We start from the raw sequence: 57,671 nt of genomic DNA on the forward strand, positions 1-57,671 counted from the left end.
CGAACATTTCGAAGGTGACACCCGATTTCCGCAGATTGACCCCTCGAAATGGGAGGAAGTTGAGCGGGAGGATTTTGAGGAAAATGGTCACCCCTATGCCTTCAGTTTTGTAACCTATGAGCGTAAATAATCATTCATACAAGTAAGAGTCAAATTCTATGAACAATTCCAACGGACAAATCTACGACATCATTATTGTGGGCGCCGGACCGGCCGGAACCACCGCGGCATTGTACGCCAAGCGAAAGGGGCTCACTACATTGCTTCTGGACAGAGCCTCTTTTCCCAGAGATAAAATATGCGGCGATGCACTCTCCGGAAAATCGGTTACCATTCTCGAGGAGCTGGATCTCATCGATAAGGTCAGCGAACTGCCGGGCGCGTTTATTCAGTCCGTGGTGTTCGGAAGTCCCACCAATACCCGGGCAAAAATCGATTTCAAGCGGAATGTGGTTGAAAATACGCCAAGCGGATTTGTGATTCGCCGGGAGATCTTTGACAACTTCCTGTTCCAGGAAGCGAAGCAGGTTGCAACAGATGTTCGGCAAAATTTTCTTGTGAAGGATGTCATTGAAGACAACGGTCGATTAGTCGGTGTCCGGGGAAAGGATACCGAATCCGGTGAGGAATTCGAATTCCATGGGAAGATTGTTTTCGGGGCGGATGGATTTAATTCCCTGGTTGCGCGAAAAACCGGGCTCTACGATCACGATCCTGAACATTGGGTGGTGGCGCTCCGCCAGTACTACAAAGGCGTCAAGGGGTTGACGGATCAGATTGAGTTGCACTATGTGGATGAAGTCCTCCCGGGCTATTTCTGGATTTTCCCGCTGGAGGATGACTACGCCAATATCGGTATCGGTATGCTTCACAAATATATCAAAGATCAGGACGTGGATCTGAAAGTGGCGCTTCGCCATGCCATAGAAAGTGAAGCCTTCCGGGAGCGCTTTGGCGACGCTGAACCAATGGAGGACCCCCGGGGCTGGAATCTCCCGGTCGGAAGCAAACACCGGAAGATATTCGGGAACGGATTTATGCTCCTTGGCGATGCTGCCAGCCTGATTGATCCGTTTACCGGCGAAGGGATCGGCAATGCCCTCTACTCGGCGAAATATGCGGTGGAAGTTGCGGAGGAAGCTATCTCTGCCAACGATTTCACCGAGGATTTTATCGCACAATACGATCAGCGGCTCTGGACCGAGGTTGGCGATGAGCTGAGGGTCAGCCACAAACTCCAGAAGCTCGGGCGGTTCCGGCCGCTCCTGAATTTCGTGATTAACAAGGCATCCAACAGTGAAGAGGTGAGTAATATAATCGCTGGAATGCTTGCAAATGAAGTCCCCCGGAAGCAGCTTGCCAATCCGCTATTTTATTTCAAACTGCTATTCAGTTAACTGCCGGAGATTAGGAAAAGGCTACAAGGTATTGGACAAGACCTAGTCCCTGCTCGTTCGACCAAGCCAGGCGGCGCCCCGGCCCCTGACGGACTCTCGACTGGTTTAGCAGGTTTTTACATAAGATGGGAAAGGAAGAAAGACTATACGTTGTTTCACTTTTCAAACTCTTTTGTCTTTCCGAAAGTTCGAATCCATTAGGATAACGTCGACACTTACAACTGCCAACACAACCTCTAAAGAGGTGACTACTATCAAGAGCGATGCACTGTTTTACTATTGGTTCTTACTACTCCACGGCGAATCACTTTTTACGTCTCACTCCGCCGTGGCGGGTAGCACCTCACTTATTGACAATTGTGTGTTGTTTACCGGTTACTGAGAACCTAAACACCCAAACACTCTAACACCTTAAGATTATAGTTGTGAATTTCTTCATTTGTGCTTCTCAAAATCCGTCTTATATTACCGGTCGAACAAGTGGGGCGTGAAAACTCGATTTTCTGGTGGATGAGTGGAACTTTGTGGTGCGAAAACCGTCAGATGCACGATTTTCGTAAGTGGCAACCAGAAACTAGACAGGATGAAGGAATGAAATCGAGGATGCAAGCGTCCCAATTTTTATATCGGCTAGTGCTAGCCGGATTAGTCCTGACGCTTCTTTTTACTTCGGGAAAATTATCCGCACAGTCTTCCGCAGAAAATTCAGCCCGCAAAGATTTTGCCGTTGCGCGTGGGATGTACGAGGACCAACTCTATGAATTGGCGACATCCCAGCTCCGAACCTTCCTCGGAAATTACGAGTCCAGTCAGTATGCCGGTCAGGCGCAATTTCTCCTGGCGGAATCTTATCTCCATCTCCAGAAATATGAACAGGCGATCAAAGAATACCAGACACTGCTGAACACATATCCGGCAGTGGGATTTCGTGACAAGGCCCAGTTTCGGCTTGGGGAAGCTCAGGTAAATGCCGGTCGGCACCAGGGCGCAATGGAGACACTGGATACATTTTTCACCCAGTTCCCGGAGAGTGATCTCAAACCCAGCGGACTCTACTGGTATGCCGAGGCGCTTTATCGCACCGGCAAGGTTGGAGAATCACTGGACTATTACCGGCAAGTCTATACGGATTTCCCGGATGCCTCGCTGGCAGATTATGCGGCGTATTCCGCGGCGTTCATCTACGAGGAAATGAAAAAATGGGAAGAGGCTATGTCCGCGTACCAGCAGGTCATAGCCAATCACCCGGACAGTCCGTTGGTGGAACGCGCCGCGTACCGCATCGGATTTACCGCGTTCGGCAAAGGAGACTATGAGGCCGCGATAAATCTTCTGGAAGAAGCCATCAACAAGTATCCCGATCACCGCCTCCATGGTGAAGGGCAATATTTTGTGGGTGAATCGTATTATGATCTGGAACAGTATGAGAAAGCGTTGACAGCCTATCAGGAGGCTGCTGAGCTATCCGGCAATCCTTTTGCTGATGACGCCCAGTACAGCATCGGCTGGACGTATTTTCAGTTGGAACAGCATCCCGAAGCAGCAGCAGCGTTTGGTCAGGTTGAATCGGTTACCCGAAGTGATACACTGGCTGCGTCAGCCTATTTTCAGTCCGGCCGGAATTACCTGTTGGCCGGGGATCGACAGAATGCAAAGGAAGCGTTCAATACCGTATTTGCAGGATATCCGCAGTCCGATGACGCCCCGAATGCGCTGTACGAATATGCCTCCATCGATTTTGAGGATGAGCGGTACCAATCGGCTCTGGAGCATTTTCAGCGTTTGGAGGAGCGTTATCCGAATTCTACGCTGGCGAGTGAGGCTGCGGTGATGATCGGCGAGTGCTATTTTGCCATGAATGAATTTATAAAGGCCAGGGAAGCCTACACCCATACCAGAGAGACCTACAGCGTTTCAGGCATTGTGGCCCGGGCCACCTATCGGTTGGGCTGGGCGCTTTTCCGGGAAAACAATTTTTCGGACGCCGCTGAGGCTTTCGGGATGGTGTTAAAGAAATATCCTGAAAGTGAATATACTGGAAACGCCGCCTTTTGGCGTGCGGAAGCCCTTTATAATGCCCGGGATTATAAGAGAGCCTATTCGGCCTATAATATGTTTATTCGTAATTACCCGGAGTCGGATAACCTAAGTGATGCATGGTATGGTCTGGGTTATTCGGCGATGAACCTGAACCAGTTTACAGATGCGGCAGAAGCGTTCGCTGCGGCAGCAAGTCAGTCCGAAGATCCGTCCATTACTATCGATGCACGCTTTCGGCAGGGCGATGCACTGTTTAACGCCAGACAATATTCAAAAGCCATTGATGCATATACGTCCGTTCGCGAGCAGAGCAGCAATCAGGCGAGGAAGGCCGAAGCACAATTCCAGATCGGACAGTGTTATCTCCGGCTTGGGGAAAATGTTCGGGCGCGCAGGGAATTTCTCTCAGTTGCGGAACGGTTCCCCGGTGCAGATGAAGCACCGGAGGCTGTCTATTGGGCTGGCCGGGCAGCATTCCGGGCGAACCAATATCAGACATCAGTCGGGGATTTCCAGAAACTCATGCAGGAGCATCCCGAAAGCGCTTTTGTGGAGGATGCGCTCTACACGATGGCAGACGCTTACTATAATCTTGGCGAATTTGAATATGCAGTTGACCGGTACCGTGAATTTATCAACCGTTTCCCGGCGAGTGAATATATTCCGGATGCGGTTACCGGACTTCAGTGGTCGCTAATCCAGCAGGGTAATGCCGGTGGCTCACTAGCTATTGTGGACTCCCTGGTGCAGCGTGTGGAAGAGCCTTCCAAAGCGGCGGAAATCCTGAGCCGGAAAGCGGACTACTTTACCACCCTTCAGAATTACGAGGCGGCACTTGCGGAATATCAGCGCATCCTGAATACCTATAGTGGAACGCAAACCGCCAGAAACGCCTTTTTCCAGATGGGTACGGTGTATGAAGAAGCCGGGAAGCCGGATTCTGCCCTGGCCTTTTTTGAACACCAATGGGAAGAGAGCCGCCATGCCGAAAGTACCCCGGACGCGCTTCTGCATGCTGGCGACATCGAACTTGCCAGTGAAAATTATGCCGAGGCCATCACATGGTACGAGCGAATTCTGAATACCTTTCCTGAGCATAATAATGCCGGACTAGCCACGTACAAAATGGGGCTGGCAAACCTGAGAGCGGGCGATTACCAGCAGGCCGAAACTTTCTTCGGAAATATAATTCAGGAAGACTGGGACGCCTCCTTGAAGCATCTGGCACGTATTGGGCAGGCACGAACTGCTCTGGGGCAAAATCGATACGATGCGGCTAAACAGTATCTCAGTACCGTTCTTGACAACGCATCGTCGGAGGTCGCCGCCGAGGCCCAGTTCCTGATGGGGCAAACGGCGGAACAGGTCGGTGACTGTGAAACCGCGGTCGTGGAATATTTAAAGACGAAGTACCTTTACGGCAGCGAAAAAGAATGGGTGGTGAAGAGCGTATTTAATGCCGCCTCCTGTAATGAAACGCTTGAGAAATATGGGGATGCCAGACGGCTGTACCGCTCAATTATTCAGGACTTTCCGGGCGATACGCTCTACGCGGATCAGGCCGAAGAGCGGTTGAACTCCCTGGTGGGGGAGTGATAGGGTTATGAGACTTCTGACAATTACAATCGTTGCTTTGTTAATTTTTGCTGCAGCGGGCTTTGCGCAGGATAAAGTTACCCCGCCGACAACCAGAATGGAAGCCCCTGATGATTCCGTCGCCGGCGATACTACTATGCAGAAACCCAGTCCGAATGAACCGGAACTCGAACTGCCCGAGGTGCTCATTCTTGGAAAAAATCGCACCGTGCGGACCTCAGAAAACAAGGCATCGCTGGCACCGGATTCGCCCTCTCTGGTAAAACCGGATGCGCCGTCTGACGCTATCTCTACGTGGTTCCGGGAACAGACCCTGAAGCCGTCATTTAACCGGCAACTCTCCATTACCGATGAACGGTTCCGGACACGACTGGATGTGGGGAACTATCTTTCTATGGCCGGGACGGCTGAATATTGGAGACAACTGGAGACCGGGGATGTTCGGGGTACGGGCTGGTTTGACCATACTGGCGGCGAATTTCGGAACAGCCACCAGACGCAAGGCGGCGGAAATGTTAACTTGAATTTCGGGCTTGCTGAGGATCTGCGGACTAGGCTCAGTGGCGGATATGCCGGCGAATCTGCCGGATTGTATACAGTGCTCGATACCAATGCTATCCGATCGGTTTCGTCCGGGAATCTGGAGACCAGGCTCTCATATGACATCACACGGTCCAGCAACGCAGAATTCGATTTTCGACTCCATTCAATGTCCGCTCGAACTGATACGGGAAATACCCGGATTGCCGGGGCCTCTGACCTCTGGTACTCCGTCACCGGTAAATATTCCGACAATTACGCCGGATTTCCGGTTTTAATTATGGGCGAAATGCTGCGTGAACAGTACAGCCGTGAAAATATCCCCGGCGAGATGACTGCCATTTCAAACAATGTCGGACTGGAAGTACAAATTCCGTTTTCGGGCCAATGGACGTCGACCTTCGGTATTATGTATCAAACCTTCGGGAGCGATTCGGTGAATACCGGCAATCGATTTTCTCCCTGGGGGCGCCTGAATTTTGTGCCGAACAACCATCTTGGATTTTCTCTCCGGGCCTATACTGGTTATCAATATGAGCCATTTTCCCGGCGATACGGCGAGAACAGGTTTACATCGTACGCATATCCGCTCCGGGCAGATGAGGTACGGTTCGGTGCGCAGTTTAGCGTAGCGCTTCAGTTATCGGAACAGTTCGCGTTGAATGGTCGGCTGGATTATACCAACATGAAAGTCTTACAGTATTGGGAACTCAGTCAAAGCGGGATGTTCCGGCTCCGGGAGATAAACGGCGTGGAAATCGTTGCCTTTGGATTTGACGCAGAAACTACCCCGGCGGATTGGGTGCAGCTCATCGCCTCGCTGGAAATATATACCACATTTTATGATGATGCCGGTATAGCGATTGATGATGCAATTCCGTACCGCCCCCGGTTGGAAGTTCCGATCAGAGCGGATTTCCAGTTGCCGAAGGAACTGACTCTGCAGGTAGAAAGTACTTACAGCGGGGAGCGGTATGTAGATTTGACAGGCAGTACTACTCTGGAACCATATTGGCAACTCAACAGCACCCTTTCGAGAGATTTCGGAAAGCATTATACTGCGTTTTTTCAGGTCAATAATTTACTAAATCAGAAGTATAACTCATGGGAGAACTATCCGGCGAGACGGTTCCGGATTCTCCTGGGTGTACAGGCGACATTTTAACTGACATGCTGGATTGAACAGGAGGCATACATGTCCATATTTGAGATACTCACTAAAGGCGGCTGGCTGATGATTCCCATCGGACTTGCGTCGATAATTGCGGTAGCCATACTCGTGGAGCGACTCGTATCACTCCGCAAAATCAGGATTAATGCGGATGCGTTTATTAGTCGGGTCCATAATCTGCTGATGCGTGAGCGGGTGGATGAGGCAATCCGGACCTGTGAGGCAACTCCGGGACCGGTCGCAGCCATTACCAAGGCGGGGCTCAAAAAGCATAATCGTTCAAGAGAAGAGATTAAGGACGCCATCGAAAGCGCGGCCGAATCCGAAGTCTACCATCTTGAACGGTATCTTGGTGTCCTGGGTACTATCGCAGCTATTGCGCCGCTTATTGGATTTTTGGGAACGGTGACCGGGATGATCAGGGCGTTTATCCAGATCCAAACTCTGGGCGGAAACGTAGATGCCAGCGTGCTGGCCGGAGGGATCTGGGAGGCACTGATTACGACTGCAGCGGGCCTGAGTGTCGGTATACCGTCGCTCATCTTCTACAACTGGCTGCAAGGGAAGGTAGAACATCACGTCTTCGAAATGCAGGAAAGTTCCAGTAATCTCCTGGATATCCTGCTGGAGAGGGAGGCCGAGGATGAAGATAGAGACGAATAAAAAACGCATGGTGATGTTCTCAGCGATTTCGCTGACGGACATCGTCTTGCTCTTACTGATATTCTTTATGCTGACCTCGTCGTTCGTGGTGCAGCCCGGTATCAAGGTGCGTCTTCCCAAGGCGGCGTCCGGTCAGCAGGCCAACGAATCGCGCATCTTTCTGACGGTTACGAACAACGATCAGATTTTCCTGAACCAAAAGCTGATTTCCAGAGATGACCTGGGCCAGCGGCTTCGAACCTTACTCTCTGAAAATCCGGATCGACTTGTAATTATCCGCGCTGACAGAGACCTTTCTCTGGACAAAACCATTGAAATCATTGATGTCGCCAAGCTGGCCGGCGCAGAGCGGTTTATGATTGCAACTCAAAAGGGAATGTAGCACAGAAACAGATGAAGCAGACTTTTATAGATATTTTTGCGGATTTGCGAAAGACTATTGCGGCCTCAGGGGTACTGCATATCCTGATACTTCTGCTCCTGATGCTGATGAAAATCGGCATGGACGTTGAGCGCCCGGAATACGCAGAAATTAATTTTGTTGCAAGCCAGCAGGAGTCGTCGACGCCCACCCCGGCACCGCGAACAACGCAGCGTGAACAGGTGACACCAGAACCACCTGAGCAGGAGGCGCAGGAGGCTGAACAGGAAGAACCCGCTGAGCCGGAGGTCTCCCAGACCCAGGCCGCCGCACCACAAGCGCCGCCGGTAAATCTGCCGGAACGCCGTATGCAGGAGGAAGAGGACCCGGAGATAGTGAGACGCAATTCCGAAAAACTTAACCGGGATACGGGAACCGAACGGTTACCCATGCGCGCTGATGTATACGAGGAACGGAAAGCCGGGGATGTCTCCAACAGAGAGGCAGAGGGCGAAAAGCTCTCAGCGAATCCGCAGCAGATGGACCTGCAAGATGAAGGGGTAGCACCTACGACTGAAGTCGGCGGTCCATCCGGCGAGCAGCCGTTTCAGATCACCGGAGAAGCTGCGGAGCGCTCCATCCTGAGCAAAACTATTCCCGAGTACCCGCAGGATCTCCAGCGTGAGGCGGTGATTCGTATCAGATTTACAGTGACGCCCGACGGCAGGGTTGGCCAGATGATCCCGGTACAGAAGGACTATCCCGAGCTGGAGGCGCTCACTCTGGATGCTCTGAAAGAATGGCGGTTCAACCCGCTGCCCCCCAGTGCTGAACAGCGTGCAGTGGAGGGGATAATTACATTTCGATATGTGCTTGAGTGACTCGGTGTGTTTCATATTATAAATAGACAAATTCCCGGTTCCCTGAATTCGTTGTACTGACAGAACACAATACTTATATATTTCTTCAACCTTCCACCTTCTGCAAATCAGAATTTTTGCAAGTACGAGGATTATCTTCCTGAATATTGGTGGAAATCCAGCATCGATCATCCTACTTTTTTATAATTCCGTTCATTAATACGCCCCACGGATACATTCCATGAAACGTTTGCGATTTCTCCTTGCCGGAATTTGGTTAACGGTTGCCGTCACGGTACTGGTTGCGAAACCAGTGGACGATCCGGCCTCGCTGGCAAACATTAAAGACGTTCGGATAACACACCTCGATCTACATTTGGATGTGGATTTCGAAAAAAAAGTCCTCCGGGGTCATGTCACGCTCAGTTTGAACAATCTCACCGGCACGGACACGCTCATCCTGGATTCCCGGGGCCTCAAAATTCAAAAAGTCACCACTGGAGAATCCGGGCAGCCGGTGCAGTATTCTCTGGGTGAGTATGTGCTACACCTTGGGCGACCACTCCAGATACTTATTACGCCGGAGACAGAGATGGTAACCGTGTATTACGAGACCAGCGATGATGCGGGGGCGTTACAGTGGTGTTCTCCCGAGCAGACCGCCGGCGGCTCGGCACCATTTCTGTACAGTCAATCCCAATTTATAGAGGCCCGATCCTGGATCCCGCTGCAGGATTCGCCTGGTGTCCGGATGACTTATTCGGCGACTATCACTGTGCCTAAGGGGTATCTGGCGTTGATGGCAGCGGAAAACCGGCAAACTATTGATAGCAGCGGAATATATCACTTCGAAATGCCACAACCGATACCGTCATATTTGATGGCCCTGGCAGTCGGAAAACTTGAATATCGGGTCCTCGGCGAACGAGCGGGAGTGTATGCCGAGCCCGCCTTAGTGGAAAAGGCCGCCCGGGAATTTTCCGGAACCGGAAAGATGGTGAAAGTAGCTGAAGACTTGTACGGACCGTATCAGTGGGAGCAGTTTGATATCCTGACCCTTCCACCAAGCTTCCCGTTTGGGGGTATGGAAAACCCAAGGTTGACGTTTGCTACACCGACAATAATTACCGGCGACCGGTCACTGGTTTCGGTTATAGCACATGAACTGGCGCATGCCTGGTCCGGTAATTTGGTTACCAACGCCACCTGGAATGACTTCTGGCTAAACGAAGGGTTTACCACTTATTTTGAACGGCGGATTACCGAAGCAACAAAAGGGCGAGCGTACGCCAGCATGCTTACAAAACTTGATTACGACGGGCTCCAGGCAGCCGTACAGAGAATAGGACCTGAAAACTCTGCGACGGCATTGAAAAGAGAGTATGGCGCCCGGGATCCGGCGGATTTTTATAACTGGATACCCTATGTCAAAGGCATGTTTTTTCTCCGGATGCTGGAAGAGGAGTTCGGTCGGCGTCGATTTGATGCATTTCTTGAAGACTATTTTAAAACCCACAGATTTCAGTCGGTGACCACTGAAGGTTTTTTGGAATATCTCAGGGAACACCTACTGAACAATAATTCCGCCCTGGAGCGTGAACTTTACATCCGTGAGTGGATCTATGAGCCCGGGATACCGGCGAATTGTCCGGTGGTTTCATCGCCGGAGCTGGAAAGGGTGGCCAATAATGCTAAGCAGTATTTGGAAGAGACCGATGCCTCCGTCATTGATACCAGCGGATGGACGGCGCGTCACTGGGATTATTTTTTCAGCCGCCTTCCGGATACTCTCTCCATGGAACAGATGGCCGTACTGGATGAAGCGTTTGGTCTTACGGAGTCCGCAAATGCAAGAATCCAGCGGGAGTGGTATCAGCTTGCAATCCACAGTGGCTATGGAAAGGCATATACGGCAATACGAGAATATTTATTGACTGTCGGCCGGATTAGCCTCATCAGACCAGTGTATCGGGCGCTCGCTTCAACAAAAGTCGGTGCAGCCCGGGCACAGCTCATTTACGAGTCTGCCAAATCCGGCTATCACCCTATGACCAGAGAGGCAATTGAACGGGTGCTAGGTCCATAGGTACTCTGAGTTGAGTCGGTAATGGAGTATCTATCTACAAAATTATCCGCACTGCCAAAAAATATGTGTTACGCTGATAGTGTTTCATGTAAGAAAACCGCTGCAATCGTCCGGGTTTTCTTTGTATATTTCCTTCTATGGAGATACATGAAAATATAGCGCTCAGAGAACGGAATTGGTTTCGCACCGGCGGCCCCGCCGAGTATTATTGTGAACCGCAGAATTCGGCCGATTTTTCCAGGGCTCTTACATTCGCGCTGGAGAAGAATTTCCCGCTCTTTTTCCTTGGAGAAGGTGCTAATATCCTGGTGAGTGACGCCGGATTCCCAGGTCTGGTCGTACACCCGAACAATACCGATATCAAAATCCTCTCCGAGGATAGGGACGAAGTATTGATCAGAGCGGGCAGTGGTGTAAGTATGCAAACCCTTATCGATTATTGCCTGGAGCGAAATTGCATCGGTCTGGAAGATTTTAGCGGTATCCCCGGAACCGTCGGTGGAGCGGTCTATATCAATCTCCATTATTTTGAGTATCTGCTGGCTGATTTTTTTGACCGGGGCACGGTCATCGATAAAAAAACAGGAGAGATCGAGGAGAAAGATCTCGATTGGTTCCGGTTTGGGTATGACGAATCCCGCCTGCACGATGATGAGCATTATTTGATAGATGCGACGTTTCGCCTACGGCGGGTTTCGGAAACCGAAAGCGCATATGCTCGTGGCCGTCGTGACGAGATTATCCGGCATCGGGATCGCCGGTATCCGGATTCCAATACCTGTGGGAGTTTTTTCCGGAATTTCCATCCGGGGGAAGTGACACTGACGATAGATGGTGAGCCCATGCTTTATGTGGCGTACTATTTGGACAAACTTGGCGTGAAAGGGGCACTGCAGGTAGGAGGGGCTCGAATCTCATCAAAACATGCCAATATGCTTGTCACCAACGAAGTTGCTAAATCTGAGGATGTGATTAAACTTGCCCGGACTATGCAACGCATGGTCAATGAAGAGTACGGCATTGTGCCACAACCGGAATGCCAACTCGTTGGATTTGACAGTTATCCGCTCATGCAAACGGAGGGTGAATAAGAGCAGATGTTTCATTTTATCGTATCGTGGGAAATATACATTCAGGGTGAAAAGTGGGACGAAATCAACGACCGGCTGAAGGTTTGCCTGGACGGTTTCAATATCGTCAAGCTGCTGAAAACCACCTATGTGGTGAAACTTGAGGAGCAACAACAATATGCCGAATTGCACAAAAAGTGGTCGGATATTGCGGAGGAATTTCAGGGGAATCTTGAGTTTGTGATGAGTCCGCTAATGAAGGCCGGACAATATGCAGGATATTTTCGCCGGGAAAAGTGGGACAAACTGACCTCCGAATTGGGCAACGGGCAACACAACCACTGATTTATATCTGTCAACGGTTTTAAGGAACAATGCCAGGGAGACCAGCTTCCCGGAATCGTATTACATGTGTGCAATTATCGGCATAAAGAGGCACAAATTGATGAATATTCCCAGATTTTATTTGACATTCGGTTCATCTCGTAGTAAATATCCAACGATTTGCAGCTCAGAAATCGGTTGAGTTGAATTCGCTAACTCATGGATTCTACTGCCAATTCCATATTTTACGGATGGTCACCATTACCACACGATTTGTAGGATTTCCCCGGAGGATTAGATGAAAAGTATCCTGGAACGATCTTGGATTATAGCGGTATTCAGCACTTTTGGCTTCGTAGGACTGGTTGGCTTTCTGCTACAGAGTATATTTGGGCTCGATTTGAATCTTTACGTACCATTGGCAGCGATGATGTTTGTTAGTGGTTTGTACGGGTTAATCGGCATCTATATGCTGACGGTGAAAAAAGCCGAACCGGGCAAAGAATGGGGTAAAAATCCCTGGAGTAATTTCTGCTTTGCTGTTGGGCTGTTTGCACTGGGGATTCTCTTGCTTGTGCATAATACCATTAGTATGTCCGGTTTCGTAGTCCTCGGACTATTTTCCCTGGTTTTTGTCTTTGGGTTTTTTATCGATGAAAGTATGCAGGATCAAAGTATAGTCTGACAGAATTCGCCATTTATGAGGAATTGAAAAGATTCCTGACATTTGCAATCGTGGTACCTTTAGGATGAGATATCCCAAACAATTGGGTTGGGCGGCGTATCGAATTTCATTATTTTATATATACACTTTGGTGTTCGATTCTCCGAAGTCAGTAAAACAGGAGGATATCCGATGAAAAAAGTGATCCTGCTTAGCAGCACTCTACTATTCCTTACCGCTTGTGGACTCCATTTTGTTAAGGACGGGCCAGTGCACCGTGAAAATCCTGATGGGAGCGAAGAGAGAAGTACCAGTTTCTCAATTTATTCCAACAAGACCGAAGATACGCTGGAACGCGCCCGCCACCTGGCATCTAAACAGGAATTTCAAAAAGCCATACATTTATATACATCGGGTGTACGAGGATTCGACACTCAAATCCGAGTACAGGGCCGATGCCCTGTATCATATGGGATCCCTGCACGGAAATTTTTTCAATGATAACAGGGATCTCGAAAAAGCGCATGAACTTCTTACCCGCCTCGTAAACGATTTTCCACTTTCTGATTTCCGGGATCGGGCGGAAAAACGCATTGCGGAAATTGAGCGTCAGATGGCTAACACTGAAGATTAACCGATCCTCTCAGTAATCCAACAGATCCGCAATGGAGAAATTGTCTTCGGAACCTGTCCCGTGACAGGATTGCGACATCTCATCGCCGGAAAACTATCGCAAGATCACATTTCTCTTTAACCTTTCTCCCGTTTCATCGTATCATAAATAAAATTCGCTTTTCACCGGCTGTACCCTGAAAACCGATGACCACCTCCAAATCAACCTATGAACGCACACTGTTGCACCGTTGCCGAAACGGGAACACCAACGCCTTTTCGGAGATCGTGAAGCAATACCAATCCTATGCCTATTCTCTCGCCATACGGCTGCTGTGGAATGCGGAAGACGCGGAGGACGCAGTGCAGGAGTGCTTTCTCCGGATTTGGAAGAATTTCGCCTCCTATGATCCGGAGAGAAAATTTACGACCTGGCTGTATACTATCGTGACCAATATCTGCTATGATATGCTTCGGAGACGTCAGCGTGACACAGAGCTTAGAGGGAAGGACAGCGTCGATATTTCCGAGTTACAACACGCTCCCAGAAATTCAGCCAATACCGCTGATACGATAGTGCAATTGAAATGCCTGGCCAGCGGATTACCGGTACAGCAGCGGCTGGTCTTTATCCTGCGGGACGTGCAGGATCTGTCTGTTTTTGAGACGGCGGAAATTTTGGCCATCTCGGAGAATGCGGTGAAGAGCAATCTCTATTATGCCCGACGTGCTCTTCGCGAGCGATATCGTCAACTTATGAAACAGTGAACAGACCAATGAAATGTAACGAAATACAGCAGTACTTGTATCTCTATCGGGACGATGAACTTCATGACGAGCCACGGAAATTACTCCGGGATCATCTTGACTCCTGTCCGACATGTTTGGCTGAATCAGATAACATTTCGGAGATAGCAGAGTTAATTAATCTCTTCAGAGCAAGCGTGCTTACACCGGAAAATCCGGATCATCTCCACTCCAGGATAATGCACTCCATTCCAAAGAAGAGAGGGCGACCCGTCCGCACTTCGATATTTGATCGACTTCTCAGTCGATTGACCGTTCGAAAGATCCGGATTGCGTTCGCAGGTACTGTGGTATTTTTCATCGCCATCTTCCTGGCTGAGCAGACGCTCCTTATAAAAAAACTCACGGCGCTGGAGGACCGGATGTCAACGCAAAGGGAACCGTCTCAGTTGCAAGCGCCGGACTGGTACCGGGCGCTGCAGGCGATGGAACCGGCAAATGTTTCACTGACCGAACTCTCCCTGGAAGACTTGCTGGGATTATTACCGAAACAGCTGAGAAACGATGTACCAAATCAACTGCCGGCAGAAATAAATAATCGGAGTTTGGCGTCTATAGTAAGCAGAGGCATCTCTCCTGCCGAACGCCGGCTCCTGGAGCGGGCAGGAATTGAAACCGAACTGTTGCGGAGACGATTTTCCACAGACCAACTCCGCCGCTTCGCGGAACAGGAGGATATCTCATGGCTGGATTAAAAAAGATCAGCGTCATCATAACATTGACGGCAACGCTGCTCGCGTTATCCAATTGCAGGGAAATCACCACCACTACCCGGATATTATCCGATGGCTCCTGTGAGCGGACTGTTGAAGTATCCAGTGACCCCGAAAGTAGCGTATTTCCGATACCCGGCGACAGCACCTGGACGATAACCCGCACTACCGAAGGGAAAGACAGCGTGGATGTTTATGCCGCAACAAAGAAGTTTCCGGCGGTTTCGGCACTTCAGGAGGAGTATCCAATGCAATCAAATTCCGGAGTAAATGTACCTGTGACGATTGAGTTACGCTCCGGATTCGGACTATTCTTTCGGTATCTGCGATATGAAGAGATCTATGGCCGGTACAATCCGCTCTCTCATATTCCGATCGCCGAGTACCTCAGCGAGATTGAGATACAACAATACACTGCCGGGGATGATAGCACGGAAATCGAGGAGCGTGTCGATGAGTGGCGGGCTCACAATCTCTATGCAGAGATGGAAAATGCGCTAATAGTTGGTGCAAAACAAAAGCAGCTTACGGAAATAAATACGGAAACATTGGCACAATACAGGGATACTCTTTTGATTACGGTAATTGAGGAGGCTGACAGCACAGATGACCTCCTGGAGATCTTTTCTGAGTATCTTGGTACTGACCAGGTGTGGGAACTCGCTGACACGGTCGATCAAGTATATAAGCGGATTGAAACGGTTATTGAACGGTTGACCGACCTGGCGTTGGACGATTTCACGAACCGGGTGGTGATGCCCGGATTACTCATGGATACCAATGCCAAATCCCTGGAGGGGAATATGGCCCTCTGGCAGTTTGAGGGCGGAGTCTTCGAGTTCCGCGACAAGGTCATGTGGGCCGAATCCCGTCTGCTGAATTGGTGGGGGATCGGCATTGTGCTGGGGGCCTTGGTGTTGCTCGGTGTATTACTGTTCATCGCGGTCAGGCGGAAGAGAACGGGCTGAAGTAACACTTCACAGCTGTCAATTTCCTCAGTGGGTAATTATATTTGCTACTTATGAAAATGGAACGGAGAAAATTTGCCGTTATCTTTGATATGGATGGCGTGATAGTCGATAGCAATCCCGCCCACAAGGAGGCGATCCAGCGGTTTCTTCAGCGTCATGATCAATCCCTGTCCGACAACGAATTGCGGGAAAAGGTGTATGGACGAACCAACCGAGACTGGCTCCGGAATACCTTCAACGGTATTACCGAAGAGCAGATAGCCGAATATATCGACGAGAAAGAGGCCATTTTCCGGGAGATATTTGCCGGCGATATCCGACCGCTGCCCGGTTTGCAAGAATTTTTGGATTCGTTGCAGGGAATGCAGGTCCCGATGGCCGTCGGAACATCGGCCCCACAGGTAAATGCGGACTGGGTGCTGAATCAAACCGGATTACGTGAATATTTCGAGGTAGTCCTGCAGGCGGAAGACGTGACGCATGGGAAGCCCCACCCCGAGATGTATCTGAAAAGTGCCTGGGCATTAGGGATGAGACCGGAAGATTGTATAATTTTTGAGGATTCCGTCTCCGGAATTGAGGCCGGTCGCCGTGCCGGCGGCACGGTGATAGGCGTGACAACCACGCATTCCAGAGAAGAGATGGCGGCTACTGCTTTCGTTATTTCCGATTTCACAGAAATCACTCCGGAGCAATTGCCGGAAATTGTACATGAACCCCGGAATTAAACTATTACGACTGCAGTGGATAATCACACGCTCATAATATATTTATCAGTCATCGTGCCCGCAGGCATACTGATCTTGTGGTGGCTGCGCCGGTACTTTTCCAGTCTGGAGTCACGGCGCCTTACCAGGTTAGACCGGGTTGAAGGATTCAACCCGGTAGAAACCGAGACGCCTTTACGGAATTCGGTGACCTCGGCTAGAGAAAATGCCCAGGAAAGTATGCAGGCCCGCTATACAGTCATCCGCCGAACGTTCCTGATTACAGTCTTTATTGTCTGGGTGGTGGCGCTGCTCTTTCCGTTTCTCGGGAGCATTCCCGCAACGCTGGTTTCCGGATTGGCTGCCGCAACGGCTGTCATCATTGGAATTGCAGCCCGTCCGTTTGTGGAAAACCTGATCTCGGGGATCGTCATTTCGCTTTCCCGACAATTGCGGACCGGAGACACCATCGTTATCGATGACAGTTACGGCACGGTGGAGGATATCACGCCCACTCATACCATTATCAAACTCTGGGACTGGCGCCGGCACATTATCCCGAACAGCAAAATGCTCAGCAAAGATTTTATTAATTATACCATCACCGATCAGTATATCTGGGAGCACGTGGAGTTTTGGGTGTCGCCGGAAGCGGATCTTGAACAGGTGGAAACTATTGCCAGAGATGTCGCCAGAGGGAGCGAATTCTGTGCAGGATACGAAGAGCCCCGGTTCTGGACGATGGGAATGGATAAGGACAGCCTGAAGTGCTGGGTGGCCGCCTGGGCGGATTCGCCGCCGGACGCCTGGAGCTTGAAGACCGATATCAGAAAGGGGTTAACCCGTGAATTTCAGAACGTCGGAATCAAGTTCCACCAGAATTGGCATCAGTGGAAGGCTGAACCGGACATCTGAATGACGCAGGCCCGTTTCACAAAGACGGTAGACTTTTCCTGAGAAAGTTTGACTCACTACCGCGAATCAAACAAATGCATTAGACTCCGAAAGATACAGCAATCTTTGGTAGCCGTCTAAGATAACGCGGAAGGGTATGTCGCTGTTCGTCAAGCAACTCTGGATTGTCCGGGTTCATTTTTGACAATAAAAACGCTCATAAAACGATTTTTCCTGGCTTATTCGCTCCGGAATACGATATATTAGAACTGTATGCAAGCAGTAATAACCCAATTCTTTCCTTGTTAATTGGAGCGGAAAAATGCACAACCAGTCTCACGAGACTCCCAAATCCGATCGGGAACCCCTCTTGGCTCAGTGCGGTAAGGAAGTAGTGTGTCAGGCAGTGCGCTCTGGAATTTCGGGGCTTTACGAATGTAATTCCGACAGGGACGGTGAATGTGAGTATGCACTTTCGTTCGGATATTCGTATTACTGCCGATGCCCCTATCTTACCAGAGATTAGGCAGAAAGTTTTTAGGAGTTTAACACTCTGGTACCAGATCTAATGAAAAAACCGCCGAATCCAAACGGTCTGGATCCGGCGGTTATCTTTTTGCCAATTAGAGTAATACAATTGGCAGGGGGATTTTAATTATGTGGCTTAATTTGCCATCTCGGTGACCGGTTGAATCCCGAATACATCGTTAATAGCCTGCACGAAGGTTTCCTTCGGCAGGGCGCCAGTCGCCATCTGTGGTTGTCCTTCGGTCGGTACGAAGAGTAAGGATGGAATACTCCGGATTCCAAAAACGGAAGCAAGTTCCTGTTCCTGTTCGGTATTCACCTTGTACACCTTCAGCTGCCCCTCATATTCCTCGGACAGTTCCTCAAGGACGGGAGCTACCGCCTTACACGGCGCACACCAGTCCGCCCAGAAATCTATAATTGCGGGGACGTCTCCTTCATATTCCCATTCTTCATTTTCTTCAAAGTTGAAAACCTTGGTTAAAAAATCCTGTTTTGTTAAATGTTCAGTCATGCTGCCTCCCAGCAGTTAGTGTCCGGTTTTTGGTTATCTCTTGGTCTTTTGATTGACGAAAAGGGAGAAGGTTACAAAAATTCAGTATCAGGGTATTTTAATAAAAAAACCGTGTGACAGTGTTACTATTAAAACCGGTCGGGCGTCTGGAGTCCTCAGTCCGTCTTTCAGCTTCCATTTCTTCCCTGTTTTACCGTATTTTCCCGTAATTCCAATCGATAGTTTTAACCTGGATATTCCAATGATGATAGTGGTCATAATTCTGGGGTGCATGGCGATTTTGTCTACGATTATTCCGATCTTGGATCGGGATGCCTGGTGGATTCGGATCTTCGATTTCCCCCGGATACAAATCATTGTGATTGCGCTCGCCCTTCTGATTGCGTTTATACCATGGTGGGATCGGAGAAATATTCCCGACAATATATTTATGGGGCTGTTAGCAATTGCGATGGTCTATCAAATTATCCATATGTTGCCGTATACATCGTTGTGGAAAAAGCAGGTACTGAATCCCAGGGATGGTGAGATCGGGGAGACCATCAGCCTCCTGGTGACCAATATTCTCATGACAAACCGGAACGGCGATCTGTATCGTGAACTCCTGACAAGGGTAAATCCGGATGTGCACCTGATATTGGAAGCCGACACATGGTGGGAAGAGGAATTGCGGGAAACCGAAGACCTGTTTTCCGACTATGTACTCTATCCGCTTGAGAATACCTACGGTATGCTCCTCTATTCCAAACTGCCGCTGGAGGAAGTGGAGGTAAAATTGTTAGCGGAGTCCGACATTCCGTCCATCCATGCTAAGGTCGTTTTGCCGGGAGGCGGCAGAGTTCAGCTCCATTGTGTCCATCCCCGGCCACCGGGCCACGGAAAGAATCCGAACACCACTCATCGCGATGCAGAGCTGTTAGCTGTCGCTCGGGAGGTTTCGAAGTCAGATTTACCGGCCATCGTCACAGGCGACTTTAACGACGTGGCATGGTCGTATACCACCACGCTGTTCCAGCGAATCAGCGGACTGCTTGACCCCAGGGTCGGCCGGGGCTTGTACAGTACCTATCATGCAGGATATCCGTTTTTTCGCTTCCCGCTCGATCATATATTTCATTCACACCATTTCAGGATTCAGACATTCAGGCGGTTGCAATACATCGGCTCCGACCATTTTCCGCTCTACGCAGAGTTGCGCTATGTTGGAGGTGATGATATTCAAGAAGCGATTGTCGTACTGGAAGAACACCAGGAAGCCATGCAGGAAAAATTGCGCAAAGTTGAGTTAATTGATGAATTTTAAGTATCGGATTGGTTTTCGGAGGGCATCATCAGTAAAGGTCAATACTCATCAACCAGTGGAGCACTAATGAAGCTAACAATTGCACTCATCACTATTTTGACTGACAATTTCGGGAAGATGTCTAAGTTTTATCAGGATGTAATAGGGTTTACGACTAAACTGAAGATGGACCAATACTGCGAATTCGAGAGTCCGGGAGTTCGGTTTGCCATCTGTGACCGATCAGTAATGGCCCAAGCGACCGGGGCCGACAGCTATAATCGAACAGCATCCGGCCACGCGTTTGAGCTGGCCTTCCATGTGGATTTACCTGAAGAAGTGGATAAAGAATACCGGCGCTTGGTGCAGAGCGGTGCCACAGGAATTAAACCGCCGACCGACATGCCGTGGGGACAACGCACTGGATTTTTCGCCGATCCGGATGACAATATCCATGAAATATTCGCTGCCATCGAGACCAATTAAACTGACCTGGAGGATAATATGAGCAGATTTAATAGTATCGGAGGATACTTTAATGTTCTCGGTGAGGGGCGGACGTATCTGAACCTGATGTACCTGATTTTGTCCTTTCCGCTGGGCCTGGTCTATTTTGTTATGCTAACGGTTGGGATTTCGCTTGGGATAGGGTTGTTGATTATCTGGATAGGGATTGCAATCCTGGCTGGAGTATTGGCTGCCGCATGGGCTGCCACGATCTTCGAACGATATCTCACTGAGTCGCTACTCGGTATCCGGATTCACCGGGAGCCGCCCGCACCATCGCGCCAGTCATCTCCCTGGGAGCGTATTCGAAGTCATCTGACCAACCCGGAGACATGGAAAGGGCTCCTCTTTCTCGGACTGAAATTTCCACTGGGGATAGCATCGTTCGTGATAAGCATCACCCTGGTCAGTATCGCCGGTGGGCTGCTCGCTGCTCCATTTACCTATAACAGTTTAGATTATCAATTCAGTGGCTGGGAACTGAATTCTATGAACGAGGCGATGCTACTTTTCCTCCTTGGAATCATTATTTCTCCCCTATTTTTACACATCCTGAATATCATTGCAACCGCATACGGTACCATCGCCAAATCACTGTTAGGGACTGCGCCTGTCCCGGAGCGTCGCCGAGAGGAGCCGGAAGCATGAGTATGCATCCCATGGTACAATATCTCATTGAGGAGATGGAAAGAAACCGGGATCCGGAGAAGGCGAAACCGATGCAAGCGTACATGAAGACGGACCAACCCTTCTATGGAATTCAGGCAAAACCCAGGCGGGAAATTTTTCGCAAAGCAAAGCGAAAATTTCCCATCGATTCCAGAGAAGAGTGGGAGCAGGTGGGCCGGCAGTTGTGGACTGGAGAGCATCGCGAGGAGATGTATATGGCGCTGGAGGTGGCGGAGCGCTACAAACAATTCCGGGACGAGGAGGCCATGCCCCTGTTCGAATATCTGGCGGAAACGGCGCCACACTGGGATACGCTGGACTGGATTGCCGGGAAACTTATCAGCAGTTTGATACTTGCGCATCGTGAATTTGAGTCTAAACTCAGGGAATGGCGGGAATCGGAGAATTTGTGGATGCGTCGGGCATCTCTGCTGGCGCATTTAAAACACAAGGAAGAGACCAATACGGAGTTGTTGGCAAAATCCGTTCTATTGCTGGCTCACGAGGATGAATTCTTTATCAGGAAGGCGATTGGATGGGTCCTCCGGGACTATTCTTATGCGAACCCGGACTGGGTGCAGGAGTTCGTAGATAAACATGCGGCAGAACTCTCGGGACTGAGCAGGCGGGAAGCACTGAAAAAGATCAACCGGGATCGGAAAAAGCAAAAAACAAAGCAATAGAATTTCGATGGATGTTAGGCCACAAACAAACGAAAGGACGAATGCGTGGAGTGGGTAAAAAATATTTTCGTCAATACTGCCGAAAACCGGGCCCGGATGTTTTGGCGGATTTCGGTGCAGCTCGGGCTGTTTGTACTGTTCTCATTTTTGGCCAGTATTGTTCTGACATTCGCTTACAGGAAGATGGCAGACGTGGAAGCGGGCGCGTCGGTCTCCCAGAGCCAGTTGATGGAATTCGTGGTCAATAATCTGTATGCCATGTCATTATATACACTGCTCACCGGTGGGGCAATCTGCGTAAGCGTCTGGGTTGCTATCCGTATAATGGACCGGCGGAGGATTGCAGATTACGGACTCAATCTTTCCAAACGATGGTGGGAGGAATTCTGGTTTGGAATACTAGTAGGGGGCGGGCTCATAGCGTTGGTGTTTGGATTCGAACTCGCCGCGGGTTGGATCACGGTTGATGCAGTGCTCGCCGGAAGTCCGGGGAAAATTGTCGCCGGACTAACCGTCTTGGCGTTTAACTTTATCTTTGTAGGGTTTTATGAAGAGTTCATCAGCCGGGGATACCACCTGACGAACTTCGCCCAGGGATTTCGCGGAATACTGGGCGCACGCGGATCGATACTGCTGGGGATGGTTTTATCGGCGGGAATCTTCGGAATAGCTCATATCGGGAATCCGGAGGCCACCGTCATGACCTCCGTAAATATTATGGTGGTCGGAGTGATATTATTAGGACTCGGATACGTTTTTACGGGCAGACTGGCTATTCCCATCGGGATGCACATCACCTGGAATTTTTTCCAGGGGGCGGTGTTCGGGTTCCCCGTGAGCGGCAGAACAGGCAGCTGGGCAAAGGTGTTCACTATTACCCAGCACGGAAACCCTGTCTGGACCGGCGGTAAATTTGGCCCGGAAGGCGGACTGATTGGTACCATTGCGGTTCTGATTGGAGCGGGGGTTATAATCTGGTGGCTCAAATACAAAGATGGGAAGGTTGGGCTCGCAACCGAAATTGCCCGTTATGAACAGACAGATGAACTATAAATATGATAACAGCCCGGTATAAGGTCCCTGGATAGTATGGTAACTGATTTATTCGGACTTCTCGGACAACTTGGAGTAATTATCTTTGCGTACGTTACGGTGATATTCGCAATCGCTGTATGGCGAAAAGATAACGGCATTATGGATGTCGCTTGGGGACTTGGATTCGTGATTATCGCAGGGTACACGTTGTTCACCACAGGAGAATTCCATGTTCGGCAAATCCTGGTGACGCTGTTGACGGTAATATGGGGAAGCCGGTTGTCGCTGCATATCTATGTCCGGAACCGGCGGAAGTCCTCGGAAGACTTCCGCTATCGGAACTGGCGCGAGCGCTGGGGAAGGTGGGTGTACCTCCGGAGCTATTTACAGGTGTTTCTACTCCAGGGATTTTTGATGATCGTCTTTACCGTGCCGGTAATCTTCATAAACAAATTTTCCGGCCCGGGATTAATTGTAGCCGATTACGTGGGAATGATTATCTGGTTTACAGGATTCCTGCTCGAATCTGTTGCCGATTTTCAGTTGCTGCGGTTTAAATCGAATTCGGAGAACCAGGGCGAAATCATGACCCGTGGATTATGGCAGTATTCCAGGCATCCGAATTATTTTGGCGAGTCCCTCTTATGGTGGGGTATTTGGGGAATGGCATTATCAGTAAATGGCGGCCTGTATACGGTGGTGAGTCCGGTTCTGTTAACCTTTTTTTTGTTGCGAATCTCCGGCGTGCCAATGCTAGAGGACAAGTATAAAGGTAATCCTGACTACCGGGAATACCGTGAACGGACAAATACGTTTATTCCATGGTTCCCTAAAGGATGATGCAGTTGTTGGAGGGGAATGGGGAACACAAACACTATAACACTGTCGTAATGTGATCCATATCAACTTGATATGTTCTATATCAATTGGATATGAAAATCGCCACATTTTAGAATTTTTTTGATATATATAAGTGGTTGAAATATAGCGATTTACTTATTAAAAAAATAGAATGGCATATCAATTGTAATACTCTATGCAGCAACAGAGAATTTTTTATCTTTTATACAAAGGGGAAAGATGATGAATACAACACAAAAATTTTTCATTACAGTTGGGGCAGGTATCGCGCTAATGCTGGTGATAATGACGACCCAGGCATGCGCGGACGTCAGACAGACAGTGGATAAGCAGTTTTCGGTGGACGCTGGCGGAACGCTCATTATCGATAGCGACCGGGGCTCCATTGAGATAAAAACAGTGGAAGAAAATGAAGTGAAGGTCTCGGTTATCTACGAAGCGGATGTAATGAGTGAGCAAAAGGCCGAATCGATTTTTGAAGATTTCGTGGTGGACTTTTCGCAAAAGGGGAATAATGTAATTATCTCAGGCAAAGTGGATAAAGATCTGTTAGGAATATTTGATGGGAATAATCGATTGCGGATAAAGTATAAGGTGACCGTTCCGGAACGATTTAACGCCGAACTGGCCACCGCCGGAGGCAGCATTATCGTTGGTGATCTTCACGGGAAATTGCAGGCGAAGACGGCTGGCGGCAGCCTGGATTTTGGAAATATCACGGGGAAAGTAGACGGAAAAACCGCCGGCGGGAGTATTAAAATGCAAAGCGCAGGCGATGATGTGGACCTCAAAACGGCTGGGGGCAGCATCACAGTCGGACCAGTCAATGGAGACGCTGAAGCCATAACCTCCGGAGGGTCGGTTCGGATTGGTGAGGTGTCGGGTACGTTGGTGGCGCATACGTCCGGTGGCAGTATTTCCATCGATGGTGTTGGCGGTTCGATCGATGCAAAAGCATCCGGTGGATCGATTCGGGCTTCGGTGACGGAACAGCCTAAAGACGATTGCCAGCTGACAACGTCCGGAGGTAGCATTTCGGTCAGTCTGCCGGAAAATATCGGTCTGAATATTAAGGCCAGGACCTACGGTGGAAAAGTCAGTACCGACCTGCCTATTACAGTGCGCGGTGAAATCTCCAAGTCCCATATTGAGGGCACTCTGAACGGTGGTGGGCCTGCGATGATACTAGAAACCTCAGGCGGGAATATCTCAATTACAAAGAGCAAAGAACTGCTCTGATTTTCAGTCTCCAGGTTCTGGGAGGTATTCATTAAATGATGCCCCGGCGCGCCGGGGCATTTTTTTTGGGCTCCAGGTCTTCAACTATGGCTCTGTATTTACCTGCCAATCTGCGGACGTGTCACGAAGTGGGTTAATAGAATATTATTCTATAGAGTATCTATAATCAATAAAACACTTTCCCTCATCAGGCAAATAGACTAAATTCATCCGTCACATCTGAATTCTGCAGAATCTTCGCACCTAACACAATCAAAAAAATACGGTTCCCGGAGTTTGGGTCCGTATAATCAACCATAAAGGAGTATGTTATGGATATAAATTATCTGGCAGTCGCAGTTGCCGGTGTACTCTATTACGTAATCGGTGCCGCCTGGTATTCGCCCGTCCTGTTCGCGCGGCCGTGGATGGATGCCCTGGGTTTTACCAAAGAAGATCTGGAGGATGGCGCCGGTGCCAAGGCATATATACTAACATTCGTCAATGCACTGATTATGGCGTTCGTGCTGGCCTGCATCGTGGAAGCCTTCGGCGCCACAACTGTGTGGGCCGGACTCCAGGGCGGTTTCTGGTGCTGGTTGGGATTTGTGGCGACGACCATGGCGACGAATTCGGTGTTCGCCGGCCGGTCGCTGAAGTTGTATGCCATCGATTCCGGCTATCATCTGGTCGGCCTGTTAGTTATGGGAGGTCTGCTGGCAATCTGGTAAGCATCGCATTATTGTTGATCTCAATCGCCGCTGTTATCTCCGGATGGCAGCGGTGTTTTTATATGGGCGAAGAAATTTTGCCAATATCATTGGAGGAAATTCTATTTTATCCCTATAAATAGAATTTCATTCTATAAAGTTCTTGCATTAAATAGAATTATATTCTACAATTGGCCGTATTGGAAATTTAAGGGGGCCAAACGGTGGCAGGATCAAAAAAAATAGGACGACGCAAGCAACCGGACGAACGGAAAAAGGAAATTATCGATGCGGCAAGAGATCTGTTCGCATCCCAGGGATACGACAACACTACCATGCAGCAGGTCGTGGAGAAGGCGGGCACGTCCATCGGGAATTGCTACTTTTACTTTTCCAATAAAAAGGAATTGTACCAGGGAGTCGTAGAGTCCGTTAACGAAGAGATCTCCGGAGTTGTCGACACTGCAATTCGAGAAATGAATTCACCGTATGAGAAACTCGCTGCTGCCGTGTACTACGGGGCGAGGACCGTGCTGGAACTTTCGGAATCGGCCGGTGCCATCCTTACTGGAACGGATCACCCGGAGATTCGCCGAAATATTCTGAACCATTACACCCGTCGAATCTATCGGTTCCTCAAACGGAATCCTGTTATCACCGGAGACATAAATCTGGAGTTGGCCTCAGCCGCATGGCAGGGTGCGATATTCAACTTGATTGAACGACAGACGGCCGGGCAGTTCGACGGCGATGCGCAAACGGTCGCCCGATTCCTGGTGCGGTGGAACCTCCGCGCCCTCAACGCCCCGGATGCCGAAATCAACAGCGCGCTGGAGACGGTTGAGAGGCATTACCGGGAGGAATACGGGAGCGGGGATGAGGTATAGGGTATAGGGAAAAAGGGAGAAAGGAAAAAGGAGAAGGGAGAACGAAAAAAGGAAAAAAGCCGCGAAGGGGCGACAGATGAATAGCCCCGGGTTTTAACCCGGGGATTGTGTGAATCCCAAAATTCAAAACACTGAAGATGTGAAAGAAATACCTTATTGAAGAATGAAGAATGAAAATTAAAGAAGTGGAAAAACTAAAGGAAACTGGAATTATGAGACAGGAAACCGAAAACCAGCAATCCAGAACTGGGGACACAGCATGCTTGACCGTTTTAACGATAACACCATAACACAATTACACAGTTTTAACTTAAACACTTGAACACCTGAACACACTAACACTGTACAAAGGAGAATACACATGCAAGAACTCTACACCGAAATAGAGATCAACGCCACCCCGGAGGAGGTTTGGGACATCCTGATGGATTTTTCGAACTATCCGGAATGGAATCCGTTTGTCACCAGCATCAACGGGGAGCAGGCCGTTGGCGGGAAGCTGACGGTAGAACTAACTCAGCCGGATAGCAAGCCGATGACCATGAAGCCGACTGTCAGGAATATTGAGCAAAACAGAGAGTTCCGCTGGCTGGGACATCTCGGCATCCCGCGGATCTTCGACGGGGAGCACATCTTTGAACTCGAGCAACTCGATGAAAACAGGGTACGCTTTGTCCAGCGGGAAAAATTTAGGGGAATTCTTGTCCCGTTCCTGAAGAAGATGCTTGAGACGAGAACGAACGAAGGGTTTCAACTGATGAATCAAGCGCTGAAAAAACGAGCGGAAGCTGGGACTGCCTGAATGACATAAGCCGGTGGGAATCTTGAAACGTGCAAAATAAAAAGCGTCGACTTGAATTTTTTTCCACTTTTAACGTCAAGGTTTTGATGTCCAAGTGTTCCATGCAGGCCCGGACATGCGTTTCAAGATAAAAGTGGAATTAATTGATATAGTTCCAAAACTCCAACATCACTCTTGTTTTTAAAACTATTGCTATCTTTTAATTGCCCGCTTTTTCTTGATAAAAAACGGGCAGAAAAAATCAAGGAAACTCAGAACTCGCACTCCTATAAATATACAGGCTCTTTTGCAACATTGGATATAGTAAATATTAACTCATTCAATTTCTACTGGGGTGCTCAAACAGCTGAGTTTCCGGTAAAAAAACTAGCAATAATTTGCTGTGCAATTTATTTTTCGCTCTTTTAATGCCCGAGTATTCCATATACGCATCAAGACAAAAGGGCGGTTACCTGCCGTGTCAACGTTGAAAACACAATCAATACGTTGTTCACCCTACATCCAGAAGAAATCTTCGTCTGTAAAGATGGTGGCTATCTATTTGGGCGAATTTTAATAATCCCGACGTCACCCCCTCGGAAAGCTCAGCTCCGGGAAAAGCCTCCGGTGAGGATATTGCCTAAAACAGTCATTCCGAGCGGAACGGAGTGGAGCCGAGGAATCTCGCAAATGAATTTCAGGGGTAAAATTGATGCGCCCTTTCCTCATCGCAATAATATGTTCGTCGCGGCGAATTGCGAGGCTCTTCTTTGGTAGCCTTTGAATTTCATTCAAAGGCGGATTTTACCGGATAAAGCCGGAAAATTTGGTTGGCGACTGTGAATTAGAATGACCCTTTCAGGGTCTCGACCCCTGAAAGGGTCGGTAGCAAATAAGGAAACTCAATGCCATTCAGTCTTTGCGGCCCAGGTGATCCGTTTGTTAAGAGGGAGAACTCGAGAAATCTAGTCTGAACACATCGGGAATGAAGTGAAAAACTAAAAAACAAGAAGTAGAGACGTAGCATTCAGGTTGTGTGAAAACGAAAAATCAAATAAAAAGTGAATGCTGGGCACCGGTTTGTTCTTCCAGTAGAGACGTTCCATGGAACGTCTCTACAATCAACAATATCAATGGGTTACTGTATATTATTTTGCAGAGAGGATTTTCCGGAATCAAGAGAAAAAAATCTCTTGACAAAAAATTCTCACACAGCCTCCGTGGTACGTCTCTAGTCTACCATTAACTTTTCAGTCCTCCCGACACGTCTCCGCCACATCCTCAAATGTAAACAGCCGGGAGTGAATCGCCGGATGATCGACGCCAAGCCGGTCGAAGCCATCGCCGCCAACGTACAGCCGGATATCATATTTCTGGCATTGCTCATAGAGATAGTTAATCTCAAACTGGATCATATTGATATCCTGGATATATGTGCTGGAAACGTAGAGCCGGTCAATATTAACCTCGCTGAAGATCTTTTCGATGTTGAAGAGCGGGGTAATCTGTCCGCTGAACAGTACCCGATATCCGTGCTCCTCCAGAATATGATCCACCATCTTGATGGCAATGTCATGCAGCTCCGATGAGAAATTAAGGCAAAAAGCTGTTCCCTTTTTCTGCGGGGGAATCTTGATCGATCCCTGGAGCCGGATAATACTGTCCCGGATGGTCTGCGACGCAAAGTGCTCCCCGATGACGGATAATTGATCATTCTCCCAGAGATGGCCGATCTCGTGCAGTGCTGGCGTGAGAACTTTGTCATAAATCCGGTGCAGCGGATGCTGTCCCAGGTAGAGGCCGTTCAGGATTTTCTGAATTTTTTCGCGGTTTTTGTCCAGGGCGAGGTCAAGTATTTGCCCAGACAAGTATTCATAGTCGCCTTTAATAATGTGGTAGCTCGTCTCCAGATCCGATTCGGTTTCGATGGGGAAAAGGTTGGCTTTCTGGATTTTTTCCTCATTGCGCTCAAGAAAGTCCGCCAGATGCTCCGGCAGGAATTTCCGGTGCCCCCCGGCTGTCCGGATGCACTCCAGCTTCCCGTCATCCGTCCACCGTTTGATGCTGGACACATGCACTCCAAGGATATTGCTCACCTCTTCGCTGGTAAAGTATTTCATCTCACTCGACACAACATTTCTCCTAATTTAATTCTCCGTAAGATACTTTTACGCGAGACCAGAGTCAAATATTTTGAGCGTTATGAACTTTTTTCTTGACGTATAATGATTTTAAATGTATTATCTAAACGCTCAAAACGCTCATAAAATTTTTGAAGGAGCGAAAACGGAGAAAGAATGAGAAGACGGATAATTAAATCGATAATGGTGGTAATGGCCGGAATAACCTGTCTTGCCGGACTGACTAAAGCACAGGATGTCCCGGAGGATTCCCTGTTGCACCGAGGCCGGAATTTGTTCTATACAGCCGTGGAGAGTGAAGTTGCGCTGGATTCCGCTCAAGCGGCGTTTAAACAATTGCTCTCCGAATATTCTCAGGAATACGGAGGCCGTGCCCAAACCTACATCGGCGCCCTCACCGCACTCCGGGGCAAGCACGCTCTCTGGCCGCAGAAGAAATACAAATATGTCATGGAGGGAATTGACCAGATGGAGTCCGGCGTCGCTGCCAATCCGAATGATATCGAATCACTCTTTATATACGGTTCAACCTGCTATCACCTGCCGAGTTTCTTCGGCAAAAGCAAAGAGGCGCAAGAGGCATTCAGGCAGATAGTAGCTCTCCTGCCGGAGCATGCGGATCAATATGACGCGGATATGATGGAAAACGTCATTGAATTCCTGCGAGCCAACGCCAATCTGGATTCCAGTGACATGATGACCCTCAGTACAATTGCCAAGGAACTCGGAAACGGATGATCTACGAATATCTCATATTTAACGCGATTGTGGCAGCCGGCCCGGTGGCGCTCAGTTTTGAGCGAACGGTGCGGTACGTGACGAAGTGGCGGGCTGCCATCATCGCTTCTGTAACAGCGGCGCTCCCGTTCCTTCTCTGGGATCTGCTGGTCGCCGGCAAGCACTGGCAGTTCAGCGAGGATCACACCCTGGCATCTCTGGGATTCCTGCTGCCGCCGGGGGAGATACTGTTTTTCCTCACCGTCCCGTTCGCCTGTCTCTTCATCTGGGAAGTACTCCGGAAAAGGGAATGGGCCTTGCTGAAAAGGACTTCCTTAATTTACCCGATATTTTATGCAATCGGTGCGGCTGGAATACTCTTTCTCATTGTCACTTCCAGAGATTACACGGCGCTCGTGCTGATAACCATCGGTGTTGTGGCGCTGGCGGACCGATTCTCTGGTGCACAATTGTTAACACAAAAGGTGACTTACACGTTTTTAGCCATCGTTACGGGACTCATTTTAGTGTTTAACGGATACCTCACCGCCCGGCCGGTGGTGCTGTACAATCCGGACGTCCTCTCAGGACTTAAAATTTTCACTATTCCGGTGGAGGATTTCCTCTACGGCTACGGCCTTATTTTGTTGGTAACGGTTATATACACAAGAACAACCCACACGAACACTACACCCAATCACGGAGAAAACCAATGAAACGAGCAGTCATAATCGGAGCGGGCTTTGGCGGACTGGCAACGGCTATCCGTTTGCAGTCGCGGGGCTACCGCACTACGCTTCTGGAAAAGAATGCAAAAGTCGGGGGACACGCCTACCAGCTGAAGCGGGACGGCTACACCTTCGACATGGGACCGTCGTTGATCACCGCACCGGATATTATCCAGGGTGTATTCAGTTCCGCCGGGAAACGGATGGAGGACTATCTGGATCTGACCAAACTGGATCCGTTCTACCGGATCTATTATCACGACGGAACTTATCTGGATTACACGGACGATTCCGACGATATGAAGCGTCAGATGGCGCAATTCAATCCCGGGGATGCAGAAAACTACGACGAATTCATCAACGAATCCCGGGAACTCTACAACGCCGTGATCACCGACGGGCTCGGTTCGACGCCGTTCCAGGACTGGGGCACCATGCTGGAATTTTTACCGCGAGCATTGAAGCTGAAGGCCCTCCTGCCGGCTCACACGTTCGTCAAACGTCATTTTAAAGATCCGCGGCACCGGTTTGCGTTTTCGTTTCATCCGTTGTTTATCGGCGGGAGTCCGTTTCGGGCTCCTTCAGTCTACTTGATGATCCCGTACCTGGAGAAAACCGGCGGCGTCTGGTTCAGCAAGGGGGGCATGTACAGCCTGGTGGAAGCGTTCGCCAAAGTATTCACCGAATCCGGCGGCACCATTCACACCAATTCGCCTGCCACAGAGATCGTAGTGGAGGACGGAAAGGCTGTAGGAGTCCGGACGGACGATAACTTCTACCACGCTGACGTAGTGGTCTCAAACGCTGACTTTGCGCATACCTATCGCAACTTGGTAAAGCCGGAGCACCGATCGAAATGGTCGGATCGCAAGGTGGAAAAAATGGACTATTCCATGAGCGCCTTTCTCCTGTATCTGGGTGTGAAAAAGCAGTATCCCAAACTGAAGCACCACACTCTGATACTCTCGGAACGTTACAAAGAACTTGTGAAGGACATTTTTGACAGGAAGATTCTGCCGGACGATTTCTCCATGTACCTGCACGTGCCGACCCGCACCGATTCTGAGATGGCGCCGGAAGGAGCCGAAAGTATGTACGTGCTGATTCCGGTAGCCAATCTCGATAGCGGCATTGATTGGGAAGAGATGAAGCAGACGTACGCCGATAAAATCCTCCAATTCCTGGAGGAAGATTTCGGCTTGGAGGACCTGCGCACCAACATCGAGGTGCAGGAAATTTTTACTCCCAAGGATTTTCAGGAGCAACGAAATTCCCATCTCGGCAGCGCCTGGGGCGTGGAGCCGAAGCTCACCCAGACGGCGATTTTCCGCCCCCATAACCGCAGCGATGATATCGGCGGACTTTACTTTGTTGGCGCCAGCACCCACCCCGGCGCAGGCGTCCCGGGCGTCCTGCTGACGGCGGAGGCCACGGAGAATGCCATTCTGGAAGATATACGAAAAAATCAACTGAAAACCACGTGAGGCCATCATGAAAAAGTACTGGAAATCCGGGGAAAACAGGGTCGCCTTCGAGCACGCCAGAGATCTGACGGCGCATCACTCCAAGTCGTTTTATCTCTCCACCCGGCTGCTCCCGGAGGAAAAGCAGTGGGCCACGTTCGGCCTGTACGGTTTTTGTCGCTATGCCGATAATCTCATCGATAATCCCAGGGATCGGTCGGCAGACGAGCTAATCCGAGAAGTGGACTACCTGCACGAGGAACTCAGCATCGCGTATCGAACCGGCGAATCCGAGCATCCGATACTCCGCCCGTTTATCGCCGTGGCCAAGCGGTACGGGATTCCGGAGAAATATCCCAGAGATTTGCTCCTGGGCGTCCGGATGGATCTGGAAATCGATCGCTATAAAACGTTCGACGAACTCTACCTGTTTGCCTATCGCGTTGCCGGTGTGGTGGGATTGATGATGACTTCCGTGTTGGGCTACAAGGACGAGGCGGCATTTGAGTACGCAGAGAAATTGGGCATTGCCATGCAGCTGACCAATATCCTCCGGGACGTCCGCGAGGACGCCGAACGTGGCCGTATCTATCTGCCACAGGATGAACTGAAGCAGTTCGGCGTTTCCGGGCAAGCTATCCTCCGGGGAGAAATGTCGCCTGAATTTCGGGAATTGATGCAGTTTCAGGTGGATCGGGCGCACCGGTATTACCGCGAGGCCAATCCCGGCATCAACATGCTGGCGACCAACGCCCAGTTTGCCATCCATTCGGCAAGCAAAATCTATCGGGGAATTCTCCGGAAAATTGAAGCTCAGAATTACGATCCCTTCCAGGGACGGGTATTCGTCCCGCAGATCCAGAAGTTCGGCATCCTGATCCAGGAAGTGGTGCGAACCAAAGTCCTGGTGGCCCAGGAACGGCTTCTCCCGGCAGGAACCTAAGGATTTGGGAGACAAGAAATGATAAAGGCAGAGAAAACATGGTGGGCGGATCAGCTGTTCCGGAGGTACGTGTTCCGGTCGCTGCGAAAGCACTTCGCCGGGATATCTCTGGTAGGAGAAGTCCCAGTAATTGATCCGAAACTCCCGGTGATCCTGGCGCCGAATCACAGCACGTGGTGGGACGGATTTTTCGTCTATGCACTCAATGAGAAATTACTGAACCGGGATCTCTACCTGATGATGACCGAAGAGCAGCTCTCCCGGTTTCCCTTTTTCCGGAAGGTCGGCGCCTATTCGATTAATCTGAAGTCCACCCGGGATGCTCTCAATTCGCTACGGTACACTACCGAATTACTTGCGCGTGATGAAGTTCCAGGCCCGATGGCCTGCATCTTTCCCCAGGGAAAATTAGAGCCGTGGCATCGGAGACCGCTGGAGTACAAGCCTGGATTGCAATGGATTATCAATCATTGTGTGGGTGCAGTCAGCCTGCTTCCGCTCGCTATATATGTGACATTCATCGATCAGCAGTATCCGGAAGTGTTTATCCTCTTCGGGGAGACGTGTGAAGTCAGTTCCAGTTCCTTCCAGGGAGTGGACTGGCTTGCAGGTGAGGAGGAAAGCCTTTTGGACAGGCTGCTACAAACGGTGGATGCAGGTGAACGGAAGCAGGTGCTTTTTCAGGGAAGGCGGTCGGCAGACCAGCGCTGGAGCGGCATTAAACATCTCTGGAAAGGCGATATGTCATGACCGTACTTTCAATCTTATTGCTCGTTCCACTGGGACTTTTGTTACTTGTCGCACTGTTCAATGCGGTGTTTACACCCAGATTACAGAAGCATTTTCCTGTAAAGGATTCGCCGAAAGTCTCGGTTTTGGTGCCTGTCCGCAATGAAGAGGAAACCTTACCGCGCTGCCTATTGACTTTGACTGAGCAGGATTATGGGGACTTCGAAATCCTGGTGCTGGACGATGGTTCCACCGACAAAACGCCGGACATAATCCGGGAATTTGCGGAGGAACACGCCCGGGTGCACTATATCCCCGGTGAACCGCTTCCTGAAGAATGGTCGGGGAAGAACTGGGCGTGCCATCAGCTGAGTGCAGCAGCGACCGGAGATATTTTGCTCTTTACGGATGCCGATAACTGGTACCGGGACGATGCGATTTCCAGAACTATCGGATGGATGCAACAGTATGAACTCGGAATGCTTTCGGCGTTCCCGGAACAGAGCACTCATACCCTCGCCGAGCAGATGATCATCCCGATTATGGATCTGTTGGTTTACGCGGGATTGCCGCTCTGGCTGACATATTATACGAAATTTCCATCTCTGGCAGCAGCAAACGGCCAGTGGATGGCCTTCTCCAGAGAAGCCTATAACGCGGTGGCGGGACATGCATCAGTCTGTCGGGAAATTGCCGAGGATACCGCACTGGCGCGCCGGGTAAAACAGGCCGGAATTCCCATGCTGACAATGGCGGGAACCGGGGTGGTTTTCGGCCGCATGTATAAATCGTTCAATGCCATCAAAGAAGGATTTACTAAAAACCTGTTCAGCCTGATGAACCGGCGAACCCGGCCGTATTTTATTCTGGTGGCCATCGTGCTTTTTGTCACCATTACTCCGTACGTGTTGGTATTCGTCCCCGGATTCAGTATCGTTGGAACGGTCGGTGTCCTGTTACAAGGAGTTATGCGGCTTATTGTGGCGGTCAGGTTTTGGCATCCGCCGGTGATCAGCGCGGTATTGCACCCGGTGAGTATATCCATCTTTGCCTACATAGCCGTCAACTCGTTTTTTAAAACAAAGAGCAATGCGGTGGTCTGGAAGGACAGAACAATTGCGCTGTATAATCGTGGGTAATTTTAATCACAAATCATGAAGATATTGGTAAAAAGGAAAGTGATGATGAAACGTATTTCGATAATATTTGCAGCCGTTCTGGGGATAACAGTTACTGGTGTACAGCATACGCATGCCCAGCAGACCGGCGTCATTCAGGGCACTGTGGTGGATGCCAAAACCCAGGAGCCGCTCATCGGTGTAAACGTGGTCGTGGTGGATACCGACCTCGGGGCATCTACCGATATGGAAGGCTTTTACCGCATAACGGGCGTGCCGATCGGTACCGAGCGGCTCCGTTTTTCTTATATCGGATATGAAACACTTCTCCGGACGGACGTCATCGTCACCCGCAACAAACCGGCGCAGGAGAACGCCGAACTCCAGCCGCAGGCAGTAGAGGGAGAAGAGGTCGTTGTGACCGCAGGTTATTTTGAGGAATTGCGAAAAGCCCAGACCAGCAAGATCCAACTCTCCAAGGAAGAGATTCGACGGTTTCCCGGTGGCTTCGAGGATGTGGTGCGAACGGTGGCAGCCCTGCCGGGAGTAGCCATAAATAACGATGGTGGCAGAAACGACTTGCTGGTGAGGGGCGGCGGCCCGTCGGAAAATTTATACCTGATCAATAATATAGAAATCCCCAACATTAATCATTTTGGCTCCCAGGGGACGGGAAGCGGCTCCCTGAGTTTTATCAACCTGGATTTTGTGGATAAAGTGGACTTCTCCACCGGCGGATTCAGCGCGCAATACGGAGACAAGATGAGCTCTGTGCTGGCGCTGGATATGGCCGACGGACGGGAAGACCGGTTCGGGAGTAAGGTTTTAGTTTCCGCTACACAGTACGGGCTAAATGCCGAAGGTCCGCTGGGTAACGATGGCAATTTCATCTACTCCATCCGTCGGAGCTACCTGGATCTCATTTTCGAGGCCAACGGACTGCCGTTCGTTCCGACATATACCGACTGGAATTTCGTCGCCAATTACGATGTGACACCTACGGATAAACTCTTTGTGTTGGGTATCGGCGCCTACGACGAAGTCAACCGGGATCAGAGCACCCTGGAGAGCCGGGTGTTCAACGCAGGTATTATGGACAATTCGCAGAACCGCTGGATCGGCGGACTGAACTACCGCCATCTGCTGGGCAGCGGGTATCTGGATTTCACCTTGAGTAACAATTATACGGATTTCCAGTTCAGCCAGGTGGATTCAGTCCAGACGGAATATTTTCGCAGCGAAGCTACCGAAGTGGAGACGAACCTGAAGTTGCAACATTACTGGCGGCTGAGTAACAGTGTGAACCTGCTGAGCGGCGCATCGGTCAAGGATGTCCGGAATGAGAACACCACTACTTTCGCAGATACCATATACAACCGGAACGGCGATCAGGTGCCGGTGAATTCGCTGGGCATACCGCAGCGGCTGGAGGAGAATTCCGACGCATTCAAGAACGCGCTCTTCTCGGAGATTCAATGGAAAATCACACCAAAATTGGAAGTTTCAACAGGCATCCGGGCGGATATTTACACCTTCCTGGATCAGCCATGGTACGTGGCGCCGCGATTCAAGATGCGGTACGCGTTTAATGAGGTATTCAGCCTGAAATCCAGCGCCGGGATTTACTATCAGGCGCCCTCGTACGTCTGGGTGATCAACGATGTGAATACCCAGCTGAAGGCGCTGCGGAATAACATGGCGGTGGTCGGATTCGACTATCTGCTCGATGAGGATCTGCGGCTTTCGGTAGAATCCTATTACAAGGATTACCAGGATCTACCCACCGGCGCCACACCCGGCACCGATTATCTGGTGATTACAAACACCGGCACCGGGTTCGGCGGACGGGAGAACGATTTCCAGTCCTTCGGCTATTTTCCCATGGAATCAACAGCGTACGGCCACGCCTACGGATTCGAATTGTTTCTGCAGAAAAAATACTCCGAGGTGCCACATTACGGGAAGGCTAGTCTGACTTACAGCAAGAGTGAATTCACTGCCGGCAACGGCAGGGTGCAGCCCGGCGAATTCGACCAGCGCTGGATCTTCAACCTGTACGGCGGATACAAGTTTAACGCGGATTGGGAAATGAGCGGCAAATTCCGGTTCTTCACCGGCGCACCGTATACGCCGGTATATCGGCCATCGGAGAACGGCGGGGAGATTCAGAATCTGCCGGAAGAATACCTGTCGAAGCGACTCGAACCGGGACATCATCTGGACGTTCGGCTGAATCGGTACTGGAATTTTGAGAGCTGGACATTCATCGCATTCATCGATATTCAGAACATCTACAACAATCGGATCCAGGTACGGCCGCGCTACGACTTCTGGGAGGACGAAGTCGTTGACCGGCAGGGCATCGGGATTTTGCCGTCGATTGGACTCAGCGCGGAGTTGTAGGATAGGGAATGGGGCAATTATGTAGTTCAGCTGAGTCATCATCCCGAGCGGAGGTTCTTCAGAACCGAAGCCGAGGGATCTCGTCAATTACACTGGGTGGTTTAAATTTCCGGCAAAGTAACACTTACCTCAAAGAGATCCCTGTGGGACAGAGGGCAAGACCTGGAAGGGTCGATAAAATTGGGAGATGAAAAACCAGGTTCAACCTGTCATTTCGACCGAAGTGAACCTTTGGTTTTTAAAAGGTGAACGAAGCGGAAAAATCTCGTGAAAATCCAATAGGAATGGAAAAATAATTCAAATATTCCGGGATGACTTGCACTTTTTTTCTTGAGTGCAAAGTAACACTTACCTCAAAGAGACCCCTGTGGGACAGGGGTTAAGACCCTGGAAGGATCGGTTATACAAAGAAAGTGAAAAATGAAGCATAAAATTAAACTCACTACCCTCTACCTCCTCCTCGGCGCCGGCGGACTCTGGCACTTGCTGGGATTGTTTCAGTCAGCGATGGCCTGGCTAGCCGGGCCGTTGCTGATTGGACTCGGTGTCTGGACTGCATGGGAGTGGTATCACACATTATCTGAAAATCAGCGATGGCGGTATATAGGTTGGGCAACGTTCGTGATCGCGGGGAGTTTTCTCCTGGAGTGGATCGGCGTAAAAACCGGAGTGGTCTTCGGCGAGTACCATTACGGCACTGTACTTCAACCGCAAGTCGCCGGAGTGCCGGTCGCCATCGGCTTTGCCTGGCTGACGGTGATGCTCTCTTCGACCGCTGTGGTCGGGAGGCTTCGATCCGGAATGCGGGGATGGGGACTGGTAATCGGTGGAGCGCTCTTTATGGTGACATTTGATGTGATATTAGAACTAGCCGCAATGAAACTCGGCTACTGGGAGTGGGAAGGCGTGCTGGTTCCGATACGGAATTATGTTGCCTGGTTTGCGGGCGGACTCATCTTCCTTTCCATTGGAGACCTGCTCAAGATTTTTCCGTCAAAAATTCCAAAGATTTTGATGCATATGTATTTTGCCCAGATATTGTATTTTGGGTTGGCGCTGATTTAATAATTTTATAGAGGTGACTTTGAAAGTTTACAATATGGATGAAACGCAGGTATTGCCGATTTCTCTCGACGTGGCGTGGGATTTTTTCTCGGATCCGGCCAACCTGGAGGAAATTACGCCTCCGTGGCTGAAGTTCAGCATACAATCGCATGACGAGGGGGAGATGTATCCCGGAATGCTTATCCGGTACAAGGTCACCGCGCTGTTCGGCATTCCGATGAACTGGATCACCGAAATCACCCAGGTGAGGGAAGGGGAATACTTCATCGACGAGCAGCGGTTCGGTCCGTACAGGTTCTGGTATCATCAGCATCATTTCAGCGAGGTTGAAAACGGGACGAAAATCAGGGATATTCTCCACTATGGACTGCCGTTTGGGATAATTGGAAGAATTGTACACGCAGTCAAAGTGAAGGGACAATTGCGGGAGATTTTTGAATATAGACACCGGATTTTGCGGGAACGATTTGGAGAATAATTGCGCTGTTTGGGGCTGAAGCCCCATTTGTTTTGTGCCATTTAACCCCGCCATAGATGGCGGGGCTAGTCAATTTTGTCGCTATTCATTCATATGAATAGCCCCGGGCTTTCCCAAAGGGATCTCCATGAGGCAGCCCGGGGATAAAGATAAACTACAAATGATTGGCCCATTAAGGCTATTGTCGCAACGAAATGCAATCCAAAATCCACCCGAACCGAATTCAGCGATTAAACAACAAGAGCATCAGTCCGGACGGCTCGTACGTCCTCTACTGGATGCAGGCCTCTCAGCGGGCGGAGTGGAATCACGCGCTGGAGTATGCCATCGAACGAGCAAACGCGATGGAAAAGCCGCTCATCGTGGTCTTCGGGATCACCGATGATTATCCCGACGCTAACGAGCGGCACTACGCGTTCATGCTTCAGGGCTTGCAGGAGGCACAGCAATCGCTCGCTGAACGCGGCATCCGAATGGTCATCCGGCACCAGCCGCCGGCAAGGGCGGCCATAGCATTTGCCAGAGATGCCGTTCTCGTCGTCACCGATCGAGGGTACCTCCGGTTCCAGCGGGTATGGCGGAGCGAGGTTGCGGAAAGTATCGAAATACCGCTGATTCAGGTGGAGACAGGCGTCATTGTCCCGGTAGAAGTCGCCTCGGAGAAGCGGGAATACGCCGCCCGCACGATCCGACCAAAGATTCACCGGCATCTGGAGGAGTACCTGAAGCCCGTCGAACCGGTGGTATTGCATCACCACTCACTGGACATCAAATTTGAGTCCTTTGCCATAGATGATGTGGAGTCGGCACTTGCCAGCCTGGATATCGATCCGAGTGTTCCACCAGTTGGTACTTTCACCGGCGGAACTTCGGAAGCGAAGAAACATCTCCGGGAATTCATCGAAAACAGGTTGGATCAATATGATAACCTGCGAAACGATCCCACGAAGGAGTATCTCTCCAATATGAGCCCCTATCTGCAATTTGGGCAGATTTCGCCGCTCTATATTGCGATGCAGGTTGAGGAAACCGAAAGTCCCGGAAAGGAGTCATACCTGGAAGAGTTAATCATCCGCCGGGAACTGAGTATGAATTTCTGCTATTATGACGAGAACTATGACAATTTTGAGTGTCTTCCGGGGTGGGCGAAGAAATCACTGGATAAGCACGCCGATGACGAGCGCGAATATCTCTACTCTCTAGAGGAGTTCGAAAACGCCAAGACCCACGACCCGTACTGGAACGCCGCGCAAATGGAGATGGTGAAGACCGGCAAAATGCACGGCTACATGCGGATGTACTGGGGCAAGAAGATCCTGGAGTGGTCGGAGTCACCGCAGGAGGCGTACCAGATAGCCATCTTTCTCAACAACACGTACGAATTGGACGGCCGGAATCCCAACGGCTACGCCGGCGTGGCCTGGTGCTTCGGGAACCACGACCAGGGCTGGAAGGAACGACCTGTGTATGGCAAGGTGCGCTATATGAACGCGAACGGATTAAAGCGCAAGTTTGATGCGGAGGGGTATGTGGAGAAGGTTAAAAGAATGGCACGCAGATGACGTGGAAAAAACGGATGACCACGGATTAATAGATTTGGTTAAACTAGATCAAGATGTAACGACGTAACATGCAGGGTGTGTGAAAATACGCAAGGGAACAATTGTGAGTAATCATCACATATTCCTTCTGGTAGAGACGTTTCTTGCCTGTCCCGAGATGTCGGGGGAAACGTCGCTACATACAATAGTAACAATGGCTTATCGAAGATTTTTATCGAGTGGGATTTCACTACGCTCAGAGGAAAAAATTCCTTGACAATGCATTCTCACACTGCCTCCATGCTATGTCTCTACTGCTTCCACTCATCTAATATTACCTGTCATTTCGACCGAAGTGAGCCTTTGGTTTTTAAAAGGTGAACGAAGCGGAGAAATCTCGTGAGTTAGACCGGAGATTCCGCTTCAACAGAACAACCCTTCATTTCCGGCTACACGATTTGTTGTCCCTTCCACACTCGGGGACTCTAATGATGGTGAATGGAGTCTCAAGAATGTGAGACGGAAAATAATTCAAATAGCCCGGAGTGCAGTGATATTGGCGGAATCCCTGGCGGTGAAAATGCCGATTAAATTACGAGTTTCCTTAATCCTTGGCTTCCTCCGATAAAACGGTTTTCGCCAGAAATTAGAAAATATTAAAAGCAAAAAGTATAAGTCATTCCGAGCGAAACGAAGTGGAGTCGAGGAATCTCGTAAAGCCAACCTCTTGAGAGACAACCACGAGATCCTTCGACTCCCCCGACAAGTCGGGGTCGCTCAGGATGACTGGTATTGTTTTCGACTGTATTCTTATGATCCTTTCAGGGCCTCGAGCACTGTCCCACAGGGATCTCTTTGAGGAAAGGGTCTGATAATACACGAGGAGAATAACCGTCGGTGAGCCCTCTCAGGGTCACCGACGGTTATCTTCGAAGTTTAGTTCAATCCCCGCCGTTTCAGCAATGGTTCGATGCCCGGTTCTCGTCCCCTGAAACTTTTATACAGATCCATGGGATCATCGGTGCCGCCCTTTGCCAGGATATTATTCCTGAATTTGGTCGCGGTTTCCGTGTCGAAGAGGCCGTTCTCTTTGAACGCCTGAAACGCATCGGCGTCCAGTACTTCCGCCCAGATGTAGCTGTAATAGCCGGAGGAATAGCCGCCGGAGAAGATGTGCTGGAAATACGGACTTCGATACCGGACAACTATCTCATCGATGAGTCCTATGTCATCCATGGATTCCTTCTCGAATTCGTTAACGCTCTGCTTCACCGGCTCGGTGAGGGTGTGCCAGTCCATATCCAGATACGCCGCGGCCAGATACTCTACCGTGGCGAATCCCTGGTTAAAGTGGCGGGCCTTCCGGATTTTTTCGATGAGTGCGTCCGGTATCGGTTCGCCGGTCTCATAGTGCCTGGCATACTGTTTCATCACTTCAGGCTCGGATGCCCAGTTCTCCATAATCTGGGACGGCATCTCCACGAAATCTCTGGGAACATTTGTGCCGGCCAGCATCGGATAGGTAACATCCGAAAGGAGTCCGTGCAGACCGTGGCCAAATTCGTGGAACAGTGTCGAGACTTCATCGAAGGTCAGAAGCGCCGGTTTGCCGCCGCTCGGCTCGGAGAAGTTGAACACGTTGGTGATGATCGGATCGATGTCGCCGTCCAGCTTCTCCTGGGTGCGGTATTCGTTCATCCAGGCCCCGCCGCGTTTCGAAGCCCGGGGATGATAATCGGTGAACAGAATTCCCACGTGGGAACCGTCTGCTTCCTTGACCTCGTAAACCTTCACATCTTCGTGATAGGTCGGAATATCATTGCGTTCCTCGAAGGTGAGGCCGTACAGTTTTTTGGCCACCATGAAGGCGCCCTCACGGACGTTTTCCAACTGGAAGTACGGGCGCAGAATCTCGTCGTCCACCGCATATTTCTGCTGCTTCACTTTTTCGGCGTAATACCACCAATCCCACGGCTGGAGTTCGAAGTCCCCGCCTTCCTCGTCGATGAGCGCCTGGAGGTTTTCGGCTTCCTCTTTGGCGCGCTCCAGCGCAGGTTCCCAAATCTGATCAATCAGCTCGTAGACCTGCTCCGGCTCCTTGGCCATGTTATCGGCGAGGACATAGTGAGCGTGAGTCGGAAATCCAAGCAACTTTGCCCGCTCGATGCGGAGAGTGGTCATTTCCCTTACGATTTCCTTGTTATCCAGGTCGTTGCCGTGGTTCCCACGGTTGATATATGCCTTCAGCATTTTTTCCCGGAGATCTCGTCTTTCGGAGTACTGGAGGAACGGAATCAGGCTCGGCTTGTGCGTGGTAAACACCCACTTATTTGAATTGCCACGCTCCTCGGCGGCCTCGGCTGCAGCGCTGATGACGCCGTCCGGCAGGCCTGCCAGGTCTTCCCGGTCGTCGATAACGAGTTCGAATTTATTTGTCTCTTTTAAAACGTTATCCCCGAACTGTACCGAAAGCACCGAGAGCCGCTCGTTGATCTTGCGGAGTTTCTTTTTGTCGGACTCGTTCAGGTTTGCGCCCCCTCGCACGAACATCTTATGGTATTCCTCAAGAAGTTTGTTTTGTTCCGCGGTGAGTTCCAGGGATTCGCGCTGATCGTAGATCGTTTTAACCCGGTCAAACAGCTGTGCGTTTAGTAAAATATTATCATGATGCGACGAAAGATTGGGAGCCACTTCTTTGGCGAGATCCTGCATCTCGTCGTTGGTGTGCGCCGAGGTGAGGTTATAGAAGACGTTGCTCACTTTATCCAGCAACTCACCTGAACGCTCCAGTGCCTCGATAGTATTAGCGAAGGTCGGCGCGTTCTCTGAGGAAGCGATAGCCTCCACCTCTTTGGCCTGCTCCTCGATTCCCGCCTCGAACGCCGGCATATAGTGTTCTTCCTCGATTTCACTAAATGGCGGCACGCCGAACGGTGTGTTGTACTCGACAAAGAACGGATTTTGCTGTGGCTGACTACACATAACTAGTAACACTCCTGCTATTCCTATTATTAGCGTCAATCGTTTCATCGGACTCCTCCTGTAAAGAATACTCTATTTGCATAGATGTTGGGGGAAACTTGGTACCGGTGAATGGATGTAATAATAATTCGGGTAATCATAAATGATCTCAAAAAAGAGATATGAAGATAGTGAGGCCGGGGAGAGAAAGCAATTGGTGTATAAAAGCCAGTGTTACGGTGTTATTGTGTTTTAGTTGGAGAAGTTCTTAATCGTAATCCTACTCTTAATCTTACTCCGTTTGTTTGTAGTTAGTTGTTGGTAAAACTCCGCTTGTGTATCTGTTTTCACCTTTCTATGTGGATAAAAACTTTCTCGAGTTGTTTTTGGACGTCACAGAAAATTGATTGGGAGTAAGATTAGGATTAAGAGTAACCAGCACTGTTGTTAACTTGAACACCCGAACACATTAACACTTGAAAACTTACTATTTCGCTTTCCCCCACACCTTTTTGTATAATACGCATTCTGATATTCCGAACAAACACAGGACTAAGACGAATGAAATTATCCCGCTTCAAAGCGCCAAATACGTTCTTTATTATCTTTTCGCTGATTATTGTAATGGCTGCACTTACATGGGTGATTCCCGGTGGGGAATACGCCCGGGTCGAGGTGGAAGGCCGCCAGCTGGTTGATCCTAATTCCTTCGAATACGTGAAGAGCAATCCCCAGGGGATCGGTGCGGTATTAATGGCGCCCATCCGGGGATTTGTGGAGGCGGCGTTGATTATCGGATTCGTGCTGATAGTCGGCGGCGCGTTCGGAATTTTCCAAAAGACCAAGGCCATCGACGCTGCCATCAAGGGGCTGGCCAAGGCGCAGCAAAGTTCCCGTCTCATAGAGATCCTGACTATCCCACTGTTCATGCTGCTGTTCTCGCTGGGCGGCGCGGTGTTCGGCATGAGCGAGGAGACTATTCCGTTCGTGCTTATATTTGTACCACTGGCACTCACACTGGGCTACGACTCCATCGTCGGTGTAGCCATACCGTTTATCGGCGCCGGCGCCGGATTCGCCGGGGCGTTTCTGAATCCATTCACCATCGGTATTGCCCAGGGAATTGCGGAGGTGCCGCTGTTTTCAGGACTCCAGTATCGATTTGTCGCCTGGGTTATTATCACGGGAATCGCGATTGCCTTTGTGATGATCTATGCCGCTCGGATCAAAAAGGATCCCGAAAAAAGCGTCATGTACGAGAAGGATGAAAAGAAGCGAGCGGATCTGGATACCGATGAAATCGAAAACTTCGGTGGACTGTCCAGGCGACACAAGGGCGTTCTCTGGACGTTCGCTGCCGGTATGGGTGTGCTGATCTTCGGTGTGCTCACCTATCATTGGTACATCGAGGAGATTGCCGCAGTGTTTCTTGCCACCGGGATCGCAGTGGGTATTGTGGGGAAACTCGGCATCAACGATGTGGCGGACGCCTTCGAGGACGGCGCCAAGACGCTGGTTGGGACGGCAATCATCATCGGACTGGCACGGGGTATTTTAGTGGTGGCGCAGGGCGGGCATATCATCGATACCATGCTCCATTCACTCTCAGTAATCGTGAGCGACTTTCACCCGATTGTCGCCTCCCAGATGATGTTCATCGTCCAGACCTTCCTGAATTTCTTCGTTCCTTCCGGCAGCGGGCAGGCTGCGCTCACTATGCCTATCATGGCGCCGCTGGCAGACCTGGTCGGCGTCACCCGGCAGACGGCGGTGCTGGCATTCCAGTTCGGCGACGGATTCAGCAACCTCATTATCCCGACTTCCGCGGTCACCATGGGCGTGCTTATGCTCGCGGACATTCCCTGGGAAAAATGGGCCAAGTGGATTCTTCCGCTGGAGTTCCTGTTCCTGATTGCGGGCTTGCTCCTGCTCGTTCCACCGTTTCTGATGGGATGGTGATAGGGTACAAGGGTATAGAGGTATAGGGGGCAGTTGGGTTTCTTAATCCTAATCTTAATCCTAATCCTAATCTTACTCATACTCCAAATCAAATTTATCTAATTATGAAATGCAGAAGGGATAAAGCGTTTCGTGGTGCGTTTACTGTTGGATATCCCGGTGCATGGGAGCGGACGAAAACTCGGATAGCCGGAGAGGAAGCGTCGCGTCCCGACAGAGACTCCTCCCGGAGGCATCCCCGGCGAAGTTTATCACCGCGCAATAAGACTATGATGTTAATAATGGTAGCCTTTGAATCTCATTCAATGGCGGAGAACTATCATCAACATCTGCAAAAATTTGCTATTTCAGTTCAATATTCGGCATCTGTTGTAAGCAATTCACCGGCAACGACGCTTAACGCGATCGTCGCCGGAAGGATCCGTTTCACACTTCGATATTCGAAATTGGGCATTGGATATTCGATATTCATTCTTTCCCGTCCAACCACACCTTGACTTTGGCCGGGTGAATCCCTTAATTAAAGGCAATTACAGCCGACGTAGACATGAAACTCACACGCATAAAAAATTTCCGTACCGGTGACAGTATCAAAGGGTTTTATCAGCTGACCCAGATGAATCGTCGTACCACGAGAAAGGGCGACGCCTTCCTGGATTGCGTTCTCAGCGATAAGACCGGATCGGTCTCTGCCAAGTGGTGGAACGTGCCCGAGGCGGCGTTCGACTGGCTGAATCCCGGGATTGTGGTGGCCGTGACCGGCGAAGTGGAAGAGTATAACGATGCCCGTCAGCTGGTCGTTGAGCAGATTACCCCGGCCAAAGAAGGGCAGGTGGAAAAGTTCGGATGGGCATTTTCTGACATTGTTCCTTCGACTACGTACGATCCCGATCAAATGTGGGAAAAGGTACAGGAGATCATTGATTCCTTTGAGGAGGAACACCTGCAGAAGCTCGTCCGCCGGATTTACCACGACTTCGAAGAGGAGATTGCCACGCACCCCGGCTCTGTTTCGCATCACCATCTCTATCGCGGAGGATTCCTGGAACATGTATGGTCATTGACTCAACTGGGGGAGTTCGTCGCCGATCACTACTTCGAGCTGGATCGGGATCTGTTTCTGGCGGGACTATTCCTGCACGATATAGGGAAGCTGCTTGAAATTAAGTCGGACTTTGAACGCCAGTATACCGATGAAGGACAATTCATAGGGCACATTGTGCTTGGCAGAGATTTGGTTCGGGAGACGGTGGAGGACTATTTCCCGGAATTTCCGGATGATTTATTGATTCGCCTGGAGCACGTCATCCTCGCGCACCAGGAGGAGCCGGCCATGGGATCGCCGAAGCGTCCGGCAACGTTAGAAGCGCTGGCGGTAGCCATGCTCGATCGGTTTGACACCAGAATGGAACAGTTCCTCATGACGCTCCGAAACGATACCAATACCGGCGAATGGACGCTGCCAACCAGACTGTTTCCGTATCCACTCCATAAAGGCGTCGGGGACGACGAGGAGTGAGTACCCGCCGCATCGCGTATACCGGACTGTTTATCGCACTTGCCGTGGCTCTGGGATTTGCCCTGGTTGCCATCCCCAATTTCGAAATGATTTCCGCAACCGTGTTTATTGCCGGCTGGCTGCTCGGGCCCGGAATGGGCGCGTTGGTCGGATTCATCGCCGAACTCGTCTTCTCCGGAATTAATCCCGCCGGTTCCGGTTTTTTGTTTCCGCCGTTGCTTATAGCCCAAGTCATTTCAGTGAGCCTCATAGGGTTCGTTGGCGGTGTTGCCAGACGCGGACAGGTATTTTTTCTGGCCTCTGCCGGCGGAGCGGTATCACTGGGTCTGCTGGGGGGATTACTTACCATCATTTTTGATTTCCTGACCACCATCAGTTATCCGCTTGTTGCCGGATTTAACGAAACCCAAATTTGGGCGACGCTCGGCATCGGAGCACTGTTTTATAGCATGCACGTCATCTCCAACGCCGCAATCTTCGCTGTTATCGTTCCGGCGATTCTCAAAGCCGTCCATTCGCAACTCGGAATAACCGGAGTCATCCGGTGAAGTATCTGTGCGTCATATTCATCATTGGGATTGCGATTGTGCCTGGAACAGACCTCGCGGGAAAACCGCTGGATTCACTCCATGTTAGGAATCCGGACAGTACACGAATTATTATGGATTCCGAGACAGTGCCCGGGGCCGTCCGGTCGAGATCTCACCAGATGACGATACTGCGTCCTGTCGGTTTTTTTCCCAGAGAAGAGTCGGGCGCTTCCGGATACTGGCAGATGGCGCCGGGACCGCAGTATGGCCGCACCATTTTGATCCATGGTCTGGAACTCGACACCCGGCTCCGCCCGGGCTGGCCGCTCCGGTATTTCCCGCAGCATTCCCTAATTGGTATTGCGCCGGTGAGTACCGATTCCACCGGATATCCCTTGCGTTCACATCTGCTGGAACGCCGGGAAGAGCCGATGGTCGATCTTGTGTATAAAGAGGGTGACTACGGACTCAGTGCCGTATCTGTAGGGGTAGCCACGGATATCACTGATGATACACATCTGCATCTGTCCAGAGAAGGGGAGGGTTTCGTCGGACAATTCGGAATCGACGGTCTTGAAACTGAGCGGTATTATCTCGGAGTGCACCACCGGGTGAGCGATTCCACCCGGTTTTTGTACAGTACGTTCTATGCCAGAGATAATAGTACGTGGACGACAGCAACGCCTGCCCCCAACAGTTTCGGGAGTGAATCCTCCAGCTGGTATCAGCATCTCCTGCGATGGAACTCCCAAACCCGCTTCGGGGAGTGGGATTATGGGTTGCGTCTCGGCTCCCAACGTCTCTGGCTCAACAAAACTGCTGAAAGAGGACAGATGACCGAACTGCAGCGCGGCGGCTGGCTCGGATATCATTTCCAATTAAATAATGCGATCGGTATTCAATGGCGATATTCCGGAGTTCAGTATGTGCTGGATGGCAGTAGTTCTAATCTGCAACGTGAACTTTGGCACCGGTTGCAAGGCGGAGCCACCATTCGTTTCGGGGAATTCTCAGTGAAGGTCCACCCGGAGATTGTAACGGTTTCTACAGGTGACGAAGTATACGTCCTTCCGAACGGCAATGTATCCTATGAGCCTTTTGATTGGATTACAGCCTCGGTGGAACTGGCAGGTACTGTTACTCCAATACCGTACCAATGGGAGCAGACGTCGGAGAAAATCACCATCCCCACCAGCTCAGTCGAAAAGACAAGCACCCAAAACATCACAAGCTCGCTGGAGATCACTCCCTTTAATTTCCTTTCGGTAACCGGAGGAGCTGAGTTTACCCAATACTCCAACTGGCACAGTCTGGCGTATAACATGCCCGCTGCCCGGACAGATTCCACGTTGACGCTGGAGACAGTAGACGGTAACCACACCGGGCTATTTGCCTCAGCAAAGTTCCAGGTTTTTGAGGAGTTCGCACTGGGAGGGCGGTATGATGTGTATCCATCAGTGAGCAACATTCTCCCTGAACTCTGGACCCGGCAGACCATCACCGGCTGGATGCAGGCACAGCGCTACTTTTTTGATAATAACCTCCTGCTGCACGTGTACCTGGAAGGCGGGACACTGCTATCACGACAGCCGGTCGGCTGGAATCCCCGATTCCAGAGCCTGACACACTATCCCCTGTTCGGTGATCCGGAATCCTCGGTGTTTATGCATGCAATTATCCAGGGACAAATTGGGGCATTTACCATTTCCACTTCATTTTATAATGCCGCGGCAAATAATCTTATATATGCATTGGATCAGCGCCCGCCCGCTACAATATTTTATCTTGGTGTGCGCTGGCAGCTCTGGAATTGAAAATTACGGGGAATGTTGAATAGCCGTAGTTTTAAGATATAAGTATAGGCGAAAGACCGTTCGTGGGTAGTGAGCCGAAGTTGGTTGTTTTGCTTCCCCCGAACTCTTCACTCTCCGAAGGTTCCATTAACTATATCCTGTTTGAATGACGTGCCCATTAACAATTTAAAAATCTCCCTCTGAAGAGGTGACTGCCTACCAACCAAATCAGTGCACTTTTTTTCTGCTGAATCTCACGTACCAATCGCCGCTTTGAACCTCCTCACTGGTCATGGCCAATTGGTTACTGTTCGCTGTTTACGTGCTATTGAATAGAGTATTCAGGGCGGCAGACACATAATATATGACGGTTTTCAACTGTGACTACATGAACGCTCGATATCAGGGGGTTTTGACGGCAACCTCTGCGCTTGACATCTTTAGGCTAATCGTCTAATTTCCAAGCAATTAGAAAGGAGATACAGCTTTCAGTACCAATTCGGAAACAGAAAAACTCGTGAATGTCGGTGTGGCGAATGTCTATGCCGAGCCGGCGTTTCATTCTGCCGTTACCACCCAGTGTATTCTCGGTGAAAAAGTCATAATCCAGAACAAAGATGGAGACTGGCTCCGCATTACACAGTGGGACGATTACTCCGGTTGGATTCAGGAATTTTATCTGGTAGATTATCCGGAGGATTGGGCACCGGATTACAGTTATCGCGCTCCGTTGGGATGGATATTTAATGCCACATCCCGGAGTGCAAAGACTTTGCGGCAGATCACTGCCGGTTCCCGATTACCCGGAGTGCCGGAGAATAACGGTTGGGTGCAAGTATCTCTTCCGGACGGAACCAGGGGCTTCGTTCCTCATACAGACTATAAGTGGCAATCCAATGATATTCGAAGCAAGATCCTGGAAACTGCAGAGCGCTTTTTCGGCACCTCCTATCTCTGGGGAGGCAAAACGGGGTTTGGGTTCGACTGCTCCGGGTTTGTGCAGACGGTGTTTCGGCTCAATGGAATAAATTTACGGCGCGACACCTGGATGCAAATGGAACAGGGAACAGATTTGGACAGCCGGGAAGATCTCCGTCCGGGTGATTTAGTGTTTTTTGCAGAGAAGGAGAAAGTGAGTCACGTGGGCATCGCCTATAACGAATCGGAATTTATTCATTGTTCAGGTTATGTCCGTCGGAACTCATTTGAAAAAGAGGCATCTGACTATAGCGCCCGGCTGGATGCAATGTTTATAGGTGCACAAAGGATAATTCAGGAATAACCGATGTCAGGCAACGGCATACTCAACAGACAGGTACTGGTCTTAAACCAGAACTACGAGCCGCTCCAGATTTGTAATGCAAAGCACGCCATCGTGATGCTCTACCTGAACCGCGTGGAATTGGTGGAGAGTGATGGGGTAATGGTGCATTCCGTCAATGACGAATTCCCGCTGCCGACAGTCGTTCGGGTAAAACGGTACATTAATTACCGTGGATACGAGGTTGTCCTGTCTCGGAAAAATATCATGCGCCGTGACGAATTTAAATGTCAGTATTGCGGGAAACACGACTCGCAACTAACCATTGATCACGTCACACCGAAGCGACACGGCGGAAAGGATACCTGGGAGAATCTGGTGACAGCCTGCATCCGGTGCAACAACACCAAAGGGGATAACACCCCGGAACAGGCGAATATGCCGCTCCTGAAGCAGCCGAAAAAACCGCACTATATCCAGTTCCTGAAGCAGCATATTGACGAGCCGATACAATCCTGGAAACCATACATTTATTTAGGCTAACGGCGGGTACAAGGTAATGAAAACATGTTTTTCAATTAGAAAATGTAAATCACCGAGATTGAAAAACATGATTAAGATTATGAGTAGGATATAGAATAAGAAACGCGAGACATTAATACGATAACACATTAACACGAGCGAACTGGTTTTTGTGAGCTACGAAGTTAAACTTGACGTCTTTGAAGGTCCACTCGACCTGCTGCTGTTTTTTATCAGCAGGGACGAGATCGATATCTATGATATTCCCATTGCGTATATTACTGACTCGTACCTGGAATACCTGGATTTGATGCGGGAATTGAATATTAGCATTGCTGGCGAATACATCCGGATGGCGGCGACGCTGATGCGGGTGAAAGCACGTACATTGTTACCCCAACTGGCGGGTGATCCTGATGATGAGGATTATGAGGATCCACGATCCGAGTTGGTGGAAATGCTGCTGGAGTATAAGCGGTTCAAGGAACTTGCCGGCACTCTGAAGGTTCGGGAGTCGGATCAGAGGCAACATTTTCAGCGGAAGCCGGATCTGTCGTACGTGGATACGGATGTCCGGCCTGATGAGGTACTGAATGACGTAACCCTGTACGAATTGATGAAGACTTTTAAGCGGCTTTTGGACAATATACCCGAAACGCCGACGCACAATATTGAGCGGGTGCAGACCAACATCCGGAAACAGTCCGAGTATCTGAGAAATCGATTACAGAAAGACGGTAAGGTGATGTTCTCCGCTATCATGAAAGAACTGGATAATAAAATTACGATCATTGTTACGTTCATTGCACTGCTGGATATGATTAAAAACCAGGAAGTGGCAATTTTTCAGGAAACTATCTTCGAGGACTTTCGCATTGAACGCCGGATGGAAACGGCGAAGGCATAGGTTAAGCGATTATGGCTGTGGATCATTATGTATCGGTAGTAGAAGCGTTGCTGTTCGCTTCCGAGAATCCGGTAAGCGCCGGAAAAATACGGGGATGCTTTGATGAGGGGGAGGATGTGCCGGTCGAATCAATTGTCGAAGAATTGAATACCCACTATGATGAGACCGAGCGGGCATTTTTTATTATGGAAGTGGCCGGTGGCTATCAGCTGGTTACCCGGAAAGAATTCGAACCGTACGTGAAGCAGCTCTATGTGAGTTCCTCACGGATGCGCCTCTCCCAGGCAGCTTTGGAAACGCTGGCCATTGTGGCTTATAAGCAGCCGGTGAGTCGCCCGGACATCGACTCCATCCGTGGGGTGAACAGCGACGGTGTACTCCGAACATTACTGGAGCGGAATCTTATCGACATCAAGGGCAGAGAGGATGCCCCGGGTCGGCCATTACTTTATGCGACCTCCGATGAGTTTCTACGATATTTCGGTCTGAAAAGTATCAAAGATCTGCCTAAATTAAAGGAAATAGACGAACTGACGTTGGAATCCGAGGATATTCCCGAGGATACCGACATCGCGCTAGAAGAACCCGAGGCTCCGGACGCCGAACCGAGTGCGACTGAATAAGTACCTCGCCAGATGTGGAGTAACATCCCGGCGGAAAGCCGATGACCTGATCGCTGACGGCCGGGTGGCGGTTAATGGGAAAACGGTAACCGAACTCGGAACCAAAGTTGAGCCAGACGCCGCCACTGTCACCGTCGACGGGGAAGCGGTCGAATTGCCAGACAAGTATATCTGTTATCTCCTGCACAAGCCGCAAAAATCGATATCGACCGTAGACGATCCGAAAGGGCGACCTACGGTCGTCGATCTGATAGACACGGAGCGGAGGATTTATCCGGTAGGACGCCTGGACTACGATACCACCGGCGTGCTTTTACTAACCGATGACGGAGAACTTGCCAACAAGCTGACCCATCCGTCCAACGAAGTACCGCGGAAGTATGAGGTATATTATTCCGGTAAATTGCCGGAAGATGCTCGGGGAAAATTAGCGGAAGGTATCGATATCGGAGAAGATCTGCCGGCATCCGGGGAACTTCAAATTCTCTGGGAAAAAGAAGACCATGGCGCGACTCATCTCACGTTACATGCGGGGAGATATCATGAGGTAAAGCGCATTTTCAAACATTTTGGATGCAGCATAGAGCGGCTACACCGGATTAAATTTGCCGGCCTGGACTGCGGGGAACTGGCGCCGGGAGAATACCGGCGACTCTCGAGTGATGAATTGCAACAGCTAAAAACGGGGGAATAATTATGGATATCCGGGACAAACGAATACTCGTACTGGGGGGCTGGGGGCTAGTTGGCAGAGCCATTAGCAAGCGGATTTTGGCGCGGGGACCGGAGCAACTGATAGTGACCTCTCTGCGGAAACGGGAAACTGAAGAGGTGGTTGAAGCGTTGGAGCCCCGGGCAATGAAATACGGGGCAGAAATCGTCGGAGAATGGGGAGACATCTTCGTCAGAGATTCCATGAAAGATGTTGGCCGGGGGGAAATGTATACGGATCAGGAGTTGCGCACCACACTCATCGCGGATATCTACGATGACCTGAGCGAGGATGTGCTGACATCCTCAGTCCTTTATCAATTGGTGGAAAAATATCAACCGCACATTATTATTGATTGTATTAATACCGCAACGGCATTTGCGTATCAAAATCTTTTTGAACGGGTCGCTCAGATTCGGAACTCCCTGAAATCCACCGGGAGGAGTATTGAAGACGAAGAGCATATTCTTGAGAACGTGGAACAGCTTATTGCATCCCAGTATATCCCGCAGCTGATTCGTCATATTCAGATTCTCCACGCGGCCATGTGGGAGTTCGACACCGACAGCTATTTGAAAATCGGTACCAGCGGGACCGGCGGTATGGGACTGAACGTGCCGTTTACCCACAGCGAGGAAAAGCCGTCGAAACTCTTGTTGAGCAAGTCGTCGGTAGCCGGAGCGCATACCATGTTGCTGTTTCTTATGGCGCGGACGCCGGGCGGTCCGGTGGTGAAGGAGATTAAACCGTCGGCGGCCATCGCCTGGAAGGAGATCGGTTACGGGAAGATTCGGCGGCACGGGTCCTATATTCCCATGTACGACTGCAAAGTGGAGGATGCCAAGCGGATGGATGACTATCTGGAGAGGCATCCGGATAAGTACTGGGAGGAAATGGAGGACAAAGTTGTAGAGTCAGTCTATATCGATGCCGGGGAAAACGGATATTTTTCCGCCGGCGAATTTTCGGTTATTACCTCTGAAGGGCTCATGGAATTTGTGACGCCGGAGGAGATCGCGGATAAAACGCTGATGGAAATTGAAGGTGGGAATACCGGCAAAGATGTGGTGGCGGCGCTGGATTCTGCCGTGCTTGATCCGTCGTATCGCGCCGGTGTCCTGCGGGAAAAGGCCGTGAATAAAATGCAACACCTGGAGGAGGAACACGAAACCCACTCTATCGCCTTCGAACTGTTAGGCCCTCCGAAAATCACGAAACTCCTGTACGAAATTTACCTGCTGAAGCGGATTACCGGTGACATCAAAAAGATTCCGGATTACGATGCGGAATCGCTCTCCGAATCCATGGTCGGGATTATTGACTCTGACGATCATCTCCGTCAGCTTATTTTGTCAGTCGGTACCGGAATCCTGATGCCCAGTGGTAAAGATTTTCTGCGCGGACCGGATCTCAGTTTTCCGCGATTTGAGGGTGTTAACCTCTACGAGTCGACGCCGGAGAAGGTTGATTTCTGGGCGGACAATGGCTGGCTGGATCTGCGAGTAAAGAACATGGAGGCCTGGCGGGACAGGATCACCGCCATACTGGAGGAAATGGGGGAGGACAGCGAAGAAGACTACTCATCTGAGTTCTATCATCGACACAAATACGAGTTCGACTTCGGCTCCAGTGAGCTGGGCGCTATTGTAAGCTGGATTCTGGATAAGGAAGAGGATGGCGCGCGGATAAAGTAGAAAGGGGTATAAGGGTATAAGGGATTAGTATTACGTACTGCGTATTAGTGTCCAGGTGTTCCACACAAGCGCGTATGAAACCGGAAAAGGGGACAGATTGAATATCCAACCGACGATTATCCAATGCTCTGCTGCGGCGGAACGGCGAACCAATCCCGAGGACCCCACCCGGTTCTGACCCCTTCTAAAGAATTCAATATCATGAATGATGAGTGAAAAAGTGAAGAACGCGGAGAGCGGAAACTGAAGAATCTCGAGCATCTAAACAATAACACGGGAATACCCGAACACTATAACACTATTTTCAACACTTGAAATTCGGTTTGCAATCGCAAGGGGAAACTTCTAAATTCCAAAGCTAAATGAGAACAAAACTAACTATAGCAATTGATGGTCCGTCAGGATCAGGGAAAAGTACCACTGCCCGGCGCAGTGCCGAACGGCTGGATTATACCTATGTCGACACCGGCGCCATGTACCGGGCCATTACGCTACACATTCTCAACAACAACGTCCCGATTAAGGATAAATCGCAGGTAGTGAAAGCGGCGGCTGAGGTGCAGATTCAGTTCACCCGGACCGGTGACCGGCTTGAAGTGTTGCTGGACGGGAAGAACGTCACCGATGCTATTCGCGAGCCACGGATTGATAAGTCGGTGGGACTTGTAAGTGAGAACCCCGGGGTGCGTGCCATACTGGTGAATTTACAGCGATCGCTCGCAAAGGATGGCGGGGTGGTCATGGAAGGACGTGATATCGGTACCCGGGTACTCCCCGATGCCGATCTCAAGTTTTTCATGGATGCCGACCTCGACATCAGGGCGGAACGCCGGAAATCTCAGTTGGCCGATCAGGGGGTAGATGTAGACAAAGAAACCGTTAAACAAGAACTGGTCAATCGGGATACTCGCGATTCCGAGCGCGATGAATCGCCGCTTCGTGCCGCGGAGCACGCTATTCTGATTGATACAACAAACCTTTCCATTGAAGACCAGGTGGACTTAATCGTCCAGCGAGCGAGGGAGAAGGAAGCACAGGAGGTTACTCTTCATGAGTGAAGAAGAAAAACAGCAACAAACCCAAGATGAGGAAACACAAGTCGAAGAAGTAGAAGAAACACAGGAGAAGGCACCTGAAAGTGATGAACAGACGGAGGCAGCAGAAGAACAGGAAACCGCTGCTCCGGAATCCGATGGCAACGGACAAACCACTGACTTTGGCATCCTCGATCTTGACGACATTCAGACCATTCCGAAAGACGAGTTAGTCGAAAAGCGTGAAGAGACCGACGAAGAGGAAGAGCAACTTCGCTCGCTGCTGTCAGACACGTTAAAGGATATCGGCGAAAACCAGATCACTGAAGGCCGCGTGCTCTCCATTAATGAGCGCGAAGTCGTGGTGGATATCGGGTTTAAGGCAGAAGGGCTGATCCCCATTGAAGAATTTGAAGGTGACGATCTGCCAGAGCCGGGAGAAGAAGTCGACGTCTATATCGATTTTCTGGAAGACGAAGACGGCCAGCTGATTCTCTCCAAGCGCAAAGCTGACTTTATGAAGCAGTGGGAGAAGGTCGCCAATGCCGAAGCCAACGACGAGGAAGTCGAGGGAACTATTGTCCGCCGCGTGAAGGGTGGTATGATGGTGGACGTCAGCGGCGTCAACTGCTTCCTGCCGGGGTCACAGATCGATGTCCGGCCGATTCAGGATTTCGACGCCTACGTTGGGCAGACCTTCAATTTCAAGATCGTCAAAATCAACGAAATGCGGAAAAACGTGGTGCTCTCCCGGAAGGTCATTCTGGAAGAGAATCTCAAAGAGCGCCGGAAAGAACTCCTCAAGGATATCGAGGTCGGTCAGGTGCTCCAGGGCCGCGTCAAAAATATCACCGACTTCGGCGTGTTCGTTGATCTCGGTGGCATAGACGGCTTGATCCATATTACGGATCTCTCCTGGGGCCGTGTGAATCATCCGTCGGAGGTGGCCAATCTGGAAGAAGTTATCGACGTGATGGTCATCGATTATGACGAAGAGAAACAGCGTGTTTCTCTCGGACTCAAGCAATTGCAGCCGCATCCCTGGGATAGCGTGGAGGAGAAATACCCCGTGGGTTCCGTTGTCACCGGCAAGGTGGTCAGCATCACCAATTACGGCGCCTTTGTCGAGCTGGAGAAGGGCATCGAAGGGTTGGTGCACATCTCGGAGATTTCATGGGTGAAACACATCAAGCATCCTTCGGAAGTCTTTTCACTCGGTGAGGAAATCGATGTAAAAGTGCTGGATATCCAGCCGGAAGAGCAGAAAATTTCTCTGGGCGTCAAACAGTTGGAACCGGATCCCTGGGAAGAGATCGAAAAGAAATTCGAACCGGGATCCATCGTTACCGGTATCGTCCGGAACCTCACCCAGTTTGGTGCATTTGTTGAACTGGAAGAGGGTATTGATGGGCTGATTCATGTGTCCGACATGTCCTGGACCCGGAAGATCCGGCATCCCAAGGAAATTCTCTCCAAGAGTGATGAAGTCCAGGTCAAGGTCCTGGATGTCTCCAAGGACGAGCGGAAAATTTCCCTTGGCCTGAAACAGGTGGAAGAGGATCCGTGGCCCAAGATCAAGGAGAAGTTCAAGATCGGTACAACAACCCAGGGCAAGGTGGAGCGTATCCTGAACAAGGGGATTATCGTGAATCTGGAACTGGATGTGGAAGGTATTGTCC

52 protein-coding genes (1 of these 52 running past the window's edge) are annotated in these 57,671 nt (G+C 50.2%); 49 read left to right on the forward strand and 3 right to left on the reverse strand.

Going from position 1 to position 57,671, the window contains the following annotated elements:
* The 17 genes from K9N57_14410 to K9N57_14490 form a co-directional block, all read left to right on the forward strand.
* A partial coding sequence (locus K9N57_14410; GenBank protein MCF7805372.1) for a dihydrofolate reductase occupies positions 1-130 on the forward strand: 130 nt, incomplete at its 5' end.
* Positions 131-158: 28 nt separating this feature from the next.
* Complete coding sequence (locus K9N57_14415) at positions 159-1,397, forward strand: NAD(P)/FAD-dependent oxidoreductase (GenBank protein MCF7805373.1); 1,239 nt, start codon at positions 159-161, stop codon at positions 1,395-1,397.
* 603 nt (positions 1,398-2,000) lie between these two features.
* On the forward strand, positions 2,001-5,033 hold the full coding sequence (locus K9N57_14420; GenBank protein ID MCF7805374.1) for a tetratricopeptide repeat protein: 3,033 nt from the start codon (positions 2,001-2,003) through the stop codon (positions 5,031-5,033).
* Between the two features lie 7 nt (positions 5,034-5,040).
* The gene (locus K9N57_14425) at positions 5,041-6,738 is read left to right on the forward strand and encodes a TonB-dependent receptor (protein ID MCF7805375.1); all 1,698 of its coding nucleotides are present in this window, start codon (positions 5,041-5,043) and stop codon (positions 6,736-6,738) included.
* A gap of 30 nt (positions 6,739-6,768) precedes the next feature.
* Positions 6,769-7,407: a MotA/TolQ/ExbB proton channel family protein gene (locus K9N57_14430; GenBank protein ID MCF7805376.1), complete on the forward strand. Its 639-nt coding sequence runs from the start codon at positions 6,769-6,771 to the stop codon at positions 7,405-7,407.
* The gene (locus K9N57_14435) at positions 7,388-7,789 is read left to right on the forward strand and encodes a biopolymer transporter ExbD (GenBank protein MCF7805377.1); all 402 of its coding nucleotides are present in this window, start codon (positions 7,388-7,390) and stop codon (positions 7,787-7,789) included. Before K9N57_14430 ends, K9N57_14435 begins: the two co-directional genes overlap by 20 nt.
* 11 nt (positions 7,790-7,800) lie before the next feature.
* Positions 7,801-8,649, forward strand: coding sequence for an energy transducer TonB (locus tag K9N57_14440; protein MCF7805378.1), 849 nt, complete (start codon positions 7,801-7,803; stop codon positions 8,647-8,649).
* A 220-nt stretch (positions 8,650-8,869) separates the two neighbouring features.
* Positions 8,870-10,714, forward strand: coding sequence for a M1 family metallopeptidase (locus K9N57_14445; protein ID MCF7805379.1), 1,845 nt, complete (start codon positions 8,870-8,872; stop codon positions 10,712-10,714).
* A gap of 137 nt (positions 10,715-10,851) precedes the next feature.
* Complete coding sequence (murB, locus tag K9N57_14450; protein MCF7805380.1) at positions 10,852-11,805, forward strand: UDP-N-acetylmuramate dehydrogenase; 954 nt, start codon at positions 10,852-10,854, stop codon at positions 11,803-11,805.
* A gap of 6 nt (positions 11,806-11,811) precedes the next feature.
* On the forward strand, positions 11,812-12,129 hold the full coding sequence (locus K9N57_14455; protein ID MCF7805381.1) for a hypothetical protein: 318 nt from the start codon (positions 11,812-11,814) through the stop codon (positions 12,127-12,129).
* Between the two features lie 277 nt (positions 12,130-12,406).
* A complete protein-coding gene (locus tag K9N57_14460) occupies positions 12,407-12,793 on the forward strand; it encodes a hypothetical protein (protein ID MCF7805382.1) in 387 nt (128 codons plus the stop codon).
* A gap of 268 nt (positions 12,794-13,061) precedes the next feature.
* Complete coding sequence (locus K9N57_14465) at positions 13,062-13,406, forward strand: hypothetical protein (protein ID MCF7805383.1); 345 nt, start codon at positions 13,062-13,064, stop codon at positions 13,404-13,406.
* A 185-nt stretch (positions 13,407-13,591) separates the two neighbouring features.
* The gene (locus K9N57_14470) at positions 13,592-14,152 is read left to right on the forward strand and encodes a sigma-70 family RNA polymerase sigma factor (protein ID MCF7805384.1); all 561 of its coding nucleotides are present in this window, start codon (positions 13,592-13,594) and stop codon (positions 14,150-14,152) included.
* Positions 14,153-14,160: 8 nt separating this feature from the next.
* Positions 14,161-14,886, forward strand: a complete 726-nt coding sequence (locus tag K9N57_14475) for a zf-HC2 domain-containing protein (protein MCF7805385.1) — start codon at positions 14,161-14,163, stop codon at positions 14,884-14,886.
* Positions 14,874-15,872, forward strand: coding sequence for a hypothetical protein (locus K9N57_14480; GenBank protein ID MCF7805386.1), 999 nt, complete (start codon positions 14,874-14,876; stop codon positions 15,870-15,872). The genes K9N57_14475 and K9N57_14480 overlap by 13 nt, the downstream gene beginning before the upstream one ends.
* Before the next feature lie 59 nt (positions 15,873-15,931).
* Positions 15,932-16,603, forward strand: a complete 672-nt coding sequence (locus K9N57_14485) for an HAD family phosphatase (protein ID MCF7805387.1) — start codon at positions 15,932-15,934, stop codon at positions 16,601-16,603.
* A 54-nt stretch (positions 16,604-16,657) separates the two neighbouring features.
* A complete protein-coding gene (locus K9N57_14490; GenBank protein ID MCF7805388.1) occupies positions 16,658-17,497 on the forward strand; it encodes a mechanosensitive ion channel family protein in 840 nt (279 codons plus the stop codon).
* A 643-nt stretch (positions 17,498-18,140) separates the two neighbouring features.
* Here the strand turns inward: K9N57_14490 and trxA are convergent.
* A complete protein-coding gene (trxA, locus tag K9N57_14495) occupies positions 18,141-18,518 on the reverse strand; it encodes a thioredoxin (protein ID MCF7805389.1) in 378 nt (125 codons plus the stop codon).
* A 241-nt stretch (positions 18,519-18,759) separates the two neighbouring features.
* On the opposite strand from trxA, the gene K9N57_14500 reads away from it, so the two are divergent.
* The 10 genes from K9N57_14500 (at position 18,760) to K9N57_14545 (ending at position 27,172) form a co-directional block, all read left to right on the forward strand.
* Entirely contained in the window at positions 18,760-19,821 is a 1,062-nt protein-coding gene (locus K9N57_14500) for an endonuclease/exonuclease/phosphatase family protein (protein ID MCF7805390.1), read from the forward strand.
* Between the two features lie 66 nt (positions 19,822-19,887).
* Positions 19,888-20,286 carry a VOC family protein gene (locus K9N57_14505; protein ID MCF7805391.1) on the forward strand — a complete coding sequence of 133 codons (399 nt, stop codon included), beginning with the start codon at positions 19,888-19,890 and terminating at the stop codon, positions 20,284-20,286.
* A gap of 18 nt (positions 20,287-20,304) precedes the next feature.
* Complete coding sequence (locus K9N57_14510) at positions 20,305-20,955, forward strand: sensor domain-containing protein (protein MCF7805392.1); 651 nt, start codon at positions 20,305-20,307, stop codon at positions 20,953-20,955.
* On the forward strand, positions 20,952-21,659 hold the full coding sequence (locus tag K9N57_14515) for a DNA alkylation repair protein (protein ID MCF7805393.1): 708 nt from the start codon (positions 20,952-20,954) through the stop codon (positions 21,657-21,659). The genes K9N57_14510 and K9N57_14515 overlap by 4 nt, the downstream gene beginning before the upstream one ends.
* Before the next feature lie 45 nt (positions 21,660-21,704).
* Positions 21,705-22,712: a CPBP family intramembrane metalloprotease gene (locus tag K9N57_14520; protein ID MCF7805394.1), complete on the forward strand. Its 1,008-nt coding sequence runs from the start codon at positions 21,705-21,707 to the stop codon at positions 22,710-22,712.
* Positions 22,713-22,748: 36 nt separating this feature from the next.
* Positions 22,749-23,534, forward strand: coding sequence for a DUF1295 domain-containing protein (locus K9N57_14525; GenBank protein ID MCF7805395.1), 786 nt, complete (start codon positions 22,749-22,751; stop codon positions 23,532-23,534).
* A 240-nt stretch (positions 23,535-23,774) separates the two neighbouring features.
* Positions 23,775-24,794 carry a DUF4097 family beta strand repeat-containing protein gene (locus K9N57_14530; protein ID MCF7805396.1) on the forward strand — a complete coding sequence of 340 codons (1,020 nt, stop codon included), beginning with the start codon at positions 23,775-23,777 and terminating at the stop codon, positions 24,792-24,794.
* A gap of 311 nt (positions 24,795-25,105) precedes the next feature.
* Positions 25,106-25,504: a DUF1761 domain-containing protein gene (locus tag K9N57_14535; protein ID MCF7805397.1), complete on the forward strand. Its 399-nt coding sequence runs from the start codon at positions 25,106-25,108 to the stop codon at positions 25,502-25,504.
* Positions 25,505-25,707: 203 nt separating this feature from the next.
* A complete protein-coding gene (locus K9N57_14540; protein MCF7805398.1) occupies positions 25,708-26,370 on the forward strand; it encodes a TetR/AcrR family transcriptional regulator in 663 nt (220 codons plus the stop codon).
* A gap of 361 nt (positions 26,371-26,731) precedes the next feature.
* Complete coding sequence (locus K9N57_14545; GenBank protein MCF7805399.1) at positions 26,732-27,172, forward strand: SRPBCC domain-containing protein; 441 nt, start codon at positions 26,732-26,734, stop codon at positions 27,170-27,172.
* A gap of 1,229 nt (positions 27,173-28,401) precedes the next feature.
* Here K9N57_14545 and K9N57_14550 read toward each other — a convergent pair.
* Positions 28,402-29,283 carry a helix-turn-helix domain-containing protein gene (locus K9N57_14550; protein ID MCF7805400.1) on the reverse strand — a complete coding sequence of 294 codons (882 nt, stop codon included), beginning with the start codon at positions 29,281-29,283 and terminating at the stop codon, positions 28,402-28,404.
* Between the two features lie 165 nt (positions 29,284-29,448).
* Here K9N57_14550 and K9N57_14555 point away from each other — a divergent pair, with 165 nt between their 5' ends.
* From K9N57_14555 to phrB, 10 genes are all read left to right on the forward strand, one after another.
* Positions 29,449-30,030 carry a hypothetical protein gene (locus K9N57_14555; protein MCF7805401.1) on the forward strand — a complete coding sequence of 194 codons (582 nt, stop codon included), beginning with the start codon at positions 29,449-29,451 and terminating at the stop codon, positions 30,028-30,030.
* Positions 30,027-30,725 (forward strand): lycopene cyclase domain-containing protein, encoded by a 699-nt coding sequence (locus K9N57_14560; protein ID MCF7805402.1) that lies wholly within the window; start codon positions 30,027-30,029, stop codon positions 30,723-30,725. Before K9N57_14555 ends, K9N57_14560 begins: the two co-directional genes overlap by 4 nt.
* Positions 30,722-32,221 carry a phytoene desaturase gene (gene crtI, locus K9N57_14565; GenBank protein ID MCF7805403.1) on the forward strand — a complete coding sequence of 500 codons (1,500 nt, stop codon included), beginning with the start codon at positions 30,722-30,724 and terminating at the stop codon, positions 32,219-32,221. Before K9N57_14560 ends, crtI begins: the two co-directional genes overlap by 4 nt.
* 7 nt (positions 32,222-32,228) lie before the next feature.
* Complete coding sequence (locus K9N57_14570) at positions 32,229-33,143, forward strand: phytoene/squalene synthase family protein (GenBank protein MCF7805404.1); 915 nt, start codon at positions 32,229-32,231, stop codon at positions 33,141-33,143.
* Between the two features lie 18 nt (positions 33,144-33,161).
* Positions 33,162-33,893, forward strand: coding sequence for a lysophospholipid acyltransferase family protein (locus K9N57_14575; protein ID MCF7805405.1), 732 nt, complete (start codon positions 33,162-33,164; stop codon positions 33,891-33,893).
* Positions 33,890-35,011 (forward strand): glycosyltransferase, encoded by a 1,122-nt coding sequence (locus K9N57_14580; GenBank protein ID MCF7805406.1) that lies wholly within the window; start codon positions 33,890-33,892, stop codon positions 35,009-35,011. The genes K9N57_14575 and K9N57_14580 overlap by 4 nt, the downstream gene beginning before the upstream one ends.
* A gap of 42 nt (positions 35,012-35,053) precedes the next feature.
* Positions 35,054-37,393, forward strand: a complete 2,340-nt coding sequence (locus K9N57_14585) for a TonB-dependent receptor (protein ID MCF7805407.1) — start codon at positions 35,054-35,056, stop codon at positions 37,391-37,393.
* 420 nt (positions 37,394-37,813) lie between these two features.
* Positions 37,814-38,458: a carotenoid biosynthesis protein gene (locus K9N57_14590; GenBank protein ID MCF7805408.1), complete on the forward strand. Its 645-nt coding sequence runs from the start codon at positions 37,814-37,816 to the stop codon at positions 38,456-38,458.
* Positions 38,459-38,492: 34 nt separating this feature from the next.
* On the forward strand, positions 38,493-38,936 hold the full coding sequence (locus K9N57_14595; GenBank protein MCF7805409.1) for an SRPBCC family protein: 444 nt from the start codon (positions 38,493-38,495) through the stop codon (positions 38,934-38,936).
* Between the two features lie 194 nt (positions 38,937-39,130).
* The gene (phrB, locus tag K9N57_14600) at positions 39,131-40,498 is read left to right on the forward strand and encodes a deoxyribodipyrimidine photo-lyase (GenBank protein ID MCF7805410.1); all 1,368 of its coding nucleotides are present in this window, start codon (positions 39,131-39,133) and stop codon (positions 40,496-40,498) included.
* A gap of 915 nt (positions 40,499-41,413) precedes the next feature.
* Here the strand turns inward: phrB and K9N57_14605 are convergent.
* Positions 41,414-43,507, reverse strand: a complete 2,094-nt coding sequence (locus tag K9N57_14605) for a M3 family metallopeptidase (protein ID MCF7805411.1) — start codon at positions 43,505-43,507, stop codon at positions 41,414-41,416.
* Between the two features lie 492 nt (positions 43,508-43,999).
* On the opposite strand from K9N57_14605, the gene K9N57_14610 reads away from it, so the two are divergent.
* The 12 genes from K9N57_14610 to rpsA all read left to right on the forward strand — a co-directional run.
* Complete coding sequence (locus K9N57_14610; GenBank protein MCF7805412.1) at positions 44,000-45,397, forward strand: TIGR00366 family protein; 1,398 nt, start codon at positions 44,000-44,002, stop codon at positions 45,395-45,397.
* Between the two features lie 547 nt (positions 45,398-45,944).
* Positions 45,945-46,916 (forward strand): HD domain-containing protein, encoded by a 972-nt coding sequence (locus K9N57_14615; protein MCF7805413.1) that lies wholly within the window; start codon positions 45,945-45,947, stop codon positions 46,914-46,916.
* A complete protein-coding gene (locus K9N57_14620) occupies positions 46,913-47,464 on the forward strand; it encodes an ECF transporter S component (GenBank protein MCF7805414.1) in 552 nt (183 codons plus the stop codon). The genes K9N57_14615 and K9N57_14620 overlap by 4 nt, the downstream gene beginning before the upstream one ends.
* Complete coding sequence (locus K9N57_14625; protein ID MCF7805415.1) at positions 47,461-49,260, forward strand: hypothetical protein; 1,800 nt, start codon at positions 47,461-47,463, stop codon at positions 49,258-49,260. The genes K9N57_14620 and K9N57_14625 overlap by 4 nt, the downstream gene beginning before the upstream one ends.
* A 496-nt stretch (positions 49,261-49,756) precedes the next feature.
* On the forward strand, positions 49,757-50,521 hold the full coding sequence (locus K9N57_14630; protein ID MCF7805416.1) for a C40 family peptidase: 765 nt from the start codon (positions 49,757-49,759) through the stop codon (positions 50,519-50,521).
* A 3-nt stretch (positions 50,522-50,524) separates the two neighbouring features.
* The gene (locus K9N57_14635; GenBank protein MCF7805417.1) at positions 50,525-51,043 is read left to right on the forward strand and encodes an HNH endonuclease; all 519 of its coding nucleotides are present in this window, start codon (positions 50,525-50,527) and stop codon (positions 51,041-51,043) included.
* Between the two features lie 151 nt (positions 51,044-51,194).
* Positions 51,195-51,929, forward strand: a complete 735-nt coding sequence (locus tag K9N57_14640; GenBank protein MCF7805418.1) for a segregation/condensation protein A — start codon at positions 51,195-51,197, stop codon at positions 51,927-51,929.
* Between the two features lie 11 nt (positions 51,930-51,940).
* Complete coding sequence (scpB, locus tag K9N57_14645) at positions 51,941-52,552, forward strand: SMC-Scp complex subunit ScpB (GenBank protein ID MCF7805419.1); 612 nt, start codon at positions 51,941-51,943, stop codon at positions 52,550-52,552.
* Complete coding sequence (locus K9N57_14650; protein MCF7805420.1) at positions 52,539-53,246, forward strand: rRNA pseudouridine synthase; 708 nt, start codon at positions 52,539-52,541, stop codon at positions 53,244-53,246. Before scpB ends, K9N57_14650 begins: the two co-directional genes overlap by 14 nt.
* Positions 53,247-53,248: 2 nt before the next feature.
* Positions 53,249-54,958, forward strand: coding sequence for a short-chain dehydrogenase (locus K9N57_14655; GenBank protein ID MCF7805421.1), 1,710 nt, complete (start codon positions 53,249-53,251; stop codon positions 54,956-54,958).
* Positions 54,959-55,320: 362 nt separating this feature from the next.
* The gene (cmk, locus tag K9N57_14660; protein ID MCF7805422.1) at positions 55,321-56,016 is read left to right on the forward strand and encodes a (d)CMP kinase; all 696 of its coding nucleotides are present in this window, start codon (positions 55,321-55,323) and stop codon (positions 56,014-56,016) included.
* Positions 56,009-57,671, forward strand: the 5' portion of a protein-coding gene (gene rpsA / locus K9N57_14665) for a 30S ribosomal protein S1 (protein ID MCF7805423.1). The gene runs 581 nt beyond the window's last position; the window shows 1,663 of its 2,244 coding nt (coding positions 1-1,663); it begins with the start codon at positions 56,009-56,011; its stop codon lies beyond the right edge, outside the window. Before cmk ends, rpsA begins: the two co-directional genes overlap by 8 nt.

The sequence above is a fragment of the Candidatus Neomarinimicrobiota bacterium genome, from assembly GCA_021734025.1.
Lineage (GTDB): Bacteria > Fidelibacterota > JAANXI01 > JAANXI01 > JAANXI01 > JAANXI01.

Bases quoted from the DNA above. Each gene is read 5' to 3' on its own strand.
- K9N57_14445 (MCF7805379.1), top strand. From the start codon at position 8,870: ATGAAACGTTTGCGATTTCTCCTTGCCGGAATTTGGTTAACGGTTGCC.
- K9N57_14510 (MCF7805392.1), top strand. From the start codon at position 20,305: ATGAGCAGATTTAATAGTATCGGAGGATACTTTAATGTTCTCGGTGAG.
- K9N57_14615 (MCF7805413.1), top strand. From the start codon at position 45,945: ATGAAACTCACACGCATAAAAAATTTCCGTACCGGTGACAGTATCAAA.
- K9N57_14485 (MCF7805387.1), top strand. From the start codon at position 15,932: ATGGAACGGAGAAAATTTGCCGTTATCTTTGATATGGATGGCGTGATA.
- K9N57_14500 (MCF7805390.1), top strand. From the start codon at position 18,760: ATGATGATAGTGGTCATAATTCTGGGGTGCATGGCGATTTTGTCTACG.
- K9N57_14460 (MCF7805382.1), top strand. From the start codon at position 12,407: ATGAAAAGTATCCTGGAACGATCTTGGATTATAGCGGTATTCAGCACT.
- phrB (MCF7805410.1), top strand. From the start codon at position 39,131: ATGCAATCCAAAATCCACCCGAACCGAATTCAGCGATTAAACAACAAG.
- K9N57_14455 (MCF7805381.1), top strand. From the start codon at position 11,812: ATGTTTCATTTTATCGTATCGTGGGAAATATACATTCAGGGTGAAAAG.
- K9N57_14655 (MCF7805421.1), top strand. From the start codon at position 53,249: ATGGATATCCGGGACAAACGAATACTCGTACTGGGGGGCTGGGGGCTA.
- scpB (MCF7805419.1), top strand. From the start codon at position 51,941: ATGGCTGTGGATCATTATGTATCGGTAGTAGAAGCGTTGCTGTTCGCT.
- K9N57_14440 (MCF7805378.1), top strand. From the start codon at position 7,801: ATGAAGCAGACTTTTATAGATATTTTTGCGGATTTGCGAAAGACTATT.
- K9N57_14480 (MCF7805386.1), top strand. From the start codon at position 14,874: ATGGCTGGATTAAAAAAGATCAGCGTCATCATAACATTGACGGCAACG.
- K9N57_14610 (MCF7805412.1), top strand. From the start codon at position 44,000: ATGAAATTATCCCGCTTCAAAGCGCCAAATACGTTCTTTATTATCTTT.
- K9N57_14415 (MCF7805373.1), top strand. From the start codon at position 159: ATGAACAATTCCAACGGACAAATCTACGACATCATTATTGTGGGCGCC.
- K9N57_14595 (MCF7805409.1), top strand. From the start codon at position 38,493: ATGGATGAAACGCAGGTATTGCCGATTTCTCTCGACGTGGCGTGGGAT.
- K9N57_14580 (MCF7805406.1), top strand. From the start codon at position 33,890: ATGACCGTACTTTCAATCTTATTGCTCGTTCCACTGGGACTTTTGTTA.
- K9N57_14515 (MCF7805393.1), top strand. From the start codon at position 20,952: ATGAGTATGCATCCCATGGTACAATATCTCATTGAGGAGATGGAAAGA.
- K9N57_14435 (MCF7805377.1), top strand. From the start codon at position 7,388: ATGAAGATAGAGACGAATAAAAAACGCATGGTGATGTTCTCAGCGATT.
- K9N57_14575 (MCF7805405.1), top strand. From the start codon at position 33,162: ATGATAAAGGCAGAGAAAACATGGTGGGCGGATCAGCTGTTCCGGAGG.
- K9N57_14465 (MCF7805383.1), top strand. From the start codon at position 13,062: ATGGGAGCGAAGAGAGAAGTACCAGTTTCTCAATTTATTCCAACAAGA.
- K9N57_14535 (MCF7805397.1), top strand. From the start codon at position 25,106: ATGGATATAAATTATCTGGCAGTCGCAGTTGCCGGTGTACTCTATTAC.
- K9N57_14545 (MCF7805399.1), top strand. From the start codon at position 26,732: ATGCAAGAACTCTACACCGAAATAGAGATCAACGCCACCCCGGAGGAG.
- K9N57_14635 (MCF7805417.1), top strand. From the start codon at position 50,525: ATGTCAGGCAACGGCATACTCAACAGACAGGTACTGGTCTTAAACCAG.
- K9N57_14555 (MCF7805401.1), top strand. From the start codon at position 29,449: ATGAGAAGACGGATAATTAAATCGATAATGGTGGTAATGGCCGGAATA.
- K9N57_14590 (MCF7805408.1), top strand. From the start codon at position 37,814: ATGAAGCATAAAATTAAACTCACTACCCTCTACCTCCTCCTCGGCGCC.
- K9N57_14425 (MCF7805375.1), top strand. From the start codon at position 5,041: ATGAGACTTCTGACAATTACAATCGTTGCTTTGTTAATTTTTGCTGCA.
- K9N57_14560 (MCF7805402.1), top strand. From the start codon at position 30,027: ATGATCTACGAATATCTCATATTTAACGCGATTGTGGCAGCCGGCCCG.
- K9N57_14470 (MCF7805384.1), top strand. From the start codon at position 13,592: ATGACCACCTCCAAATCAACCTATGAACGCACACTGTTGCACCGTTGC.
- trxA (MCF7805389.1), bottom strand. From the start codon at position 18,518: ATGACTGAACATTTAACAAAACAGGATTTTTTAACCAAGGTTTTCAAC.
- murB (MCF7805380.1), top strand. From the start codon at position 10,852: ATGGAGATACATGAAAATATAGCGCTCAGAGAACGGAATTGGTTTCGC.
- K9N57_14605 (MCF7805411.1), bottom strand. From the start codon at position 43,507: ATGAAACGATTGACGCTAATAATAGGAATAGCAGGAGTGTTACTAGTT.
- K9N57_14530 (MCF7805396.1), top strand. From the start codon at position 23,775: ATGATGAATACAACACAAAAATTTTTCATTACAGTTGGGGCAGGTATC.
- K9N57_14505 (MCF7805391.1), top strand. From the start codon at position 19,888: ATGAAGCTAACAATTGCACTCATCACTATTTTGACTGACAATTTCGGG.
- K9N57_14585 (MCF7805407.1), top strand. From the start codon at position 35,054: ATGATGAAACGTATTTCGATAATATTTGCAGCCGTTCTGGGGATAACA.
- K9N57_14525 (MCF7805395.1), top strand. From the start codon at position 22,749: ATGGTAACTGATTTATTCGGACTTCTCGGACAACTTGGAGTAATTATC.
- K9N57_14570 (MCF7805404.1), top strand. From the start codon at position 32,229: ATGAAAAAGTACTGGAAATCCGGGGAAAACAGGGTCGCCTTCGAGCAC.
- K9N57_14430 (MCF7805376.1), top strand. From the start codon at position 6,769: ATGTCCATATTTGAGATACTCACTAAAGGCGGCTGGCTGATGATTCCC.
- K9N57_14475 (MCF7805385.1), top strand. From the start codon at position 14,161: ATGAAATGTAACGAAATACAGCAGTACTTGTATCTCTATCGGGACGAT.
- K9N57_14420 (MCF7805374.1), top strand. From the start codon at position 2,001: ATGCAAGCGTCCCAATTTTTATATCGGCTAGTGCTAGCCGGATTAGTC.
- crtI (MCF7805403.1), top strand. From the start codon at position 30,722: ATGAAACGAGCAGTCATAATCGGAGCGGGCTTTGGCGGACTGGCAACG.
- cmk (MCF7805422.1), top strand. From the start codon at position 55,321: ATGAGAACAAAACTAACTATAGCAATTGATGGTCCGTCAGGATCAGGG.